Genomic DNA, 57671 nt, shown 5'->3' with positions numbered 1-57671 from the left:
TGCGCCTTGGCAACGTTCGCCTTGGTGTCCTTGGCCCACAGCTTCAACGCAGCCTGCTGCATGGCGCGGCCGTAGGAGAAGCTCAGCGGCCACGGCAGGTTGCCCATCTGGTTCATGGCATTCAGATGCGCGGTGGACTGCTCATCGCTCTGGCCACCGGACAGGAACACCACGCCCGGCAGGATCGCCGGCACGGTGCTCTTGAGGCACATCACGGTCGACTCGGCCACTTCCTCGACGTCGGCCTGCTCTTCGCAGCCCTTGCCGGAGATGACCATCGAGGCCTTCAGGATGGTGCCTTCCAGCAGCACGTTCTGCTGGTACAGCGCGTCGAACAGCGAACGCAGGGTGGCTTCGGTGACTTCGTAGCAGGTCTCGATGTCGTGGTCACCGTCCATGATCACTTCCGGCTCGACCATCGGCACCAGGCCGCATTCCTGGCACAGCGCCGCATAACGGGCCAGCGCGTGGGCGTTGGACTCGATGCAGGTGCCCGACGGGATGCTTTCACCGATGTTGATGACTGCACGCCACTTGGCGAAGCGCGCACCCAGCTTGTAGTACTCCTGCAGGCGCTCGCGCAGGCCATCCAGGCCTTCGGTGACCAGCTCGCCCGGGCAGCCGGCCAGGGCATGGGCGCCCTTGTCGACCTTGATGCCCGGGATGATGCCCTGGGCCGCCATGTACTTGGCGAACGGGACGCCATCCTTGGTGGACTGACGGATGGTCTCGTCGTACAGGATCGCGCCGGAGATGTGCTCGTTCAGCTTGGGCGTGGTGAGCAGCAGTTCGCGGTAGGCGCGACGGTTCTCCTCGGTGTTCTCCAGGCCCACGCTGGCGAAGCGCTTGCCGATGGTGCCGGTGGATTCGTCGATCGCGATGATGCCCTTGCCCGGGGCGACCATGGCCTGTGCGGTTTCAGCCAGCTGTTCGATGCTCATGTACTTCCTGTGGCGGGTGCGGGAAAACCCCAATTATAGACCCCGCCTCCCGTGAACTGACCGTCCACGGAATCTGGAAACGATTCCATCTGAAACGACGAACCCGCGCGGCCGTGAGGCCACGCGGGTCCGGGTCTTGCGGGGTGGGTCGGTTAGAGTTCGCCCAGGCCGCTCGCACGGCCGTCTTCGCCCACTTCCAGCAGGCGCAGCGTGTTGGTGGCGCCATGGGTTTCCATGTGCTCACCGCTGGTGAAGACGACGCGGTCGCCGCTCTGCAGCTGGTTCGCTTCGAACAGCAGGCGGATGCTGCCGCGCGCGGCTTCGCGCGGGGTCAGGCCGCGGCTGTCGAAGTTGATCGGGAACACATCGCGCATCAGCGCCATCTGGCGGCGGGCGCCGTCATGGCGGGTCACCGCGAACACCGGTGCCGAGGCACGGAAGCGCGACAGGTAACGCGCGGTGCCACCGGATTCGGTCATCGCCACGATCGCGCGCACGCCTACGTGCTGGGACAGGAACATGGTGGCCATGGCGATCGCCTGGTCGGCACGTTCCAGGTTGCGCGGCGAGGCACCGAAGTCGGTCTCGGTCTGGAACTGGCGTTCGGCACCGAGGCAGATACGCGCCATCGCTTCGACCGCCTTGACCGGGTACATGCCAGCGGCGGTTTCGGCCGAGAGCATCACCGCATCGGTACCGTCGATGACCGAGTTGGCCACGTCCAGCACTTCGGCGCGGGTCGGGATCGGGCTTTCGACCATCGACTGCAGCATCTGGGTGGCGGTGATCACCACCTTGTTCTGCGCCAGCGAGGCCTTGATGATCTTCTTCTGCAGGCCCGGCAGTTCGGCATCGCCGATTTCCACGCCCAGATCGCCACGCGCGACCATGACCACGTCACTGGCGTCGACGATCTCTTCGAGGTTCTCGATCGCTTCGGTGCGCTCGATCTTGGAGACCAGCGCGGCGTAGCAGCCGTGCGACTCGGCGATCTCGCGCGCGTCGTTCATGTCCTGCGCGTTGCGGCAGAAGGAGACGGCGATGAAATCCACGCCGATCTTGGCCACGATGCCGATCAGTTCTTTGTCGCGCTCGGTCAGCGCGCCCAGCGACAGGCCACCGCCCTGCTTGTTCAGGCCCTTGCGGTCGGACAGCACGCCATCGTTGAGCACCGTGTTGATGATGCGCTCGCCCTGCACTTCGATCACCTGCAGCTGCATCAGGCCATCGTCGAGCAGCAGCACGTCACCGGCCACCACGTCCTGCGGCAGACCGAGGTAGCTCACGCCGACCTGGGTGGTGTCGCCCGGCGGCGGGGTGGCCGAGGCGACCAGGTCGAAGCGGTCGCCCGCCTTGAGCTTGATCTTGCCTTCGGCGAAACGCTCGATACGGATCTTCGGGCCCGGCAGATCGGCCAGGATGCCCACTTCCACGCCCACGCGGGCGGCGGCGGCGCGCACATCGGCAGCGCGCTTGGCCTGGCCAGAGGGGTCACCGTGACTGAAGTTGAGGCGAACCACGTTCACGCCGGCGCGGAAGAGATCCTCCAGCACGCCCGGCGGGTCGGTCGCCGGTCCGAGGGTGGCAAGGATCTTGGTGCGACGCTGACGCTCAATCATGGTTAATGGGCTCCCGTTAAAGGAGTGAAATTAGCACACCCATCACGTCCCATGAATACGATTACACCGCTGGCACGCTTGGGTTTCGCCGTTGTCCTGCAGACAGCCCGAGACGACCGCGCGGACAGTCGTTTGACCGCCCGGCGGCCAGCGCCAATCGCGGCGGGGCTTTGCGCAGGACATGCGGCGGCGTACGGATCGCCGCCGCGCCCCTCAATCGATCAGGGTGAGCAGGTCGTCCGGTGCCTGCGCGAGGTGCGCCGCCCCGGCCGCCGTGAGCTCTTCGGCACCGCCGAAGCCCCACAACACGCCGATATTGCGCAGTCCGTGATGACGCGCCCCTTCGATATCCATGCGCCGGTCGCCGATCATCCAGCACTGCGCCGGGGTCAGCGACAGCCGGCGCAGGGCCTCGGCCACCAGCTGCGGCTTCTCGCTGCGGCTGCCATCCGGGGTGGCCCCGATCACGTCCTCGAAGCAGTCGCCGAACGGCAGGTGCTCGACGATGCGACGCGCGTGCGGCTCGTTCTTGGCGGTGACGATCGCCAGCCGATGGCCGCGATCCTTCAAGGTCTGCACGACCTGGCCGATCCGCGGGTAGACCTCATGCTCGCGCCAGCCGACCACGTCGAAGCGCTCGCGGTAATACGTCACCGCCTGTTCGACGTCGGCTGGATCGTTGAACAACGGCGCGAAACTGGTGCGCAGCGACGGCCCGATCCAGCGCCGCAGCTGGGCCTGCGGCGGGACCGGTTGGCCCATCTGCGTGAGCGCATGCGCCACGCACCCGGTGATCCCGACGGCCGAATCGATCAGCGTGCCGTCGAGATCGAAGAACAGCACATCGCGGCTCACGAGCCGCGGGCCTCCAGCGCGGCGACGGCCGGCAGGGTCTTGCCTTCCAGGAACTCCAGGAACGCGCCGCCACCGGTGGAGATGTAGCTCACCTGGCCCGCGATGTCGTACTTGTCGACCGCGGCCAGGGTGTCGCCGCCCCCGGCGATCGAGAACGCCGGCGAGGCCGCGATGGCACGGGCCAGCGCTTCGGTGCCATGGCTGAAGGCTTCGAATTCGAACACGCCGACCGGGCCGTTCCAGACCACGGTGCCGGCCTTGGCGATCAGGCCAGCGTAGTGCTGGGCCGTCTCCGGGCCGATATCCAGGATCAGGTCATCCTCGGCCACGTCGGCGACAGCCTTCACCGTGGCTTCGGCGTCCGGCAGGAACTGCTTGGCCACGACCACGTCGGTCGGCAGCGGGATGTCGGCGCCACGCGCCTTGGCATCGGCCACGATCTTCTTCGCGGTGTCCAGCAGGTCCGGCTCATACAGCGACTTGCCGACCGAGTAACCGGCCGCCGCGATGAAGGTGTTGGCGATGCCACCGCCGACGATCAGCTGGTCGACCTTGCCGACCAGGCTGGAGAGCAGTTCGAGCTTGGTGCTGACCTTGCTGCCGGCCACGATCGCCAGCAGCGGCTGGGCGGGCGCGAGCAGCGCCTTGGCCAGCGCGTCCAGTTCGGCCATCAGCAGCGGACCGCCAGCGGCGACCGGAGCGAAGCGGATCACGCCGTGGGTGGAGGCCTGCGCGCGGTGCGCGGTGCCGAAGGCATCCATGACGAACACATCGCACAGCGCGGCGTACTTCTTCGCCAGCGCTTCATCGTCCTTGCCTTCGCCGACATTCATGCGGCAGTTTTCCAGCAGCACGATGGAACCGGGCGCGACGTCCACGCCATCGACCCAATCACGCACCAGCGGCACCTCGACCCCCAGCAGCTGCGACAGGCGCAGCGCCACCGGGGCCAGCGAGTCGGCTTCACTCCACACGCCTTCCTTCGGACGTCCCAGGTGCGAGGTCACCATCACGGCGGCGCCCTTCTCCAGCGCCAGCTTCAGCGTCGGCAGCGAGGCGGTGATGCGCTGCTCGGAGGTGATCTGGCCGTTGTCGATCGGCACGTTCAGATCCTGGCGGATCAGCACGCGCTTGCCGGAGAGATCGAGGTCGGTCATGCGAACGATGGACATAAGCAACTCTTTGGCTCTGGAGAAGGAAGGGCGCCGTGCGGCGCAGACGATCATTGTCCCGGCTGCGCGGGTGCATCGCAAATCCATGAGCGGGACGGAGGTAGGCGGCGACCGTTGGTCGTCGCACGCGGACATGCCGTACCGACCAACGGTCGGTACCTACCCGTTCCGGTTTGGCTGACGCAGCAGGCTGACCGCGAACCCGCCGACGATCAGCACGCCGATCACCAGCAGCGCCCACAGCAGCCACTGTTTCCAGTCGCGCTGCGGAGCCACTGCGGCATCGCCGGCGAGCACTTCCGGTGCACCCTGCACGGTGGCCTGCGCCGGCTGCCACTGCGCGCCATGCTGTTCGCGCAGTTGGGCGATCACGGTGGCGACCGGCGCGTCCTGGCGCTCGGCGCGCACGCTGCCGGCGGCCACCGCATACGGCGGCTCGCCCTGGCTGAGGAACACCAGCGTTTCGGGCTGGTAACCGAGCTTGAGCGTTGGCGCCGGCATCGACTGCGGCTGGCCCGCGATCAGTTTCCAGTAACGGTCGCGCGTGCTGCGCGTCAGCGGCTGGGTCTGCGATTGGCGACGGTCGGCGGCGTCCTGCAGCTGGTAGGCCACCCACGGGCCGGCGCGCACCTGCCACGGCTGATCGGCATCGTCGCGGCTCAACAGCGTCCACTGCACCACGCTGTTGTCGGCAGTGGCGATATCGGCCTGCGCGATCGGGAAGCGCCCGTCCAGCTGATACTCGAATTCACCGGGCTTGCCAGCGGTACCGGTCAGCGACTGCCAGCGCCACGCGATCGCCTGCGCGGTCGGCGCCAGCTCGGCCTGCACCGTGGACAGCGCCGGCAAGGCATCGGCGCCGATCGGCAGAATGCGGAAGTACTTGGCCTGGCGCGCGATCTCGATGCGGCGCTGCTGCAGCCGGCGACCTTCGTGCTGCAGATCCACCAGCGGCACGTCGTCGGCGATGCGCAGCCAATCGCGCAGATCGTTGCTCATCTCCACGCGCACGCGCGCCTGCAGTGGCGACTGTGTCTGCCAGTCCAGGCGCAGCGCCTGCACGCCGGTGTTCAGCGCGCTGGCGTCGATCAGCCAGCCGGCCGGTTGCCCGGCCGCACCACCGCGCCCCAGCCGCGCTTCCACCCGGCGCACGCTGCCGTCGGTATTGCGCTCGGTCAGCAGCTGCAGATCGTCGCCAGAGGTGCCGGCCATCGGCGGCAATGGGAACCATGACAGCGTCTGCCATTGCGGGGCCTGCGCCAGTGGCTGGTCGGCCGCCAGCAGGGCCGAGGGCAGTGCCTGACCTTGTGCATTGAACACCTGCACATCGGCCAGGCGTGGCGACACCGCGGTGCGGTAGACGCCATCGTCGAGCGTCAGCCGGTAGGCACCGGCCTGTGGCTGCGCGAGCTGCAGCGGCCACTGCTGGCGATAGGCCTGGCGGTCATCGGCGGCCTGGGCCTGGGCCAGCGCCGGAAGCGCCAGCGCGGTGAGGAGGATCAGCGGGCGAAAGGTCGTCAAGACTGCGGCTCCACGGCGGGGTCCGGCGCGCGCGGCGGCGCCGGTGCCAGATAGCCCACGACCGTGCACAGCAGGCCGTAAGCAATGAAAGAAGAAATGCCCAGCAGGTTGCCCAGGTGCTGGCGGTCGATCAGCACCAGCTTGGCCAGCACCACGCCCATCAACACCGCACCGACCAGCCACAGCACGCGTTGCCCGCGGCGCGAGCCCCACACCCAGCTGATCACGCCGAGCACGCTCCACACCACGGTCAGGCTGGTCTGGGCCAAGGTCGAGGACCACAAGCGTTCGTTCCACGGCACCCCGCCCCAGTGATGCACGGCGTGCAGGGTGATGCTGGTCAGGGCGACAAAGCCGGCAATCGCCAGCACCGGTATGCGCATCGCACGCAGGCCCTCCGGCGCCTGCGTGGACCACAGCCAGCGCGCGGCGAGCACCAGAACAGCGAGCTGCGCCAGTTCCACGGGGTTGAGCAGTGGCAGCCACGGCAGCGGTGCAGCGCCGGCCGGGACCAGCAACAGGCCCGCCCAGCTCACGCCAAGCACCGCGAACAACGTGCCCTGCAGCGGCGTACGCATCGGATCGAATCGTTCGCCGAGCGGCACCGTCAGCCAGCGCCAGCGCAACAGCGCCACCGCGGTGACGAGCAGCCACGGCAGCAGCATCAGGGCCAGGCCCCACCCCTGTGCCAGCGCGAAACGGTCGGCCAGCCACAGGCAGGCCAGCGACACCACGCACGGCCACAGCAACCACCACAGGAACTGCGCCGCCAGCGACGTGCGGTCGTCGCCCGCGCGCAGACACCACAGGCTGCGCACGCCCAGCAGCGCGAACACCGCCCAGGCCAGCGCGCCATACCCGGCGAACGGTTGGTCGTGCACGTCCGCCTGCCACAGCGCCAACGGGAACGCGGCCAGCACCATCGCCAGCGTGGTGAGCACCAGGGCGCGTGCCGGCCAGCGTCGATGCATCTCGGCGGCCAGCCAACCGGTGACGGCCGCGGCGATCAGCAGCGCATCCGGTTCGCTGCGGTGCGCGACGAAGCGCAGTATCTCGTGGGTGCCACTGCCCAGCCACCACAGCAGGCCCCACAGGTAGTAGACGATGGCCGGTGCGTCGCGCTGCGCACGGCGATAGCTGAAGGCCGCGGCGAAACCGGCCAGCGCCAGCAGCAGGCCGCTCATGAAGGTCGGGTTGGCGATGGCCGTGGCATCGAGATGCCAGTAGTCCGCGCCGACCACGAAGCCGAACGCGGCGCCCAGGGTCAGCAGCGCACCGGCGATCTGCGGCAGCCAGCGCTGCTGGCGCAGGCCCAGCCAGGCCAAGGCGGCCCCTTCCAGCGCGAACACGCTGGCGGTGGCCCGTGCGGACAGCGCCAGCGGCACCGCCAACGTGGCAAAGCCCACTGCGAGCACCGCATGCGACTGGCCCAGCGCGGCATAGCGCTCGCGCTTGATCAGCACCCACGCCAGCCCCGCATACAACGCGGCCAGTGCCAGCGAGCACAACGCCAGCAGCAGGCGGTCGTCCTGCAGCAGGCCGGCCTGCAGTGAGAACGCGATCAGCGGCGTGCCGAACACCAGGCTGCCATCGATCAGGTCGCGCTTGCCCGCGCTCTGCCGACGCGCATAGAGGATCGGAATCAGCAGGTAGAAGGCGAAGAACAGCAGCAGGAACGGCTCGGTGCTGGCGAACTTGTCCGCGCTGTACTGGAGCACGCCCCAGGCCGTACCGATGCCGAAGGTGAAGGCAAAGCCGAGCAGGTTCAGCGCGCGCCACGGTCGCCACCAGGCAATCGCCAGGATCGCCGCATTGAGCACCGCGTAATACGAGAACAGCGCGACATGGTTGCCGCTGCCGGTGGACAGCCATATCGGCGCCATGAAGCCGGCCAGGATGCCGAGCACGGCCAACGTGCGCGAGTTCTGCACCACCGCCAGCACGCCCATGCCGGCGATCAGCAGCACGCTGAGCGCGAACGCCGGCACGGCGGGAATCAGGTCGTAGCGCTTGAACGCGGCGAAGATGGTCAGCAGCAGGACGCCGATCGCCCCGCCCTGCAGCGCCAGCGCGAACAGGCGCCGGGTATCGCGCTGCACCCAGCCGAACACCAGCCCGGCCAGCGCCGCCAGCGCGATGGCGGCCAGGCGCAGCTCGATCGGGGCGTTCAACCAGCCCTGGTCGCTGGCGTACTTGAGCAGCGCGGCCACACCGGCCAGCAGCACCAGCATGCCGATCTTGACGGGCACGTTGCCTTCGGTGAACCACTGTTTGAGGGTGCCGACGATGCGCTCGCCGATACCCGGGTCCTGCGGTTCAACCGGCACCACCGGCGGCGCGGGCCTGGGGGGAATCGACGCCGAGGACGGCAGTGGGGGCGGCATGGCGGCCGCCGCTGCGGGTGCAGCCGTGGTATCCGCGGTCTCGACCGGCGGTTTAACCCCGGGCTGCATGCCGACGTCCAGCGGCGCGGCCACGGTGTCGACGGATTGGATATCCGTCCAGCGCAGCGGCCGTTCGGGTTCGGCTGGCACCGGCGTGGCGTCCCAGGCCGAACCTGCCGCGCGTTGCTCCAGCGCGGCCACGCGGCGGCGCAGGCCGGCGATCATCACCAGCGCCACGATCAGCAGCAGCGGGATCGCCAGCAGTACCAGCACCAGCAGGACAATCAGAGCTTCCATTCCAGGCCATCCTCAAGAGGTCGCCCCGGCTGCACCCGGCAGGCGCAGTGCCAGGGCACGCGGGCCATGCTAAAGGATCGGCGGCACACGCGGGATCAAGGCCTGGCGGGCGCCCTGAAACGACAGACCCCGGCACGGGGCCGGGGTCTGTGGAATGACGCAGGGGCAGCGCTGGCTTACGCCGCGACGACCTTGACCATTTCCAGGCACTTGTTGGAGTAGCCCCATTCGTTGTCGTACCACGACACCAGCTTGACGAAGGTGCTGTCGAGCGCGATGCCGGCATCGGCGTCGAACACCGAGGTGTGGGTTTCACCGCGGAAGTCGGTCGCCACGACCTTGTCTTCGGTGTAGCCCAGGATGCCCTTCAGCGCGCCTTCGCTCTGTGCCTTCACTTCAGCGCAGATCTCGGCGTAGGTGGCTTCCTTTTCCAGCTCGACGGTCAGATCGACCACCGACACGTCCGAGGTCGGCACGCGGAAGCTCATGCCGGTCAACTTCTTGTTCAATTCCGGGATCACCACGCCGACGGCCTTGGCCGCACCGGTGGAGGACGGAATGATGTTTTCCAGGATGCCACGGCCACCGCGCCAGTCCTTGTTGGACGGGCCATCGACGGTCTTCTGGGTGGCGGTCGCTGCGTGCACGGTGGTCATCAGGCCACGCTTGATGCCCCACTTGTCGTTGATGACCTTGGCCAGCGGGGCCAGGCAGTTGGTGGTGCACGACGCGTTGGAGACGATCGCCTGGCCGGCGTAGGTCTTGTCGTTCACGCCGAACACGAACATCGGGGTGTCGTCCTTCGACGGTGCCGACAGGATCACCTTCTTGGCGCCCGCATCGATGTGCTTCTGCGCGGTTTCCTTGGTCAGGAACAGGCCGGTGGATTCGATGACGACGTCCACGCCGACCTCGTCCCACTTCAGGTTGGCCGGATCGCGTTCCTGGGTCAGGCGGATCTTCTTGCCGTTGACCAGCAGGTCGTTGCCGGAGACTTCCACGTCGGCCTTGAAGCGGCCATGCACGGAGTCGTACTTCAGCATGTACGCCAGGTAGTCCGGCTCCAGCAGATCGTTGATGGCGACGATTTCGATGTCATTGCCGAAGTTCAGCACGGCCGAGCGCAGCACGTTGCGCCCGATGCGACCGAAACCGTTGATGCCAACCTTGATTGCCATGTTCACAAGCTCCTGCAGCCGCGACGGTGCGGCGCCGATGGAAAGGGGTGTTCATTCTAGCAGGGCCGGAACCGGCCCGGCCCGGGGAAGACGAAAGGGAACCGGTTACAACGGTAAATACCCGGATTGATCCGGATCAAGGCGCACAGCGGCGCAGGCGGGAAAACTGGCGCCATTCCCACCCGCCACGAGACCGTCTCATGCGCAAGACCTCCCCCCTCCTGCTCTCCAGCCTGGCCGCCGCCCTGGCGCTGGCCGCCGCCCCCGCCATGGCCCAGTCCAAGGGTGACTGGACGATCGGTGCCGGCGTGCACCAGGTCGCCCCGAAGTCCAACAACGGCTCGCTGGCCGGCGGCACGCTGAAGGTCGATGTCGACAACGACATCAAGCCGACCATCACCGGGGAGTACTTCATCGCCGACAACCTGGGCATCGAGCTGCTGGCCGCGCTGCCGTTCAAGCACGACATCAACATCGCCGGCCTGGGCAACGTGGGCAGCACCAAGCACCTGCCGCCGGTGGTGTCGCTGCAGTATCACTTCAACAGCAAGGGCAAGGTGTCCCCGTTCCTGGGCGCCGGCATCAACTACACCACCTTCTTCAGCGAGAAGACCGGCGGCGCGCTGGCCGGCAGCACGCTGAAGATGGAAGACTCCTGGGGCCTGGCCGCCCATGCGGGCCTGGATTTCGCGATCAACGACAAGGGCTCGCTGCGCGTTGATGTGCGCTGGATGGACATCGACAGCAAGGTCAAGCTCGATGGCGAAAAGATCGGCACCGTCAATATCGACCCGCTCGCCTACGGCGTGTCCTACGTGTTCAAGTTCTGATCGGCGGATCAGGACTGACAAGCGCAACACCCCTCGCAGCAAGACAGTTTCCCCGGCTTCGGCCGGGGTTTTTTTTGGGGCTCATTCGGCCAACAGATGCCACCCCGCTGCCTGCGCATGCAGCGTCGTCGTATCGAACACCGGCACCGTTGCATCCTGCGCGCCGACCAGCAGCATGATCTCCGTACAGCCCAGGATGATGCCCTGTGCACCGCGGTCCACCAGTCGCTGCATCGCCGCCCGGTAGGTCTCGCGCGACGCCGGCAGCACCTGCCCCTGCACCAGCTCGTCATAGATGATCCGATGCACCGCCGCGCGGTCATCGGCCTCGGGAATCAGCACCTCCAGGCCATGCGCCTGGGTGAGCCGCCCCGTGTAGAAATCCTGCTCCATGGTGAACGCGGTGCCCAGCAACCCCACCCGCTGCAGCCCGGCGGCCTTGATCGCCGCTGCCGTGGGATCGGCAATATGCAGCAGCGGAATCGCGATCGCCGCCTGCACCGCGTCGGCCAGGCGGTGCATCGTGTTGGTGCAGATCACGATGGCCGTCGCACCCGCGCCCTGCAGGCGCTGGGCCGCATCGATCATCCGCTCGGTGGCGGTATCCCAGTCGCCGGCATGCTGCAGTGCCTCGATCTCGGCGAAATCGAACGACCACAGCAGGATCCGGCCCGAGTGCAGGCCGCCCAAGGTGTAGCGCACCTGCGCGTTGATCAGGCGGTAATAGTGGGCCGAGCTTTCCCAGCTCATGCCGCCGATCAGGCCAACGATGTGGGCCATGGGGACCTCCGGATTCCGCCCGATGCGGGCACCCGGCGAGACTAGCCCACGCCGCCGGATGCTGCAGCCGGCCAGATCCCGGCAAGCCCGCGCGCGGTCAGCCCGCTAGAATGCCGCGGATGAAAATGCCTTCCCTGCTCCCGGCCACCGCCCTCGCGCTGGCCCTCACCTTTGTTTCCACCGATGCCCTGGCCTGGGGCGCACAGGGCCACCGCCTGGTGGCGCGGATCGCCGAGACCCGGCTGACCCCGCAGACCCAGGCCGAGGTTGACCGCCTGCTCGCCGCCGAGCCGGACCCGACACTGCACGCCATCGCCCCCTGGGCCGATCAGCTGCGCGCCGAGGACCCGGACCTGGGCAAGCGCTCGGCCGGCTGGCATTACGTCAACATCGGCGAAGACGATTGCCACTATGAAGTGCAGAAGCACTGCAAGAACGGCAACTGCGTGGTCGAGGCGCTGAAGGTACAGACCGCGATTCTCGGCGACCGCAGCAAGTCCGATGCAGAGCGCGCGCAGGCGCTGAAGTTCGTGGTGCACTTCGCCGGCGACATCCACCAGCCGATGCATGCCGGCTACGGCCACGACAAGGGCGGCAACGATTTCCAGGTGCAGTTCAACAACCGCGGTACCAACCTGCACTCGCTGTGGGACAGCGGCATGCTGAATGAGCAGACGCTGGATGACGACCAGTACCTCAAGCGCCTGCTCGCGCTGCCCAAACCCGCATTCGGCAAACGCTCCAACATTACTGTCGATGCCGTGCAGTGGGCCGAAGCCAGCTGCCGGATCGCCATTGCACCTGGCGTTTACCCGGACAAGCGTACGCTGGCTCCGAGCTATGCGGCGACCTATCGCCCGGTCGCCGAGCGCGAGCTGCGCCTGGCCGGCGAACGCCTGGCGGTGCTGCTCAACGACACCCTGGGCAAGCGCTGAGGTCAGTACCATGTCATTGCACGTCGCCAGTTTCTTCCACCCGGACAGCCATACCTTCAGCTACGTGGTGCATGACCCGGCGACGTTGCAGGCGGCGGTGATCGATCCCGTGCTGGATTACGACCCGGACACCGATGCACTCGGCGCCGGGCCGCTGCAGCCGTTGCTTGCGCATGTGCGCGGGCACGGCCTGCAGGTGCGCTGGCTGCTGGACACCCATGCCCACGCCGACCATGTCAGCGCCGGGCGCTGGCTGAAATCCCAGTGGCCGGACGCGACGCTGGCGATGGGCCAGGGCATCGTGCAGGTACAGCGCACCTTCGCGCCACGGTACGCGCTGGATGTACCGACCGATGGCTCGCAGTTCGACCATCTGTTCGCCGATGGCGAGCGCTTCACCCTCGGGGATATCGCCGCCGAGGTGATCGCGGTGCCGGGCCACACCAGCGACAGCGTCGCCTATCGGATCGGCGATGCGCTGTTCACCGGCGACTCGCTGTTCATGCCCGACGGCGGCACCGCACGCTGCGACTTCCCTGGCGGTGATGCGGCGCAGCTGTACCGTTCGATCCAGCGGCTGCTTTCGTTGCCAGATGCGACCCGTGTGTTCATCTGTCACGACTACGGCCCCGGTGGCCGCAAGGTCGCCAACCAGACCACGATCGGCGAGCAGCGCGCGCACAACATCCACCTGCATGACGGCATCAGCGAAGCCGCGTTCGTCGCCACGCGCCAGGCGCGCGATGCCACGCTGGCCGAACCGACGCTGATGGAGCCTTCGGTGAAGGCGAACATACAGGGCGGCCCCGCTCGCGGCGGATAGGCATCGCGCCGCGTGGTGAGGCGCACTGCTTCCCTACTTCGCCCGCGTCCCGCTGTGCACGGTCGCCTTGCCTTTCACGATTTCGAAGGTGAAGGCATACAGCAGGCTGACCGGGACAGGCTCGATGCGCGTGGCATCCTTGCAATCGCCCCGATTGGCTGGAATCTTCCCCTCCGCGAAGTGACACACGGCTGCGGGTACGTACTGCCAGACCGCCACCGCATCCTGCGCGGACTGCAACAACGGCGCATTCTCAGGGGCATTGCCAGCGGCGCATTCGTCACGGTCCTGCACCGGCAGACTTCGCTCCACGCGGCCCTGCGCATCGATGACCAACTGCAGACAGACCGTCGTGGGCGCAAGCTCACTGCGCGGATCGCGATCGCCCAGCACGGGGTCCGGGCCGGCATTGAGTTGCGGCATCCGGTAGCCTTCGGCAGCCTTCAGCTGGTAGCTCGCCACCTGCGCAGTCCCCGTGCCGTTGGCCGGATCCAAGCGCTGATGGCCCACGTTCTCCGCCCGCGTGTCCACTGACGTAAGCGTCTCATGGGTGGCACAGCCGGCCATCAACAGCGCCGCCAGTGCGGGGACGTAAGGCTGCCTCATGGTGTTGGCACCTCGTCATCCATGGCGTAGGTGACCGGAATCTTCAGCGCCGAGGCCACGGCCTTGCCGTTTCTGATCGCCGGTTCGAAGGTCCATTGCTTCGCCGCAGCCACCGTCGCCTCATCGAACACACCGGCCGGAGTCGCCTCCAGCACGCGTACGTTGGTCGCCTTGCCTTCGGCGTCGACGTCCACCCGCACCACGACCTTGCCGACGATGCTCTGCTCGAAGGCGATCTTCGGGTATGACGGCGGCGGCATCTTGTGGGCGATGGCATTGCGATCGGCCAGCACTGCGCCCTGGCCGATCCCGCTGGCGGGGACGCCGCCACTGCCCTGACTCGCCCACGCCACCGTGCAAAGCCCCACGCACATCCCGACCACCAGCACCTGGCCGGTCAACCACGGCAATGCCTTCCGCTTATGTTCCTTCAACATGGCAATACGCTCCTTCAACATCGGTTGGCTGCGCCAATGGCAGGCCATCGGGGCAACCGGGTGGACCAACTGCGCCTTGAGCAGCGCGTTGGCGTAGAGCCGGCGCAGCGCCGGATGCGGATCGACCGTGCGCGCGTCGCAGGCCAGTTCCTGGTCACGCAGGAAGCGGCGCGCCGCCCACGGCAGCAACGGGTGGAACCAGAACACGCAGCGCAGCAGGGCCAACGCGGCGTTTGCCCAGGGATCGCCATGACGGCGATGGCTGTGTTCGTGACGCAGGATCAGGTCCTGCTCGGCGGGGCTGAAGCGCTGCTCGAAGTCCGGGCCCACCACGATCCGCGGCCGCCACAACCCGACCAGCGCCGGCAGACCCGGATCGCCACTGGCCTGCCAGCTGCCATCCTGGCGCGGCTGCAGCGCGCCCAGGGCCTGCGCGAAGCGGCGCTGCGCGCGCCAACTGATGCCGGCCATCGCCACCGCGCCCAGCAGCCACACCGTCAACAGCAGCAGCGGCCACTGCGAGGCATCGTGAGGCACGGCAGGCGCGCGCAGCGCCGAGGCCATGACCATCACCGGGGCGGTCTCGGTGATCGTCAGCGGCGGCACCGGCAGGGACGGGACAACCAGCATCAGCGGCAGCAACCACCAGCTGCGGTAGGCCAGCGCTGCGCCCCCCAGCCGCAGCAGCAGAGGCCTGGCGGCGGCCAATACCAGCGTCGCCACCGACAGCCATACGCTGGCCTGCAGCAGCCCATCGAGCAGGTCAGTCATGGTCCAGCGCCTGGATGAGTTGCTTCAGTTCGGCGATGTCCTGCGCGCTGAGCTCCCCGCGCTGGCTGAAATGCGCCACCAGCGGCGCGACGCGGCCGTCGAACACGCGCTCCAGGAAGCCCTCGCTCTGCTCGGCCACCCAGGCCTGCCGTTGCAGCACGGGCGAGTACAGATAGCGACGCCCCTCGCGGCTGGCACTGACCGCCCCCTTGGTCAGCAGCCGGTTGAGCAGGGTCTTGATGGTGGGCTCGGCCCAGTCACGGCTGGCCAGCGCGGCCACCACATCATCAGCGCCCAGCGGATGGTGGCGCCACAGCACCTCCATCACCACGGCTTCGGCTTCACTGATCTGGCTCATCATTTACATCCGTAATCGACGATTCGATTACGCCCGTAATCAGCACGGGTGTCAACCCTTCGACAGCCGGTTCATGCAGCCACTGCCAGCATCGGCGCATGCCCCGCGGAGCCCTCGATGAGACGCTACCGAAAATTCGACTACCCAGTGGACGATGTGCGCCGCTTCCTGGAACCCGGCCCGGTCGTGCTGATCAGCTCGGCCTGGAAAGGCCAGCGCAACATCATGACGCTGGGCTGGCACATGGTGCTGGAGTTCACGCCCTCGCGCCTGGCGACCATGATTTCCACCGGCAACCACAGTTTCGAGTTGATCCGCCGCAGTGGCGAATGCGTCATCAATGTACCCACCGCAGAGATGCTCGATACGGTGATCGGCATCGGCAACAGCAGCGGCGCGGAGATCGACAAGTTCGCGCATTTCGGCCTGGACGCAGTGGCCGCCAGCGAGGTTGCCGCCCCCTTGATCGCCCAGTGCCACGCCAGTTTCGAATGCCGGCTGGCCGACCGCAGCCAGATCAAGAAGCACGGTCTCTTCATCTGGGAGGTGGTCAAAGCGCATGTCGCACGCGCCCCGAAACTGCCGCGCACGGTGCATTACCGGGGCGATGGCCAGTTCATGCTTTCCGGCGATGAAGTCTCGCGTCGCCGTCTGTTCAAACCGGAAATGCTGTAATGACCCGCATGATTTCGCAGGATAGCGCCGCATGACCGAACACCTGACCGACCTGGACGCCGCCGTCGACTGGCTGCTGCAGCGGGTCGATGGCCCCCTGCGCATTGGCGCCCCGCTCGCCTTGGGCAAGCCGCACCGGCTGCTCAACGCGCTATATGCCCGTGTGGAAAACGACGCCTCGCGGCCGCTGCAGCTTTACACCGCACTGTCACTGAACCCACCACGCGGCGGTGCCGGGCTGGAAGCACGCTTCATGAAACCTTTCGCCGAGCGTCATTTCGGTGAGGACTTTCCGCGGCTGGCCTACGCCGATGCAATGGTGCGCGACCAGCTGCCGGCGCATGTGCAGGTGGAAGAGTTCTACATGCAGTCCGGCGCATTGTTGAATTCCTCGCAGGCCCAGCGCAGCTACACCAGCCTCAACTACACGCACGCCGCCGATGCGGTGGCCCAGCGCGCGCCGCATGCGATCGTGCAGAAAGTGGCGATGCGCGCGAATGATCGGCGCCTGTCGCTGTCATGCAACAACGACATCACCCAGGACACGCTGGATGCGATGGTCGCGCGCGGGCTGCCACGCCCGCTGATGATCGCCGAGATCGATCCGCAGCTGCCCTATCTGGCCGGCTCGGCCACGGTGGATGTGTCGTTCTTCGATCTGGTGATCACGCCGCCGGGGCCGTACCCGGCGCTGTTCGGCCTGCCCCGCCAACCGGTCAGCGATGCCGATTACGCCATCGGCCTGTACGCCAGCACGCTGGTGCGCGATGGCGGCACGCTGCAGATCGGCATCGGCACGCTGGCCGATGCGCTCAGCCATGCACTGGTGCTGCGGCATACCGACAACGCCCGCTACCGGCAGATCCTGCAGGCGCTGGATCCCGGCCTGGCCAGCCACCCGACCGTGCTGGAGTGCGGTGGCCTGGATCCGTTCGAGATCGGTCTGTACGGCTGCAGCGAAATGCTCAACGAAGGCTTCCGCCGTCTGGTCCAGACCGGGGTGATCCGGCGCAAGGTGCATGACGATCTGGCCTTGTTGCAGCGGATCGAGAACGGCACCGCGTGGACCACCGACTACGCCACGCTCGAGGCCGAGGGCGAGTACCTGCACGGCGCGTTCTATCTGGGCTCGCCGGAGTTCTACCAGTGGCTGCGCGACCTGCCCGATGAGGAGCGCAGCGCGATCGGCATGCGCCGCATCAGTGAGATCAACCAGCTCTACGGCGGCGATGAAACGCTGGAGCGGATGCAGCGCCGCGATGCGCGCTTCTTCAACTCCTGCATGATGGCCACCGCGTTGGGGGCTGCGGTTTCCGATGCGCTGGAAGACGGCAGTGTGGTCTCCGGCGTGGGCGGCCAGTACAACTTCGTGGCGATGGCGCATGCCCTGCCCGGCGCCCGCAGCGCGCTGATCTTCCGCGCCACCCGCGAGGACAAGGGCGTCCTGCACTCCAACGTGCGCTGGAACTACGGCCACACCACGATCCCGCGGCACCTGCGCGATCTCTACATCAACGAGTACGGCATCGCCGACCTGCGCAACATGACCGACGAGGACTGCGTGATCGCGATGGCTGCGATCACCGATGCACAGTTCCAGGCCGCGTTGCTGGACAAGGCGAAGGCCTCGAAGAAACTGGCGACCGGTTTCACTCCGTCCGCCGATGGACAGCGCAACACCGCTGCGGCGGTCAGTGCGTCGCTGGCGCCGTTCCGCCAGTCCGGGCTGCTGCCGGATTACCCGCTGGGCAGCGATTTCACCGAGGTCGAGCAGCACCTGGTCAAGGCGCTGGGCTGGCTGAAGCAGAACACGCAGACGCCGATGGCCAAGCTGCGCACGGTGCTGGCCGCGGTCACCCAACCCGCCGGCGATGGCGATCAGGCGTATCTGCAGCGGATGGGGCTGGAGGCGCCGACGACGATTGGCGAACGCATCGAGGCGCGGCTGGTGCGGTTGGGATTGGCGCGCACTGCAGCCGGGTGATGTAGATCCACGCCATGCGTGGATGCGTGTTGATCACGCGTCAGCAATGGTCGAGGGGTACGCCAACAGCATCCACGCATGGCGTGGATCTACCCTCGATCAAGGATGCCGTGGTGTTTGCCCTTCAACAAACGAAAAGGCCGGCTTTCGCCGGCCTTCCGCTTGATGGCGCCGAGCATGGCTCGACGCTATCCAGCCGTCATCAGTTCGCCAGCTGCGCCTTGGCCGCAGCCACGACGTGCTCGGCGGTGATGCCGAAGTGCTTGTACAGCGCCTCCGCCGGGGCCGACGCACCGAAGGTGTCGATACCCACTACCGCACCGTCCAGGCCCACGTACTGGCGCCAGAAACCGGTGACACCGGCTTCCACGGCCACGCGGTTGCGCACGGCGTTGGGCAGCACGGACTCACGGTACGCCGCGTCCTGACGCTCGAAGACGTCGGTCGACGGCATCGACACCACGCGGGTCTTGATGCCGGCGGCATCCAGCTCCGCCTTGGCGGTCACGGCCAGGCCCACTTCCGAACCGGTGCCGATCAGGATCACGTCCGGCACGCCGCCTTCCGCATCGGCCAGCACATACCCACCGCGCGCGATCTGTGCGACCTGCTCGGTGCTGCGCGGCTGGTGCGGCAGGTTCTGGCGGCTGAACACCAGGCAGCTCGGGCCGTCGGTGCGGGTGATCGCCGACTTCCAGCTGACCGCCGATTCAACCGCATCGCACGGGCGCCACACATCGTTGTTCGGGATGTAGCGCAGCGAGGCCAGATGCTCCACCGGCTGGTGGGTCGGGCCGTCTTCGCCGAGGCCGATCGAATCGTGCGTGTACACGTGGATCGCGTGGGCCGGGATCAGCGCGCTCATGCGCACGCCGTTGCGGGCGTAATCGCTGAACACCAGGAAGGTGGCGTCGAACGGAATGAACCCGCCATGCAGGGCCAGGCCGTTGGCGATCGCGGTCATGCCGAACTCGCGCACGCCGTAGTACACGTAGTTGGCGTTCGGGTCATCGGTGGCGACCGACTTGCTGGCCTTCCACAGGGTCAGGTTGGAGTGCGCCAGATCGGCCGAACCGCCCACCAGTTCCGGCAGCAGCGGCGCGAACGCTTCGATCGCCAGCTGCGAGGCCTTGCGCGAGGCGATGGTCTGGCCATCGGCCTGGACCTGGGCGATGTAGGCATCGGCCTTGGCGATGAAGTCGGCCGGCAGCTCGCCGTGCGAACGACGGATCAGCTCCTCGGCTTCGGCCGGGAACTGCGCGGCATACTTGTCGAACTGCTGTTCCCACTCGGCCTGGCGCAGGGTGCCGGTACCGCCGGCACGCCAGCCGGCGTAGATTTCTTCCGGAATCTCGAACGGGCCGTACGGCCAGCCCAGCTGCTTGCGGGTCGCGTCCAGCTCATCCTTGCCCAGCGGGGCGCCGTGGCTGGATTCCTTGCCGGCCTTGTTCGGCGAGCCGAAGCCGATGGTGGTGCGGCAGCAGATCAGGGTCGGCTTGTCGAACTGCGACAGCGCGCTGTCGATGGCGGCCTTGATGCTGTCCGGATCGTGGCCATCGACGCCGCGCACCACGTTCCAGCCATAGGCTTCGAAACGCTCGGGGGTGTTGTCGGTGAACCAGCCATCGGTGTTGCCATCGATGGAGATGTGGTTGTCATCCCAGAAGCAGACCAGCTTGGACAGGCCCCAGGTGCCGGCCAGCGAGGCGGCTTCATGCGAGATCCCTTCCATCAGGCAGCCATCGCCCAGGAACACCCAGGTGCGGTGGTCGACGATCTCGTGTTCCGGGCGGTTGTAGCGCTGAGCCAGCAGCTTCTCGGCCAGGGCGAAGCCCACGGCGTTGGCCAGACCCTGACCCAGCGGACCGGTGGTCGTCTCCACGCCGGGGGTTTCATGGTGTTCCGGGTGGCCGGCGGTCTTGCTGCCCAGCTGGCGGAACTGCTTGAGCTGCTCGATCGGCAGGTCGTAGCCGCTCAGGTGCAGCAGCGCGTACTGCAGCATCGAGCCGTGGCCGTTGGACAGCACGAAGCGGTCGCGGTTGAACCACTTGGGATTCTTGGGGTTGTGACGGAGATAGTCGTTCCAGAGCACTTCGGCGATATCGGCCATGCCCATCGGCATGCCGGGATGACCGGACTTGGCGGTTTCGACCGCATCAGCGGCAAGGAAGCGGATGGCATTGGCCAACTGGCGGCGGGTAGGCTGCGTCATGGTTCTGTCGGAGTCGGGAGGCTCCCGCGGAGCTGCGGGCAGCCCATTGTCCCACAGGTGATCGGCGGGGTCAGGCCGGAGACAGGCCAGGCCCTTAACGACAACGCCCCGCACAAGGCGGGGCGTCGGGATCCCACAGCCTGCGCAGGCTCAGTCGCGCGGGGCCGGGGCCGGGGCCGGGGCCACCGCGGCCACGACCGGACCATCGTCCACTTCGCCCTTGGCCACCAGGGTGGTCAGGGCCAGATCGCCGGTGACGTTCAGCGCGGTACGGCACATGTCCAGGAAGTGGTTCACGCCCAGGATCAGGCCGATGCCCAGCGGGTTCACGCCGACCATGGCGCAGATCATGGCCACCACCGGCAGCGAGCCGGAGGGCACGCCGGCGGTGCCGATGCCGCCCAGGATGCAGACCGCCATGACCATGAACTGCTGGCCGATGCTCAGGTCCACACCGAAGAACTGCGCCAGGAAGATCACCGTCACGCCCTCGAACAGCGCGGTGCCGTTCTGGTTGGCGGTGGCGCCCACGGTCAGCACGAAGCGCGAGACCTTCTGCGGCAGGCCCATCTGGTCGGCCACGCGCAGCGCGGTCGGCAGGGTGGCGTTGCTGGAGGCGGTGGAGAAGGCCATCACGGTGGCCTCCTGGGTGTCGCGGAAGAACGCCAGCGGCGAGCGCCCGGACAGCCACACGGCCACGCCGTAGGTCACCACCATATGCAGGCCGAGCGCCAGCACCACCACGCCCACGTAGGCACCCAGGCGGATGATCAGCTCGAAGCCGAACAGGGCGGCCAGGTTGAACATGAAGCAGGCCACCGCGTACGGGGCCAGGCGGATGACCAGGTTGATCAGGGTCATCGAGACTTCGAAGATGCCTTCGATGGCACGACGCAGCGGGGCCACCTTCTCTTCAGGCGAAAGCACCATGCCGATGCCGAACATCAGCGCGAAGAACATCAGCGACAGGATCGCGCTGTTGCTGGACGCGGCCTCGACCACATTGCCCGGCACGATCGACAGCAGCATGTCCATGCCCTTCGGCGTGCCATGGATACCGGCGACGATTTCCTTGCTGCGTTCGGCGTTCTCGGCCAGCATCTGCGCGGCCACGACCGGGTCCACGCCCACGCCGGGCTTGAGCACGTTGACCAGCACCAGGCCGATGCCCACGGCGATGCCGGACAGCACGATGGTGTAGGCCAGCGTCTTCCAGCCGATGCGGCCAAGGGCGCGGATGTCGCCCATCTCCGACACGCCCATGATCAGCGCCGAGAAGATCAGCGGCACGATCAGCATGAAGATCAGATTGAGGAACAGGCCCGAGGCCGGGGTGGTGATGTAATCCATCACCCACTTGGCACCGGTATGCAGGCCGTCGATGCTGCCACCGAGGGCATGGACGGTCAGCCCGAGGACCAGGCCGATGATGAAGCCAATGCCCATTTTCCAATGCAAAGGCAGTTTCTGCCGGGTCGTTGCAGCCTCAGTCATGGAGCGGCGTTCCTCGAAAAAATGAAATCAGCTTAGCAAAGCCGGCCGCCCTGACCGACACGCCTTTTTATGAATGCGCGGATGGATACAACGGCGCGAGGCCATTGTTCTGCGCGGCCGCACGGGCCCGCCAGTGCGGTCCGTCATGGAAGGCGCGCCGCAGCGCCTGCCGTGCCTGGCCCACATCACCGCCCTGCCCGCCCCAGCGGACCGCCTGCATCTGGAGCAACGTGTCGCGCTGCTGGGGGTTGTCGAGGCGCTCCAGCACCTGCTCCAAGGTCTGCACGCCGCCCATGCCAGCCAGCACGGCGATGATCTCGTCCAGCCCACCCGCTTCCATCGCGCGGCGCAGGTCGGCATGCGTGTACGGGCTCCCGGACGGAGCGACCGGCACACCCCCTTCGGCACCGGGCACGGCGACAGGACGACCGCGTCGGCGCCAGCCCCAGACCAGGGTCAGCAGCCACAGCAGGGCCAGGCCCGCCGACAGCGCGATCCAGCCCCACGGCCGCGGCGCGCCCTGCGCCGGCGCCAGCTGCAGATCGGTGGAGGCCGCCGCCGGTTCGCCCGGCAGCGCCGAGGTGGTGTCCACCGGCAGCGCCGGCGCGGTACTGCCGGCCACCCCGGCAGCGATGTCCAGTGGCAGGTCCGGCAGGCTGGCACTGCGCGGCTGCCCGGCGGCCACATCCCACCACGCCATGCGCAGCCCCGGCACGGTCAGCGGCCCGGCCTGGCGCGGCACGATCGCAAAACGCCGGGTCAGCTTGAGCTGTGGGGTGTTGCCGTTGAAGGTTTCATCGAACTGCGGCGGCTCGGCGAACACCTGCGCGCCGGGGCCGACATCGGGCACGGGCAGCTCAGGGAACTGCGCCTTGGTCGCGCCGTCGGCCACGGCCTCCACCACGATCGTGGCCGCCTCACCGGCACGGCCGGTGGTGGGCGCTGCGGTGTAGCGCAGGCGCAGCCCGTGCAGCGGCAGCCACGGCTGCGGTGCAGAGGCGGGTTGCGCCTGGACCTGCAGCGTGCGCTCGGCCGATGCGGCACGCAGGCGGCCATCGCCGCCGAACATGTCATTGAAGAAGCCGCCCGCGCTGCGCCCGTTGAACTGCGCGGCCGGCAGCACCAGCGGCCCGCTGCGCTCGGGAATCAGCAGGAAGCGCCGTTCCACCACGTTGTAGCGGCGCCCATTGACCTCGCGCACCAGGGTGCGGTCATCGCCCACCCGCTGCAGCGAGGCGCCGGGCGGTGTATCGAGCACCAGTTCGCCACTAAGCAGTTGCGCGGCGTAGAACAGGCGCACCACCACGCCGACACTCTGCTGCACATAGGGCGTGGGATCGTCGACCTCGGTTTCGAGGAAGGCCGCGGCATCCCCCCTGGCGGCCGCGGGGGCGGACGCGCTGCCGGCGCCGACCTGCAGGGTCAGCGGCTGGGTGCGGCTGCTGCCCACCTGCAGCGCAGGAATCTGCAGGGTGCCGGTGCGCTTCGGGCTGAGCGCGACGGCATACAGCGCGCGCGAGGTCATCGCGCCGTTGCTCCACTGCACCTGGCGGCTGCTGGTCTGGCTGCTGAGATCGAAGTCGGTCCGCAGCGGGCCATAGTCCGGCGCGCCGCCGCCCGCATCGGATTCGATGTTGAGGGTGACGGTATCGCTGTCGGTGATCTGCTCGCGGTCGAGCCAGGCGCGGGTCTGCGCGTGCGCGGCCATGCTCGCGCACAGCAGCAGGGCAAGCCCGGCGCGCAACCAGCGCTGTATCGTGGAGTGTGTCATCGCCCTTCCCGTTTCCTGCGTTCGTTTTCCAGCTGGAACTTGGCCCGCAGCAGGCTGCCGGGGTCATCCGGTACCCGCCGCATCCACGCCTCGACCGCCTGCTGCTGCTCACGCTGCTGCGGGGTGCCGCTGACCTGGCCCTGCGCCTTGTCGTTGCCGTCGTTCTGCCCCTGGCGCTGCATCGCCTGCTGCATGCGCTCGCGCTGGGCCGCGTCAGCCTGGGCCTGCGCCTGGCTGTCGGCGGCCTGTGGCGACTTCCCGCCCTCGGATTGGCCATCCTTTGGATCACCGGATGCCGGCGGCGGTGACTGCCCCTGTTCGCCCTTGTCCTGCGGCGGCGAGGACTGACCGTCGTTACCCTGACCCGGGTTCTTGCCGGGATCGGGCGGGTCGGAGGGCGGCTTTTTCCCGTCCTTCTGATCGTTGTTCTGATCGTTGTTCTGTGGCGGCCTGCGCTTGCGGGCGGCATCGACGGCGGCGCGGTTGGCGACCGCATCGGCCATGCCCGGATGCTGCTTCAGCGCACGGTCGTAGGCCTCGATGGCGGCGTCGTACTGGCCCTGTCGCGCCAGCGCGTTGCCCAGGTTGTACCAGCCGGCATCCGTATCGATGCCCTCGAACTGCTGCTGCGCCGCCTTGAAGTCACCCTTGCGGTACGCATCCACACCGGTGGACAGGCGTTGCTGATCGACCTGGTCGGCGCGTTGCCACCACGTTCCCTCGGCGGCATGTGCCGTCGTCGGCAGCGCCATCGGCAGCGCCGCCATCATCACCAGCACGGCCAGCGCGCCGCGCCGCCGGAAGGCGAACAGGGCCAGCAGCATCAGCGGTGGCAACAGCCAGAACCCTTCATCGCGCCACGTGCGGCCCTGCCCTTCGCGGCTGTCATCGGCGCTGACCCGAGGGGTCAATACGTCCAGCGCCGCGAGATCCTTGTCATCGGAGGCGATACGCGCATAGCGGCCGCCGCCACGGCTGGCGACACCCCGCAGCGTGCCCTCCTCCAGCCGCGCCGGCACGATCTGACCCTCGCCGTTGCGGTAGGCCGCGCCCTGCGGAGTACCCAGCCCGAGCACGGAGACCACGAAGCCCTGCGCGCGTGCCGAGGCAGCAGCCTGTTCGGCATCCGCATCGGCGCGATCGGTCAGCAGGAGAATGTCGCCACCGCGTGCGCCGGATTGCTGCAGCAGCTTCACCGCCGTCTCCAGCGCACGGTCGGCCCGCTGACCATCGCGCGGCATCACATCCGGCGCCAGCGCATCCAGATACAGCGCGACATTGGCCATGTCGTCGGTCAGCGGCGCCACGGTGTAGGCATCGTCGGCGTAGACGAGCAGCGCGACTTCGCCGCCCTGGCGCTCGCGCAGCAGCGTGGCCAGCTTGGCGCGCGCCTGCAGCAGGCGCGACGGTGGCAGATCGGTCGCGGTCACCCGCGAAGAGAGATCCAGCGCGACCACCAGCGGCGACGGCGTCTGCCACAGCGGCTGTGCGACCTGTCGCCATGAAGGACCGGCCAGCGCCACGATGGCGGTCGCCGTGCCAAGCAGCAGCAGGATCAACCCGCCCCAGGCGCGACGGTCGCGGCCGACCAGCAGATGGCGCAGCAGATGCGCATCCACCGTCTGACGCCAGACATTGGCGCGACGGCGACGCAGCCACCAGATCGCGACCAGCAGCGGCAGCACGAGCAGCGCCCACAAGGCATCGGGGCGGACAAAATGCAGGGCGTTCCAGCCCGCGCTCATGTCCAGCGCCTCGGCAACAACCCCGCCAAGCCGGCCAGCAGCAACGCCAGTGCCAGCGGCGGGGCGTAGCGTTCGATCCGCGGCCGCACCGCCGGGCCCGCCGATTTGACCGGCTCCAGCCGTTCCAGCTCGGCATAGATGCCGGCCAGCTCATCGGTATTGCGCGCACGGAACGAGCGGCCGCCGGTGAGCTCGGCAATCTTGTTCAGGGTTGCTTCGTCGACCGGGTCTTCGCCGGGGGCGATCTGCACGCCAAACAGGCTGATGCCCCCGTCGCCGCCGAAGGCCACCGTATAGACGCGCACACCTTCGGCCTGGGCCAGCTCGGCCGCGCGCAGCGGTTCGAGCACGCCGGCATTGCTGACCCCGTCGGTGAGCAGGATCAGCACGCGCTGCCCTTCCGGCTGTTCGCGCAGGCGTTTGACCGCCAGCGCGATCGCATCGCCGATCGCGGTCTCGCGCCCGGCCAGGCCGACCACGCTGTCGCGCAGCTGGTCACGCACGCTGGTGAGGTCGGCCGTCAACGGGGTCAGCGTATAGGCACGCTCACCGAAGATCAGCAGGCCGACACGATCGCCCACACGGCGATCGAGGAAATCGGCGAGCACGGCCTTGGCCGCGGTCAGCCGCTCGACCACCTGATTGCCAAGCATCATGTCCGCTTCGCTCATGCTGCCGGAGACGTCCACCGCCAGCATCATCTGCCGGCCCTGCTGTGGCGGCGTCACCGCTTCGCCCAGCTGCTGCGGTCGCGCGGCGGCCACGCACAGGCAGGCCCACGCCAGCCATAGCAGCGCGCGCCCCAGTCGTGGCCCGGCACCGCCCGAGGCAGCCCCGAGCGACTGCAGCTGATCGGCGGCATACGGCACCCGCAACGCGGCCCCCGCGCCGGGCCGCGATGGCCACCAGTGCATCAGGATCGGCAAGGGCAGCGCCCACAACATCCACGGCCACGCCAGGCTGTCCACCCAGGTCAACCACGTGGGCATCGTCATCGCGATCATCGGCGCCGCTCCGTCAGCAGCGACAGATAACGGCGGCGGGCCAGCACGCGCAGCCGCTGCACCGCCTCGGCATCCACGCTCGGTCGATAGCCACCATCGAGCAGCAGCGCACCATCGCCCTCGGAAAACGCCCGGCTGTTCTTCTCATCCAGGAACGCGAGCCACGCGTCGCCCTGCAGACGTTCCGCCCCGGGCTGGGACTGACGTGCCGCGCGGCGCAACAGCTCGGCGATCGCCGCCACCTCCAGCACCGGCGAACCGGCCTGGGCCACCTGTGCATCGAACAGCGCCAGCCAGCGCTGGCGCGCGCGCCGCCGGCGCCAGTGCCAGACCCAGATTCCCGCCACCACCAGCACGATCGCGCCGAACACCAGCCACCAGCCCGGCGCGGGCGGCCACCAGGGCGGTGACGGCGGCAGCTGCACATCGCGCAACGGCAGCGATGCGGCGGCGCTCATGCCACCACCGCCGTCGGCAAGGGGCTGAGCCAGCTGTCGCTGGCATCGTCGGTGGCCACCACATGCACCTGGATGCGCCGAGCCGCCAAGCGGTTCTGCAGCGCTTCCAGAGGCGCAACGAAGCGTTCGCGCCAGTGCTCACGCACCGCGGCGCTACCCAGATCCAGCAGCACGCGACGCCCCTGCGAAAGAAACGGCAGCGCATCGGCCGGCGGTGCCAGCTCCAGCGGATCGACCAGCAGCATCACCACCACCTCGTGGTGCATGGCCAATGCGGCCCAGCGTGCGCTGCTGATGGTGGCGGCGCGCGCCGGATCGGCCAGCACCACCACACGGGCACCGGGGCGCAGCAGACGTGCCGCCTGCTCCAGCGCCCGATCCAGGCCGGCGTCCTCGGCAGGCGGATCGGCATACCAGCGGGTCAGGGCGTCAAGCACGCGCAATACACCGCGGGTGCCGCCGGCCGGTGCGATCGGCGGCTCCTGGGTGCTGCCACGCACCGCAGCCAGGCGGTCGCCCTGGCGCTGCGCCAACCACGCCGCAACCGCACCGACGCGCGCGGCCTGCACGGATTTGAAGCGGACCCGGGTGCCGAAATACAGCACCGGATCGGTATCGGCGACCAGCAGCGTCAAGCGTTCGCGCTCGGCCTGAAAGAGTTTGGTATGCGCGCGCCCGGTACGCGCGGTGACGCGCCAGTCGATATGCCGCGCGTCATCGCCCGGTACATAGTCGCGGGACTCGGCGTATTCCATCCCACGCCCCCGCGCGGGCGACGGCGCACTGCCGGCGTGACCCAGACGGCCACGCCGCGCCGGCGGCGCGCGGTGCGCACTGCGGCGCAATGCCACCAGCTCGGCCAGACGCGGCCGCAGGCCATCGCCTTCAAGCGGCGTGGCCGTATGCACGGGCGTATCCATCGTGCTCAGGGCGCCGGCACGCGGGCCAGCAGCTCGGCGACCAGGCGCTCGCCATCCCAGCCTTCGGCGGTGGCTTCATAGCTGGGCAGCACGCGGTGCCGCAGCACGTCGGGCGCAACGTTGCGCACATCTTCCGGGGTGACGAAGTCGCGGCCGGCCAACCAGGCCCGGGCGCGGGCGCAGCGCTCCAGCGCGATCGAGCCACGGGGGCTCGCGCCCCACGCGATGCGCCGGGCCAGCGCCGGGTCGTAACGCGCGGCATCGCGCGAGGCCAGCACGATCTCGATGAGATAGCGCTCCAGCGCGGGCGCGACATGCAGCGAGAGCACGGCCTTGCGAGCGGCGAACACATCGCTCAACGGCATGCGGGCGGGCGCGGCGGCCGGGGTGGACAGCGCTTCGCGCGCACGCTCGCGGGCCAGGCGCAGGATTTCGGTTTCCGCCTCCGAATCCGGATAACCGATCCTTACATGCATCAGGAAGCGGTCGAGCTGGGCTTCGGGCAGCGGGAAGGTGCCCTCCTGCTCGATCGGGTTCTGCGTGGCCATCACCAGGAACAGCGACGGCAGCGGATAGGTATGGCGGCCGACGGTGACCTGGCGTTCGCCCATCGCTTCAAGCAGCGCGGACTGCACCTTGGCCGGGGCACGGTTGATTTCGTCGGCAAGCAGGATCGGATGGAAGATCGGACCGGGCACGAATTCGAAGCGGCCTTCCTGCGGGCGCCAGATCTCGGTACCGGTCAGATCGGCCGGGAGCAGATCCGGGGTGAACTGCACGCGTGAGAAATCCGCATCCAGCCGGGCGGCCAGCGCACGGATCGCGGTGGTCTTGGCCAGGCCGGGGGCACCCTCGACCAGCAGGTGACCATCGGCCAGCAATGCGGTCAGCAGGCGCTCGACGAGCGCGCTCTGGCCGACGATCTCGGAGGACAGGCCGTCGCGCAGCGCGCGGAAGGCCTCATGCAGGCGGTCGTGCTCCACCGGAGCGGGCGTGGGGGTATCGGGCATGGGGGGCGGCAGATTCATGGCATCCATGTGACCTCCACGGTGGGCGGAGGTTCCATCGCCATGATGGCAGGACAGCGCCGGTTACGACATCAAGATTGGCTGAACGCAGAAAGGGCCGCACGGGGCGGCCCTTTCGTCATTGCAGCAGCGGTGCGGCTCAGTTGACGGCCGGATTGGCCTTGGCCACGCGCAGCACCTTCGGGGTCACGAACACCAGCAGTTCGGCCTTGTCCTTGTTGCGGCTGCGCTTCTTGAACAGATTGCCCAGGAACGGCACGTCGCCCAGGAACGGCACCTTGTTGATGCTGGTGCGGTCGGTGAACTCGTACACGCCACCGATCACCACGGTCTGGCCGTCGTCCACCAGCACCGCGGTATTCACTTCGCGGCGGTTGATGGTCGGGACCTGGCCATAGCCTGCCAGCAGGATGTAGCTCTCCACTTCATCCTTCTTGACCGCCATGTTGAGGAACACACGGTTGTCGTTGGTGATGGTCGGGGTGACCTTCAGCTCCAGCACCACTTCCTTGAACTGGACGTTGGGCTGGGCCGCGGCGCCGGCCGCACCACCACCGCTGATGGTGACGTAGCCGATTTCCTTACCCTGCTTGATCACCGCTTCGCGCTGGTTGGTGGTCACCACGCGCGGGTTGGAGATGACTTCGCCGCGCGATTCGGCCTGCATCGCCGAGAGCTCCACATCCAGCAGGTAACCGGCATTGAGGATCGACAGCGCCAGCGAACCGGGGTTGTTGATCGCCGCCACCGGCAGGTTCCAGTTCAGGCCTTCGGCGAACTTGGTCGCACCACGCACCGGGATCGCGCCGGTGCGGCCACCGGCCACCCACTCGTTGATCGCCTTCTGGTACTCGGTGTCCTTGGTGCCGCGGTCGTTGATGTTGTTGTGGTTCTGATCGGTGTTGGCCCCGAAGAACACGTCCTGGCGGCTGCCGCTGATGCCGAACTTGGCGCCGAGTTCACGCGCGAAGGTATCGGTGGCGATCACGATCCGGCTTTCGATCAGCACCTGGTCGACCGGACGGTCGATCACGCTGATGAGCTCACGCATGCGCGCGATCTTCTTCGGAATGTCGCTGATCATCAGGGTGTTGGTGCGCTCGTCGGCCACGATACGGCCGCGCGAGGACAGGAACCCGCTGTCTTCCTGCGAGCTGCCACCACTGCCACCGCTGCTGCCGCCGATACCCTTGGCTTCGGTCAGCGCTTTGAAGATCGCCCCGGCGTTGTGGTAGTTGATCTGCACGTAATCGGTGACCAGATCCTCGCGGTTCTCGATCGCGATGCGCGCGTCTTCCTTGTCCTGCTCGAACTTGGCCAGTTCCGGCTGCGGTGCCACCCAGATCACGCCGCCATCGCGACGCTTGTCCAGGCCCTTGGCCCGCAGCACGATGTCCAGCGCCTGGTCCCACGGCACGTTGATCAGGCGCAGGGTCACGTTGCCCTGCACACTGTCGGAGGCGACCACGTTGAGGTTGGATTCCTCCGCGACCAGCTGCAGCACGGTGCGAACCGGCACGTCCTGGAAGTTGAAGGTGACCGGCTTGCCGCTGTAGCCGCGCTGGCCCAGGGCCGCCGCGGCCTGACTGACCGAGCTGGCAGTGACCGCGCCCGTCGCCGGGGCGGCCTGGCGCGGGCTGATCTCGACCACGTATTCGTTGCCGCTCTGGTAGGCCAGCGACTCGAACGCGGTGTTGGTGTTGAGCACCAGCTGCGTGCCGCCGCCATACGGCTTGGGATCGATGCGCTGCACGGGCGTGGCGAAGTCGGTCACGTTGATCGACTTCTGCAGGTTTTCCGGCAGGCGTGCGTTGCCGACGTCGATCACGACGCTGTTGCCCTGGCTGCGCAGATCCGGGCTCGCGCCCTGGCCATCGAACTGCAGGATCAGCCGGCCGGCGCCATCGTCGCCGCGCTTGAAGTCGATCTTGGACACCGACAGCGAGGCCGGCGCGGTCGCCGGCGCGGTGGTGGCCGCCGGTTTGGGCACTGCGCCGCTGGGCGTGGCCGCCATCAGCGTGCCGTTGGCCACCATGAGCGCGACTCCCAGCGCGCACAGGTGAAGCAACTTCTGGCGCCGGACGGAACGCAGCCGCATGGCGTTGGAAAAGGTCATCGTGCTATCCCCATAATCATTCATTGATCTTCAAGCGCGAGCGTTGCCGGCCGTTCCAGCCAGCCACCCGCGCCATCCGGCACCAGTTCAATCAGCTCAATCCGGTCCTCGAAGACCCCGGTCACCCGCCCGTCGCTCTGCCCCAGATAGACGCCCGGACGCACCCGATAGGTGACCTTGTCCGGTGCCATCACCAGCACGACGAGTCCGCCCCCACGGCCGATCGAACCCACCATGTCCAGGCTGTCCAGCGGGAAATCTTCCAGCGGCTCCTTGCGGCGGTTCGGATCCGGACGCAGCCCCGATCCCCCTTGCGGATTGGTCCAGGCGTCGGTGAACGGGTCGCGCATCCCCTGCGCGGAATATTCAAACGTCTCGAACTGCTGCATCACCGGCAGCGGCTCAAGCGGCGGTGCCGGACGTGCACGCACGTCGGCCACCCACTTCTCCAGGTTCGGTGCATCGCCGGGCGTACTGGTCACGCCGCGTGCGCAGCCGGCCAGCAGTACCACCATCAACAGACCACCTACCCGTGCGGTCGACGTCAGAGGGCTCATTTCCGGCCTCCCTTCGCAGCCTTTTCTTTCTCGGCGGCGGCCTTCTCCTGGGCTTCCATCTCCACGTCATCCAGATAACGGTAGGTCTTGACCGTTCCGGACAACTCCAGCGCACCGCTGCGGGCGGTGATGCCGGTCTTGGGATCCTTCGGCTTCAGGTTGATGTCGTGCATGGTCAGGATGACCACACGCGGCAACGAGGCCACACCACTGACGAACGCGCCGAACTGGTGGTAACTGCCCACCATGCGCAGGGCGATCGGCTTTTCGGCGTAGAACTCCTTGGGCTGCTCCGCACCGGGCTGGAACAACTCGTTGGACAGGCCGCTGGACAACGCGGTCTGGGAGATGTCGATGATCAGATCAGGCATCTCGGTCTTGCTGGGCAGCTGGCGCAGCATCTGCTGCAGCACCTGCTCCATCTGGGTCAGCTGCTGCTTGAGCGGCTCCAGATTGACCGCGCGGCCCTGTTCCTTTTCGAACTCGGTGCGCAGCTGGGTCTCGGTGCTTTCCAGCGACGCGAGCTCATCGCGCTTCCCGCTGATCAGCAGGAACCAGGCCATGAACACGATGAACAGCGCCAACAGCGCGCAGAACACGACCTTGGCCTTCTGCGGCCAATTGCCGATGTTGTTGAAGTCCAGCTCTTTGAGGTTGATCTTCTGGCTCATGCGGCGGCCCCCTTCTGGGCCGGGGCCGGCGCCGCCGGTTGTGCAGGTTGCGCGGAGGGCGTGGGCGGCACGATGCGGCTGTTGCCGGCCGGCGGGGCCGGATCAGCGGCATCGGGCGAGGCCGGTGCGTTGGGCGCCGGGGCCGGCGACAACGGGGCCACCGGCGGAACCGGGGTAGCGCCCGGCGGTGCCGGATCGGCGGTCGGCTCGATCACGCTGCCATCGGCGGCCAGCTCGGTAACGCTGCTCTGGGCCGGCAGATTGACCTTGACCACGAACATGTACGGCAGCGACTTGATGTCCGCCACCGGGCTGCTGGCGGCACCGGCCCTGTCACGCTCCGGCGCCTTGGCCTCGATGATCGACAGCTCCGGATTGGTCATCCAGCCCGAGCTTTCCAGGTTGCGCATGTAAGCACTGACACGGGCATTGGACTGGGTGCGGCCTTCCAGCGTCAGCACGTCGCCCTCCTGCTTGAGCGTGGTCAGCACTACCCCGTCGGGGATGGTCCGGACCAGCGCATCGAACAGGTGCACCATCTGCGAGCGCTTGGCCTGCAGTTCCTCGATCACGGCCTTGCGCGCCAGCAGGCGGTCCTTCTGGCGGTCCAGGCGCTCGATCTCCTTGTTCTGCTCCTTGACCTTCTCGATCTCGGCCTGCAGGAAGGTGTTGCGATCGCTCTGCCCGCTGACCTGACGGTCGTAGTAGAACCAGATCAACAGCGACAGCAGCAACCCACCGATGGCGGCGGCACCGAGCATGGCGTAGAAGTCGCGCTGGCGTTGCTTGCGCCGCTCGGCGCGCCAGGGCAATAAATTGATGCGCGCCATCAGTCAAAGCTCCTCAGCGCCAGACCGGTGGCGATCATCAGCGCCGGGGCATCCTGGGCCAGGGCATGTGCCTGCACCTTCGGGCCGAGCGTCATCTGTGCCAGCGGGTTGGCCACCACGGTGGCCACGCCCAGCTGCTCTTCCACCATGTCCGGCAGGCCGGTCAGGGCTGCGCAGCCCCCGGCGAGCACGATGTGATCGACCCGGTTGAACTCGCTGCCTGCATAGAAGAACTGCAGCAGACGGCTGATCTGCTGGACCGTGGCTTCCTTGAACGGCTCGAGCACTTCCATCTCGTAGCTTTCCGGCAACCCGCCCTGGCGCTTGGCCAGCCCGGCTTCTTCGTAGGTCAGCCCATACCGGCGCATCACTTCGTCGGTCAGCTGCTTGCCGCCGAATACCTGCTCGCGGCTGTACAGGCTGCGGCCACCGCGCAGGACGTTCAGGGTGGTCATGGTGGCGCCGATGTCCACCAGCGCGACCACGCCATCACTGGCCACCGGCAGCTCGCTGGCCACCAGGGCAAAGGCGTTCTCGACCGCGAAGGCCTCCACGTCCATGACCCGTGCCACCAGCCCGCCCAGTTCCAGCGCGGACTGGCGCAGCTCGACGTTCTCTGAACGCGAGGCGGCCAACAGCACCTGGACCATTTCCGGGTTGTTCGGAATCGCACCCAGCACTTCGAAATCGAGGTTCACTTCCTCGATCGGGTACGGGATGTAGTTGACCGCTTCGAGCTCGACCTGGGCTTCCATGTCGTTCTCGTCCAGATCGGCAGGCATCGGGATCAGCTTGGTGATCACGGCCGAGCCGGCCACGGCGGCGGCGGCGTGCCGTGCCTTGGTTCCAGAGCGGTTCACGGCACGTCGAATGGCCTCCCCGACCGCTTCGACCTCCACGATGTTCTTTTCCACAACCGCATTCGGCGGAAGTGGTTCCACGGCGTAATGTTCCACGCGGAAACGATTGCCGCTGCGGGATAACTGCAACAGCTTTACTGCAGTCGAGCTGATATCGACGCCGATAAGAGGCGACTGGCTTTTTGGGATAAGCCCCACGGTTTCTCCCCTGCCGATGGGCACTTGGACGCAGAACCTGCGACCGCGCATTAATAACGTTTTTTTTGCAAATCGCAACCGTCAAGCTGTAAAACGAGCACTACGGCTCGTTTCACGCGTCCCCAGACGGTGATCGACTGCTCTCCCCGGGAACACCCCCAGCCGTTCCCTTGCGTAATCTATACTCTGCGACCACGAAATTCGCAATCGGAATCTGTCACTGATGACACGTCTTCGCCGTTGGCTGCGCTGGATGCTGGTCGCGTTCCTGGTCCTGGCATTGATCGGCGCCGCGGTTGCCGGTGGCCTGTATTACGCCGTCTCCTCCAAGCTTCCGGACGTGCAGACCCTGCGCGACGTGGAGATGCAGGAGCCCATGTACGTCTATGCCAGCGATGGCAAGTTGATGGCGGTGTTCGGGGAAACCCGGCGCACCCCCATCACCATGAAGGACGTCCCCGAGCGCCTCAAGCAGGCGTTCCTCGCCACCGAGGATGCCCGCTTCTACGAGCATGGCGGCGTGGACTACAAGGGCATCGGCCGCGCGGTCTGGCTGCTGGCCACCACCAATGACAGGCGCGTGCCCGGTGGCTCGACCATCACCCAGCAGGTCGCCCGCCAGTTCTTCCTGAGCTCGGAATACAGCTACACCCGCAAGCTGGCCGAGATCCTGCTGGCACGCAAGATCGAGAGCGAGCTGAGCAAGGACGAGATCTTCGAGCTGTACCTGAACAAGAGTTTCTTCGGCAACCGCGCCTACGGCGTGGCCGCCGCGGCCGAGTTCTATTACGGCAAGAAGCTGGGGGAGCTGGACCTGGATGAGATGGCCTCGCTGGCCGGCATCCCCAAGTTCCCCTCCTCGGGCAACCCGATCAGCAATCCCGAGCGTGCCCGCGAGCGCCGTGACTTCTATGTGCTGCAGCGCATGGCCAGCCTGGGCTTCGTCTCCCAGGCCGAGGCCGACGCGGCCAAGGCCGTGCCGATGCATGCCACCGCGCACGAGCCGCCGGTGCAGGTCGAAGCGCCCTACGTGGCCGAGCTGGTGCGCCAGGAAATGATCGCCCGCTTCGGCGGCGACGTGGTCAACAAGGGTTACCACGTGACCACCACGATCAACGCCGAGCTGCAGACCGCGGCCAACCTGTCGGTGCGCGATGGCCTGCTGGCCTACGACCACCGCCACGGCTGGCACGGCGTGGAGCAGCACGTGGAGGTGCCGGCCGATGCCGATGCCGCCGCGCTGGCCACCAAGCTGTCCGGCATTCCGGCACAGACCGGCCTGCTGCCGGCGATCGTGGCAGCCACCGCTGCCGATGGCAGCGCGACCGTGGTGCTGGGCAACCGCAGCGAAGTGGTGCTGCCGGCCAGCGCCGCCCGCTGGACCAACAAGACGCCGGCCAAGCTGGTCACCCGCGGCGACATCGTGCGCGTGCGCGCCGGCGAGAAGGAAGGCGAGTGGCTGCTCGACCAGATCCCGCGCGGCCAGGCCGCGCTGGTCTCGCTGGACGCTGAAAACGGCGCACTGAAGGCACTGGTGGGCGGCTTCAGCTTCTCCGGCAACAAGTTCAACCGTGCCACCCAGGCGCGTCGCCAGCCGGGCTCGAGTTTCAAGCCCTTCATCTACGCGGCCGCCTTCGACAAGGGTTTCAACCCGGCCTCGATCGTGCTCGATGCGCCGGTCGTGTTCCGCGACCGCCGCGGCAAGACCTGGTCGCCGCAGAACGACGGCGGCGGTTTCCGCGGCCCGATGCGCCTGCGTGAAGCGCTGGTGCAGTCGCGCAACCTGGTCTCGGTGCGGCTGCTCGATGGCATGGGCGTGGATTACGCGCGCAAGTACATCAGCGAGTTCGGCTTCGCCGAGGCCGAGCTGCCGCCGAACCTGTCGATGTCGCTGGGCACCGCATCGCTGACGCCGCTCTCGGTGGCCCGCGGTTACGCGGTGTTCGCCAACGGCGGCTCGCGCGTGGACACCTGGCTGATCGACCGGGTGACCGACCGCGACGGCGTGGAAGTCTTCAAGGAGAACCCGGCCATCGCCTGCCGCGACTGCGCCGGCACCAGCGGGGTGCCGGTCAGCCAGGTGGTGGATGGCTTCAACTTCGGCTCCGCGCCGGCGGCCAGTGCCGCGCCGGCCAAGCCGCAGCAGGCTACGTCCACCGCCGCCACCGAAACGCCGGTGCCGGTGAACCCGGATGCCAAGGTCGCCCCGCGCGCGATCGATGCGCGTACCGCATACCAGCTCAACTCGATGATGCGCGACGTGGTCCAGCGCGGCACCGGCACCGCGGCCAAGGTGCTCGGCCGCGAGGACGTCGGCGGCAAGACCGGCTCGACCAACGATCACCGTGATGCGTGGTTCTCCGGTTTCGGCGGCCCCTACGCGACCACGGTGTGGGTCGGCCGCGATGACTTCCGCTCGCTCGGCTACCGCGAGTACGGCGGCCGCGCCGCCCTGCCGATCTGGATCGAGTACATGCGCGTTGCGCTCAAGGACACCCCGATCGCGCAGAACGAGCCGCCCTCGGGCATGGTCCAGGCCACCCTCAACGGCGCAACCGAGTGGGTCAAGGTGGAGGACATGGAGAAGCTGGAGGAGTACGACTTCAACAGCCATGCGCCGCAGGCCGACGACGCCGCGTTCGATATCTTCTGACCGCATGCGCCGGGTCCGCCCGGCGCCCCATCGCCCCGGTAGAGCCACCCCATGGGTGGCTGCACGCAAGCCCTGATCGCAGGCACAGCCACCCATGGGGTGGCTCTACCCGCCTGTCACATCGCCGGTGTACATTGCCGTGCAGGTCGCCAAGGAGTATCGGTCATGCATCGAGCCCGCCAGCATGCAGCCACGCAGACCCGTGAGCGCCGCCACCAGCTGGCGCACGAAGCCGCCCGGCTGATGGCCGAGGGCGGCATCCGCGACTATCACCAGGCCAAGCTCAAGGCCGCCACCCGGCTCGGCATCCACGATGATGCCTCCCTGCCCCGCAACACCGAGATCGAAGATGCCCTGCGCGAGTACCAGCGCCTGTTCGCCGGTGCCGACCATGGCGCGCAGTTGCGCCAGCGCCGCGAGGCCGCCCTGCGGGCGATGGACTTTCTGCAGGGTTTCTCACCCCGCCTGTGTGGCCCGGTACTGGAAGGCACCGCAGACGCCAACAGCCCCGTGCAGCTGCAGGTGCACAGCGACGATGCCGATGCCGTGCAGCGCTATCTCGATGAGCACGGCATTCCGGCCGAATCACGGACGCGCCGGCTGCGGCTGGACCGCGAGCGCAGCCTGGATGCGCCGGTCTGGGTGTTCAGCGCCGAAGACCTGACCTTCGACATCGCCGTGCTGCCGTATGACGGCCTGCGCCAGCCGCCACTGTCGGCGATCGACGAGAAGCCGATGCGGCGCGCGTCGGCCACGCAGCTGCGTGAGCTGCTGGCGGACGGCGAGATCGAGGGTTATCTGGGCGGTCGCTGAAACGACGCCCGGCCTCCTTCAGGCCTCGGCGAACTTGACCAGAAAGCGCTCGATCGCCGCGACCAGGGCCAGCGGCGTTTCGTTCATCGGGTAGTGACCCGCATTCTCCAGCACCTCCAGGGTCGCCTGCCGATAGCGGTGCAGGTAGGTCCTGTCCATGAGGGCCGCGTTGAACACGGGATCATGCTCACCGATCAGCACCTTCACCGGATGTCGGCCGATGATCTCCATGCTGAAGTCCGTGTCCGCCCAGGCCGGGAAGTACGCCGCGAATGCCTCCGGCGACGCGTGCGCCATCGAGTACTGCGCCTTCCAGTCCAGCCACGCGGCGGGCAACCGCCCTCCGGTGCTGCGATCGATGATGCCCCGACGGATGCTCACGCTGCCTGCGGCCGCTTCAAGCACCTGCCGCGCGGGCGAATCGTAGGCGATGCCACCGCACGGCACGGGTGCAACGGCGACCAGCGCGCGCACGCGATCCGGGGCGAGCACCGCGATCCGCTCGATGGCCATGCCACCCATCGAATGCCCGACCAGGCTGAAGGTCGCGATGCCCAGCGTGTCGGCCAAGGTCAGCGCGTCATTGGCGATCTCGTCGATCGTGTAGTCACCGGGCACCCCGCGCATGCCACCGTAGCCGCGGCAATCCATGAAGAGGTAGCTGAACGCCTCGCCGGACAGCCATGGCTCGATCGGTTCGAAGGCGTGGGCGTCACCAAACCAGCCATGCAGGACCAGGACAGGATGGGCGCCAGTGCCGACGCGATGAAAGGTAGTAGTGGGCATGGCTGCACCGTGCGGACGTGAGGTCGGGCCGCGATGTTAGGTCGACTGCGCGTGGCCCGCCGTCGATATCAGGCCGATGGCGATAGAATCCGGGCCATGCGCAATACCCTGCTCGATCCCTTTGAAGATCTACCTCGCGCCGTGGTGGTCACCGCCAACGACTACGCCGCCGGATCCGTCTTCCCCGATCACGCGCACCGGCGCGGTCAGTTCGCGTTTGCCTCGCGCGGCACCATCAGCCTCACCACACCCGAGGGACGCTGGCTGGTACCACCGCAGCGTGCCTGCTGGGTGCCCGCAGGCGTCGCCCACGCCATGGCGATGCGTGGCCCGGTCACGATGCTCAATGTGTTCGTGGCAGCGGACGAAGTGGCGGCGGTCCGGTTGCCTGCGCGCTGCGGCGTGTATGCCGTATCGGCGCTGCTGCGGCACCTGATGGACGATGCGGTCGACCTGCCGGCGATGTACGACCTGGACGGTCGCGGCGGTCGGCTGATGCAGCTGCTGGTCGCGGAGATCGCCGCGATGCCACGCCTGTCACTGCATGCACCGCTGCCCCGCGACCCGCGCCTTGTGCGCACCTGCCAGCAGCTGTTCGATGCGCCCTCGATCGCCGCCTCGCTCGATGAGGTCGCCGCCGAGGCGGGCATGAGCCGGCGCACGTTCACCCGCCAGTTCCGCGCGGACACCGGGGTGGGCTTTGCCGAATGGCGCCAGCAGGTGTGCCTGCTCGCCGCGATCGAACGCCTGGGTGCCGGGCAGCCGGTCACGCGGATCGCACTGGATCTGGGATACGCCAGCCCAAGCGCGTTTTCGTCGGCGTTCCGCCGCGTGCTGGGGGAATCGCCCAGCCGTTACGCGGAAGCACGCTGACGATCACCATGCGCTGAACGCCAAACGCCCCGCAATGCGGGGCATCCGACGGTGCAGGAGAATCAGCGCGTGCCGATGATCCGCACATGCTCCACATCGATATCGGTGGGCTTGAAGCGATGCGTATCGACTTCTCCCTGCAGCTCCACCACGGTCGTCGCGCTGACGGGCTGCCGGTCGGGCAGATCCTTGTCATCGATCTCGACGTCGATCTCGCCGGTGGCATCCTTGAAGCGATAGCGTTCGTGGCCGATCTTGGCGATCAGCGTGCCCTGCAGTACGACGGGCTGGTCATCGCGCTGGTCGCGGGCTTCAGCGACGGTGGTGACCGCGCTGGTCGCGCCAGGGCCGGTGTACTGGGCATGTGCGCCGGCGCTGACCACGCTCAGCGGTGCGGCGATGAGGACTACGGCGATCAGACGATTCATGAGGGACTCCATGGGCGTGAGGGTGACCGCCAAGGTTGTACCTCGATCGAAGTGAGGCCCATGCAAGAAGTACGAAAAGAGGTGACCGGCGGCGCCCAAAAAAAACGCCCCGCAGTGCGGGGCGTTTTCATCACAACCTGCCGGGGCGATCAGCCCTGGTAGTCGCGCACGTCGCTGCCGGTGTAGACCTGGCGCGGACGGCCGATCTTCATTTCCGGATCGACCTGCTGTTCCAGCCAATGGGCCACCCAGCCGGAGGTACGGCCGAGGGCGAACATGACGGTGAACATTTCGGTCGGGATCTGCAGCGCCTTGTAGATGATGCCGCTGTAGAAATCGACGTTCGGGTACAGCTTGCGGGCGACGAAGTAGTCATCCTGCAGCGCGGCCTGCTCCAGCTTGACGGCCACGTCCAGCAGCGGATCCTGCACGCCCAGCTGTTCCAGCACCTTGCCGGTCATCACACCGATGACCTTGGCGCGCGGGTCGAAGTTCTTGTACACGCGGTGGCCAAAGCCCATCAGGCGGAAGCCGGAGGTCTTGTCCTTGGCCTTGAGCACGGCGGACTCGACGTTGTCGGCCGAACCGATCTCTTCGAGCATCTTCAGCACGGCTTCGTTGGCACCGCCGTGGGCCGGACCCCACAGCGCGGTGACGCCAGCAGCGACCGACGCGTACGGGTTGGCACCGGTCGAACCGACCAGACGCACGGTCGAGGTCGAGGCGTTCTGCTCATGATCGGCGTGCAGGATGAACAGCAGATCCAGCGCCTTGACCACGTCCTGGTTCAGCTCGTACTGGCCATCGGCCGACTCGAAGGTCTGCTTCAGGAAGCGGCTGACGTAATCCAGCGAGGTGTCCGGCTTGTTGGCCGGCAGGCCCTTGCCGTGGCGGTAGATCAGGGCCGACAGGGTCGGCACCTTGGCGATCAGGCGCACCGCGGCATGACGACGCTGTTCGGCGTCGGACAGGTCCAGCGAAGCGTGGTAGATGCCCGACAGCTGCGCGATGGCGGCGGTCAGGATGGCCATCGGATGGGCATCCTTGGCGAAGCTGCCGATCAGCGTGTTGATCGACGGATCCACATCGGCTTCGGCCGCCAGCTCGTCGGTGAAGGCCTTCAGCTGCTCGGCGCTCGGACGCTCGCCGTTGATCAGCAGGTAGGCCACTTCGACGTAGCTCGACTTTTCCGAGAGCTGCTCGATGGGATAGCCGCGATACAGCAGCACGCCCTTGTCACCGTCGATATAGGTGATGGCGGACTTGCAGCTGGCGGTGGCGGTGAAGCCGGAGTCGTACGTGAAGAGACCGGTTTCCTTGGTCAGCTTCGAGATATCGACGCAATCGTTGCCGAGCGTGGGTTTGATGACTGGCAGAACAACCGACGTGTCGCCGGCGTTGAGCGTGACCTGATCAAGATCGGACACTGTGTGCGCTCCTCGAGGGAAGGCGCCCGCCCAAGCGCATGGGTCAGGCACGTGAAGGAAGTCCACGATCGTTATCGTGGATCCCGCCATTATCGCACAGCAACATTTTCGACGCCCTAGGACGGAAGTCGTAGACGCAGGTTCCGGACCGCGCCGCAGGCGCTATCCCAGCGCGCGCAAGGGCTCGCGCCAACGCACGGACACAGCGTTCCGTCGGCGGGGCATGCGGGCCTCACCTGGCGTTCAGCAAACCGGGAACAACAAAAAACAACGGCCGCCAAGGCGACCGTTGTTTTCAAGCAGCTGCGTCGACAGATCAGGCCGCGGTCGGCGCCGGCTTGCCGAAACGCTTCTGGAACTTGTCGATACGGCCGCTGGTGTCGATCACCTTGTGCTTGCCCGTGTAGAACGGATGCGAAGCCGAGGAGATTTCAACCTTGACGAGCGGATACTCGTTGCCGTCTTCCCACTTGATCGTGTCCTTGGTGGACATGGTCGAACGGGTCAGGATCTTGAAATCAGAGGTAACGTCGTGGAAAACCACGTCGCGGTAAGCAGGATGAATATCGGCCTTCATGGGCGCGCACCGTAATAAGGGCTGGTGGTCAAGAGCGGCATTATAGTCCCGGCCGCCGCAAAGGGCAAGCCGGGTCCATCAACCGTGCGAAAGGTCCGCCGCAGCGGCGTCATCAGACGCCGAGTGCCGCCCTCACCTGGGCCTCGAAACGACCCTGGTCGTAGGCCATCAGCAGCTGAGTGTTGTCAGGCTGCCCGGTCTGGCGGTTCCAGTCGACAATGGTAGCACCCCGACTGTGCACACCGGCCAGTTCCACGTTCAGCGGACGGGATTCGACCCGCAACGCGCCTTCCGGCTGCAGCGCCCAGGCCATCGCCAGGGCATCGGCGGCGTACCAGCGCTCGCCACGGCTGTCTTCGGACCACAGGCGGGTCTGGCGCGAGATCAGTTCGTAGAAACGGGCCTTGTCGCTATCGGCCGCCAGCCACTGCTCGACGTCGGCATGCAGCAGGCCGTGGGCGACGGTGGCCTCCCAATCGGCCACTTCGATGTGCGGGAAGCCGGTGAACACGATGTGCGCCGCCTCCGGATCGAAGGCGATGTTGAACTCGGCGGCCGGGGTGATGTTGCCGTGGCAGGTCACCGCCCCGCCCATGACCAGGAAGCGCTTCACGCGCTGCGGCAGGGTCGGGTCGAGCTTCAGGGCCAGCGCCAGGTTGGTCAGCGGGCCGAGTGCAACCAGGAACAGCTCACCGGCGTATTCGTGCGACAGGCGCAGGATCGCCAGCGCGGCGTGCTCGGCCTCGGCCTGGCGCTTGGCGGCCGGCAGGTTCACATCGCCAAAGCCATCGGCGCCGTGCACATGGGCGGCATCGACGGAGGGGTGCAGCAGCGGGTCGGCGGTACCGGCGTAGACCGGCACGTCGTCACGGCCAGCCACTTCGCACAGCTTCAGGGCATTGCGGACCGTGTGGTCCAGGCCTACGTTGCCGGCGGCGATGGTCAGGCCAACGATATCGTGGCGCTCATCGGCAAAGGCCATCAACAGGGCCAGGGCATCATCGACACCGGGGTCGGTGTCGATCAACAGCGGAATCTTCTTGCTCATCGTTGCCGTCTTGATAATCGGCAAGGGACTTTCGCACCCTGTCATGACAAATACAAGGCGGTGCCCGCCTGCTCCTCATGGTAGCCAGAAGGCTTTTCGGCAGCAGATGTGCGTGGCTGCTGCTTCGCTTGGTTTCCTCGCAGTCGGATGGGCCACTCCGCGGCCGGTAGGCCTGTCTACAAATGTCCCCCGGTATCCGCCTGGCGGCGGACTATGCCGACGCGTACCGCACGGCCGTGCCAATCCAGCGCCGCACGACCTGGTCGGCCACGTCCGGCGCCTCCGCCAGCAGCCGCTCGGCAAGCGCGTGCACGCCGGGCAACAGATCCGCATCGCGGGCCAGATCGGCCATCCTGAAGCCGGCCAGGCCGGTCTGTCGTGTGCCCAGCAGTTCGCCCGGGCCGCGCAGCTCCAGATCCTTCTCGGCGATCAGGAAGCCATCGTTGGTCTGCCGCATCGTTTCCAGCCGCTCGCGCGCCATGGTCGACAACGGCGCCTGATACAGCAGCACGCACCGCGAGACCGCCGAGCCGCGCCCTACCCGGCCGCGCAGCTGGTGGAGCTGGGCCAGGCCGAGACGCTCGGCGTTCTCGATGATCATCAACGAGGCATTGGGCACGTCCACGCCCACTTCGATCACGGTGGTGGCCACCAGCAGATCGATCTCACCGGCCTTGAACGCGACCATCGTCGCCAGCTTTTCACTCGCCTTCAGCCGCCCATGCACCAGCCCCACGCGCACGCCCGGCAGCAATGCCTGCAGCGATTCGAACGTGGCCTGTGCCGGCGTGGCATCGAGCTCTTCGCTTTCCTCGATCAGCGTGCAGACCCAGTACACCTGCTGACCTTCGCGGCACGCGACCGCGATGCGCTCGATCAACTCCGGCCGGCGATCATTGTTGAGTGCCACGGTCTGTACCGGCGTGCGTCCGGGCGGCAGTTCGTCGATCGCCGAGACATCCAGATCGGCGTATTCGGACATCGCCAGGGTGCGCGGAATCGGTGTCGCGGTCATCACCAGCTGGTGCGGCACGCTGCGCCCATCCGCCCCCTTGTCGCGCAGCGCCAGCCGCTGGTGCACACCGAAGCGGTGCTGCTCATCGACGATGGCCAATGCCAGGTCCTTGAACACCACACTGTCCTGCATCAGCGCGTGCGTACCGACCACCACCTGCGCCTCGCCCGAGGCGACCTCGGCCAACACCTTGGTGCGCGCCTTGCCGGTAACCTTGCCGGCCAGCCACGCCGTGCGCACGCCCAGCGGCTCCAGCCAGGCGCGCAGATTGTTCATGTGCTGCTCGGCGAGCAGCTCGGTGGGTGCGGCCAATGCGACCTGCTTGCCCCGCTCCACCGCCAGCATCGCCGCCAACGCAGCCACCACGGTCTTGCCCGAGCCGACATCGCCCTGCACCAGCCGCAGCATCGGATGCGCCTTGGCCAGGTCCTTGCGGATCTGCTCGAACACGCGCTGCTGCGCACCGGTCAGCTGGAACGGCAGGCTGTCGCGCAACTGCGCCACCAAGGCACCCTGCCCGCGCAGCGATGGCGCGTGATGCGCCTGCAACGCCATGCGCTGACGGCGCAGACTCAAGTGGTGCGCCAGCAGTTCTTCGAGGGCCAACCGGCGTTGCGCCGGATGTCGGCCCGCGGCCAGCGCCACCAGATCGGCGTCCGGCGGTGGCCGGTGCACGGTCAACAGCGCACTGCGCAGCGAGGGCAACCCCAGCCCCGACAACCACCCGGCTGGCAGCAGTTCCAGCGTGGATTCTTCCGGCAGCCTGTCCAGCGCCAGGCCGATGAACTTACGCATCGTCGCCGGCCCGACCCCCTCGACTGCCGGATAGACCGGATCGAGGCTGTCGCCCAGCTCGTCATCCTCATTGCCGCCCATCACCCGGTAACTGGGATGGACGATCTCCAGCCCGTGATGGCCAGGCTTGGCGGTGCCGTAGCAGCGGATGCGCGTGCCCACGGCAAACTGCGCGACCTGCTGGGCACGGAAATGGAAGAAACGCAGCACCAGCGTGCCGTACGAATCATCCTCGATCGCGACCTTGAGCACCGGCCGATAGCGGAACCCGCGCTCCACCGCACTCACCCGCCCCTCCACCTGCGCCGCCAGCCCCGGCTGCAACTGGGCAATGGTGGTCAGCCGGGTACGGTCTTCATAGCGCAGTGGCAGATGCAGCCACAGATCCTGCAGCGACGACAGGCCACGGGCGGCCAGCTTGATCGCCACCGCCGGCCCGATACCGGAGAGCATCGACAACGATGCCTCCCCGGCCGCGGCCAGCGCCGGTGCAGGAGCCCGTGACCGCGCCACGTCAGGCCTGGTCGAGCACCATCACCGCATCGACTTCAAAGTTGGCGGCCTTCGGCAGACCCGCCACTTCGATGGTCGAACGTGCCGGGAACGGCGCCTTGAAGTAATCCTGCATGACCGCATTGACCTTGGCGAACTCGCCCAGATCGGTCAGGTACAGGCCCAGGCGCACGATCTGATCCAACGAGCCACCGGCCTCTTCGGCCACGGCCTTCAGGTTGTCGAACGCACGACGCGCCTGCGCCTCGATATCGCCTGCACCCACGATGTCACCGGTAGCCGGGTCCAGCGGGATCTGGCCGGAGAAGTACACGGTGTTGCCGGCACGCACAGCCTGCGAATACGGACCGATGGCCGCCGGGGCCTTGGCACTGGTAATGATCTGACGGGACATGGAAGCTCCAGGGGGACAAAAATGGGCCCACCATTGTACCGCCGGACTCGCCCTCCCCGAGAAGCATCCGAAGCCGCAATCGAAGCCGCAATCCCTGGTAGAGCCGACCGTTGGTCGGCTGGCCGGAAAATGACGAAGACCGCTGGTCGGCTGGCCGGAAAATGACGAAGACGATTGGTCGGCTGGCCGGAAAATGACGAAGACCGTTGGTCGGCTGGCCGACCATATCGATCATCGCCGCGCGGGGGGCGAGCAGCCGACCAACGGTCGGCTCTACCCCGGGGTGTGCCCATTGCCCGGCGATGAGGCATTGGAGCCGATCATCGCCGCGCGGTGCACGGTAGCCGACCATCGCCGCACGGTGCACGGCAGCCGACCAACGGTCGGCTCTACCCCCCGGTGGTGTGCCCATTGCCCGGCGAAGAGGCGTTCGAGCCGATCATCGCCGCGCGGTGTGCGAGCAGCCGACCAACGGTCGGCTCTACCCCGGTGGTGCGCCAAGAGCGCCCGGCCCCATCACCGCCGCGCGGAACGCGGTTTATTGCCGGCGAACCGACTGCACCACCGACAACCGCCGCAGACGCCGCATCACTTCCGCCAGATGGTTGCGATCACGCACCTGGATATTGAACGCCAGCACCGCCGCGTTGAAATCGCGGTCCAGATAATCCACCCGCTCGATGTTGGAATGGCTCTGCGCGATCGCCGCCGCCAACTGCGCCAGCACGCCGGTCCCGTTCTCCACCTCCACGATCAACGACGTGTCGTAATCCCCCGACACCGTCGTATCCCATCCGATCGGCACCCAGCGCTCCGGCGACTTGCGCAGCTCGGCCAGGTTCGGGCAGTCCAGACGGTGCACCACGATGCCCTTGCCGGCCGTGTGGTAGCCCATGATGTCGTCGCCCGGAATCGGCTGGCAACAGTTCGCGAAGCTCACCACCCCGCGCTCGCTGCCGTTGATCAGGATCTTTTCCTGGGAATGCTTCGAATGCGCCCCACCGCGCAGCTCCGCATATGCCATCAGCGCCTGCGCGGCCTGGTTGGGCATCCAGTTGCCCAGCGCCACTTCGGCCAGCAGGGCCTCCAGGCGCGGGTAACGGTGTTCGGCCAGGAACGCATCCAGCCGCCCCTTCGGCAGGCGTTCGAGCGAGCTGTCCATCGCCTCCAGCGCGCGGTCCAGCATTCGATGGCCCAACTGCACCGCGTCCTCGTGCTCCAGCTGCTTGAGCTGATGACGGATCGCCGTGCGTGCCTTGGAACTGACCACGAACTCCAGCCACTGCGGCTTGGGCGTGGCCGAACGCGCGGTGATCACTTCCACCGTCTGCCCACTGACCAGCTTGGTGCGCAGCGGCACCAGCTTTTTGTCCACGCGCGAGGCCACGGCCATGTTGCCCACGTCGGTGTGCACCGCGTAGGCGAAATCGAGCGCGGTGGAATTGCGCGGCAGCGCCAGGATCTTGCCCTTGGGCGTGAACAGATAGACCTCGTCCGGGAACAGATCCACCTTGACGTTGTCCAGGAATTCCAGCGACGAGCCGGCGGCACGCTGCGAATCGATCAACTCCACGATCCACGCATGCGCACGGCTCTGTGCGCTGTTGGGCGAGTCGCCGCCGAACTTGTAGGTCCAGTGCGCGGCCACGCCGCGCTCGGCGATCAGGTCCATTTCCTCGGTACGGATCTGCACCTCGATCGGCGAGCCATACGGCCCGAACAGCACCGTGTGTAGCGACTGGTAACCGTTGGCCTTGGGGATCGCGATGAAATCGCGGAAGCGCCCGTCCAGCGGCTTGAAGGTGGCATGCACCGCGCCGAGCGCGTGGTAGGCGCTGGGCACGTTGCGCACGACCAGGCGGAAGCCGAACACATCCATCACCTGGTCGAAGGATTTGTTCTCGTCGTGCATCTTGTTGTAGATGCTCCACGGGGTCTTGATGCGGCTGACCAGCCGGTGCTCCAGCCCTTCCTTGGCCAGCCGCTGGGACAGCTGCACCTCCACCTGCGCCATCGCCTCCCGGCGCACCACCGGCTGGCTGCGGATGTGCTTTTCCAGGATCGCGTGGCGCCACGGATACAGCGCCTTGAAGCCCAGGTTCTGCAGCTCGCTCTTGACCAGGCTCATGCCCAGCCGCTGCGCGATCGGCGCGTAGATTTCCAGCGTTTCGCGGGCGATGCGGCCGCGCGCTTCGCGGCTCTGCGCACCCAGCGTTCGCATGTTGTGCAGGCGGTCGGCCAGCTTGATCATGATCACGCGCAGGTCGCGCGACATCGCCAGCAGCATCTTGCGGAAACTCTCCGCCGCCGCCTCCTGGCGGTCGCGGAACTTCAGCTTGTCCAGCTTGGTGACGCCATCGACCAGTTCGGCCACGGCTTCGCCGAACTCGGCGGCCAGCTCCTCGCGGGTCAGCGGCGTGTCTTCGATGGTGTCGTGCAGGATCGCGGCGATCAGCGCCTCCACGTCCAGGCCGAGCTCGGCCAGCACCTGGGCCACGGCGACCGGATGGGTGATGTAGGGCTCGCCCGACTTGCGGGTCTGGCCGGCATGCGCGGCGGCGCCTACTTCCCAGGCGCGGCGCAGCAGTGGCAGTTGGTCGGGCGGCAGATAGTGCGCTGCGCGCTCAAGCTGGAGGACATAGTCGGGTACGGCCGCGCCGGCGGGCGTGGCGACCTTGGCAGTGGGGCCTGGGTTCATGCTCAAAGACTATGCCAGCGGCGTGATATCGGCAAATCCTGAACAGGGAGTTTCACCTGCAACAACACGGCCCCGCCGCAGCCACTGGCGGCACAAACGAAACAGCCCGCCAAAAGGCGGGCTGTTCGCAGCAACAACAACGGACGCGCGAGGCGATCAGTCGTCGTTCTTGGACATGTCTTCGTCGGCGACGACTTCGGCAGCGGCCCATTCCAGTGCTTCACGCTCGGCACGCTCGCGCTCGGCCTTCTCGACTTCGTCGATCAGGGCGTTGTCGATCTTGCGGGCGGCAATTTCGCGCAGCGCCAGCACGGTCGGCTTGTCTTCGGTTTCGCTGTTGTCCAGGGTGGCCTGGACGCCATTGGCCAGCTGACGGGCGCGCTTGGACGCCATCATGACCAGTTCGAAACGGTTGTTCACGACTTCCAGACAATCTTCTACGGTGATGCGGGCCATGCGGGCTCCCGGCAGCCGGTGAGGGCTGCTCAATCGAATGAGGGAAAGGGGACGGATTGTACCGGCCAGGGCTGGACAAAATCAAGCCAACCGGCTAGCACCCCGTTGAGAATCAGTCAGTTGTGGCCGGATCCTGGGTCAGCAGGGCCTGGATGAGGCCCGCGTGGCGGACCTTCTGGGCTTCCCGGCGCAGGCGGCTGGCCGTGAAGATGGCACACAGCTCGTCCACCGCGGTCTCGAAGACCTCGTTGACGATCACGTAGTCGAAGTCGTTGAAGTGCAGCATCTCTTCACGCGCGGCGGCCAGGCGCTGGGCGATCACCGCCTCGCTGTCCTGCCCGCGCTTGCGCATCCGGTCCTGCAGCGCCTGCTTGGACGGCGGCAGGATGAACACGGTGACCGTGCCTGGCACCAGCTGGCGGACCTGCTGGGCGCCCTGCCAGTCGATCTCCAGCAGCACGTCCTGGCCGGCCGACAGCTGCGGCTCGACCGACTGCCGCGCGGTGCCCTTCCAGTCGCCATGCACCCAGGCATGTTCGAAGAAGTCGCCGGCGGCGATCATCCGCTCGAATTCCTCGGCGCTGACGAAGTGGTAGTGCTCACCATTGATTTCACCCGGGCGCGTGGCGCGCGAGGTGAACGAGATCGACAGGGCGATCTGCGGGTCGCGGGCCAGGGTGGCGTTGACGATGCTGCTTTTGCCGGCCCCGGAAGGCGCGGCCACGATGTACAGGGTGCCGCGCGCAGGCGCGCCGACGGGCGGGATCGGGCTGCTCATTCGATGTTCTGCACCTGTTCGCGGATCTGGTCGATCAGCACCTTCAGCTCGACGGCGGCATTGGAGGTGCGGCTGTCCACCGATTTGGAGCCCAGCGTGTTGGCCTCGCGGTTGAACTCCTGCAGCAGGAAGTCCAGGCGGCGACCGACCGGCTCACGCTGCTTGAAGACGCGGCGGATCTCGGCGATGTGGCTGCCCAGGCGGTCCAGCTCCTCATCCACGTCCAGCTTCTGCAGCCACATCACCAGTTCCTGTTCGGCACGGCCGGGATCGACCGGGTGCGGCAGGTCGGCCAGGCGGGCCGCCAGCTTGGTGCGCTGGCCTTCGCGGATCAGCGGGATCAGGGTGGTGACCTCGGCGGCAATGCGCTCGATGCTGTCCACGCGCTCCTGGATCGCGGTGGCCAGCTTGTCGCCTTCACGCTCACGCGCGGCAACGAAGCCGTCCAGCGCCGTATCCAGCAGCGCCAGGGCTTCGGCATGCAGCGCGGCGGCATCGACCGCCTCGCCCTGCATCACACCCGGCATCTGCAGCAGTTCGGTGAAGCTCACCTGCAGGCTCGGGAAGCTCGAGGACAGCCGGGTCGCCAGCTCGCCGAGCTGGCCCAGCAGCGCATCGTTGACCACCAGTGCACCGGTGACCTCCGGCGCGCGCAGGCGAATGACCAGATCGATCTTGCCGCGGCTGCAGCGGGAAGCGACGCGCTCGCGCAGGTGCGGCTCCAACGCACGCAGTTCTTCGGGCAGGCGGACGCCGACCTCCAGGAACCGGTGGTTGACCGAGCGCAGCTCACAGGCCAGCGTGCCCCAGCGGGTGGCGCGCTCGCCGTTGGCATAGGCGGTCATGCTTCGAATCATGCGGGTTTCCGGTGCTCTCAAAGTGCAAATGGTACCCTAGCGGTCTCCTTAGAGCCTCCTCGCCCGCCGGTCCCCGGCCCGGGCGTGGCCCCGCATCCCCCGTCTTACCGGAACTTGAGCATGACTGATTCCCGTCCCAGTGGCCGCCAGGCCGACCAGCTGCGCGAAGTGCGCATCGAGCGCGCCTTCACCCGTCACGCCGAGGGCTCGGTGCTGGTCAGCTTCGGCGAGACCCGCGTGCTGTGCACGGCCAGCGTGGAAAACCGCGTGCCGGGCTTCCTGCGTGGCAAGGGCGAAGGCTGGGTGACGGCCGAGTACGGCATGCTGCCGCGTTCGACCCACACCCGTAACGACCGCGAAGCCGCCCGCGGCAAGCAGGGTGGCCGTACCCTGGAAATCCAGCGCCTGATCGGCCGCACGCTGCGCGCCTGCATCGACCGCGGCGCGCTGGGCGAGCGCACCATCACCCTGGACTGCGACGTGCTGCAGGCCGATGGCGGCACCCGTACCGCGGCCATCACTGGCGCCTACGTGGCCCTGGTGGATGCGGTGAACTTCCTGATCAAGCGCGGTGACATCAAGCGCAACCCGATCTTCGGCGCCGTCGCGGCGGTGTCGGTGGGCGTGTACCGCGGCACCCCGGTGCTGGATCTGGATTACGCCGAAGACAGCGACTGCGATACCGACATGAACGTCGTGATGAACGACGGTGGCGGTTTCATCGAACTGCAGGGCACCGCCGAAGGCCACGCCTTCCGCCGTGATGAACTGGATGCGCTGCTGGTCCTGGCCGAAAAGGGCATCAAGGATCTGTTCGCTGCGCAGCAGGCGGCCCTGGCCAAGGCATGAACCGTCGTATCGCCCTGACCACCCTGGTAGTGGCCGACTACGACGAGGCGATCGCCTGGTACACCGGCGCGCTGGGCTTCAGCCTGATCGATGACATCGACCAGGGCGACAAGCGCTGGGTGGTGGTCGGGCCGGGCGACGGCAGCGCGGCCGCCTTGTTGCTGGCACGTGCCAGCAACGACGAACAGCGCGCGCGGATCGGCAACCAGACCGGTGGCCGGGTCGGATTTTTCCTGAACACCGATGATTTCTGGCGCGACCACGCAGCGATGACCGCGCGTGGCGTGGTCTTCCTCGAAACCCCACGCGAGGAGGTCTACGCGACGGTCGCGGTGTTCCGCGATCTGTACGGCAACACGTGGGATCTGCTGGAGCCCAAGCAATGAAACTGGTCCTGGCCAGCGGCAACGCCGGCAAACTGAAGGAACTGCAGGCCATGCTCGGCGGCCTGCCGCTGGAGATCGTGGCGCAGGGCGAACTGGGCGTCAGCGACGTCCCGGAAACCGGCCTGACCTTCGTCGAGAACGCCCTGATCAAGGCGCGCCATGCCTGCCAGAGCACCGGCCTGCCGGCGCTGGCCGACGATTCGGGCCTGATCGTGGATGCGCTCGACGGCGCACCCGGCCTGTACAGCGCGCGCTATGCCGGCAGCCCGACCAACGATGCCGCCAACAACGCCAAGCTGCTCGAGGCGATGCGCGATGTACCGGCCGATCGGCGCAGCGCCCGCTTCTATGCGGTGATCGTGCTGCTGCGCCATGCCGATGATCCCCAGCCGCTGATCTGTGAAGGCAGCTGGGAAGGCGTGATCCTCGATGAGCTGCGTGGCAGCCACGGCTTCGGCTACAACCCGCTGTTCCTGGACCCGGTGCTGGCGCAGACCGCGGCTGAAATGGCGCCGGACCTGAAGAACGCGATGAGCCACCGCGCCAAAGCCCTGCAGCTGCTCAAGCAGAAGCTGCCCGCCCTGCTGTGATGGCACACGACCCCTGCTCCCACCTGCCCGGCGAAACCTGCACGGGTGATCACGACCACGCTCCGCGGTTGGTTACGCCGCCGCTGGCGTTGTACGTGCATCTGCCGTGGTGCGTGCGCAAATGCCCGTACTGCGATTTCAACTCGCATGCGGCCAAGGGCGAGCTGCCGTTCGAGGCGTACATCGACGCGTTGATCCGCGATCTCGATCAGGATCTGCCGCTGGTCTGGGGCCGGGTGGTGAGCAGTGTGTTCTTCGGTGGCGGCACGCCGAGCCTGTTCCCGCCGGAGGCGATCGACCGTTTCCTGCAGGCGGCCTCGGCCCGGCTGCGTTTCGCGCCGAACCTGGAAGTGACGCTGGAGACCAACCCGGGCACCGCCGAGCACGGCCGTTTCGACCGCTACCGCGCGGCCGGGGTGAACCGGATCAGCTTCGGCATCCAGACCTTCAACGACGAGGCGCTCAAGCGCCTGGGCCGCATCCACGACAGCGGCGAAGCCGAGCGTGCGGTGAAGCTGGCCCAGGATGCGGGCTACGACAACTTCAACATCGACCTGATGTACGCGCTGCCGCAGCAGACGCTGGCCCAGGCCGAGCATGACCTGGAACGCGCGTTCGCGCTGCAGCCCACGCACATGTCGCACTACCAGCTCACCCTGGAGCCGAACACCGTGTTCTTCGCGCGGCCGCCGCAGGGCATCCCCGATGAAGATTCGGCATGGGACATCCAGGAGCACTGCCAGCAGATGCTGGCCGAGGCCGGCTATGCGCAGTACGAGGTCAGCGCCTACGCAAAACCCGGCCGGCAGAGCCAGCACAACCTCAATTACTGGCGCTTTGGCGACTACCTGGGGATCGGCGCCGGTGCACACGGCAAGATCAGCAGCGGCGCTGAAGAACACGTGCTGCGCCGCTGGAAGCACAAGCATCCGCAGACCTTCATGGACACTGCCGGAACCGCAGCCTCGATCGGCGGCGACGATGTGATCAGCGCCGAGCGACTGCCGTTCGAGTACATGCTCAACCTGCTGCGCCTGCATGAAGGCTTCAGCCTGAAGGATTTCGAATCGCGGACCGGCCTGCACCGGGCACGGATCGCCGAGCCGCTGCGCATTGCCGTGGCCAAGGGCTGGATGACCGTGGCCGGCGATGACGCCATGCCAACCGAACTGGGCCGGCGCTTCACCAACGACGTGGTCGAGCTGTTCCTGCCCTGAGCAGGCGGCGCCTGCCCGGACGGTAATGCCGGCCGCTGGCCGGCGCCGGGAACCTCGAACCTTGTCGCTTCTGGCAGGGACCGGGCGAAACCGTTAGATTCCGTGTTCTCAGGGGAGCTGGAAGAACATCGGATGTCTGCGCCCGCACCTTCGTCGTCCCAGCCCGACATGACCCGCTTTGCGGACGTGGCCGCGCCGCCGCGCGTGCGTCGCCTGCTGGCCGCGCTGCACGGGCTGGCAGTGCAGACCCTCACCGCGCCACTCAAACTGACCATCGTGGAGCTCGAGCGCGAGCTGTTCCGCGATGCCGAGCGCGCGCGCAACAGCCAGATCCAGGCCGACATATTCGCGCAGGCCCGCCAGCTGCATGAGGTCAACGCGCAGTTCGGCCCACGCTTCCTGGAGGCGGTGGCGGTGAGCCTGGCCAGTTTGCGCGGTCCACGCCACGCCCAGCGCATCGTCCCGACCGAGGTATCCGTTTCGGCCACCGCGCTGACCCTGGTCAACGACACCGACGTGGACCGCGACATCGTGCTGGTGGACATCATCCGCCGCGAAGCCCAGCGCTCGGCCACCGCCCTGCAGTTGCTCGGCCAACGCTTCGGGGTGCTCGCCGCCGGACCGGCCTTCGATGTCGATGACCTGCCGTTCGGCCCGCAGGCGCTGTGCCGGATCGTGCGCGAACTGGGTGAAGACTTCGCGCTGGGCCTGGAAACACAGCTGGCGCTGTACCGCGTGTTCGACCGTCAACTGCTGGAGCGGCTGGGTGAACTGCTGGAGCGCGCCAACATCCTGTTGGGGCACGAAGGCGTCCTGCCCGCGCTGGTCTACACCCCGTATCTGGCGCGCTCGGCCACGACGCGCCGGATCATCACCGGCCCCGAGCGCGGCCTGCCCGGCGCACGCGGCGGCGCGGCGGCGCGGCCCCTGACCGGCTGGAACGGCAGCGCGCCGAGCACCGGCTGGGCAGCAATGACCGAGCACGCCATGGCCTTGACCACGGCGTCCACCGCGCCGGACAGCACCACACCCATCGGTGGCGCGGCGGCGGCCTCGCCGACGGCATCGGCGTCAGTGTCAGTGTCAGCGCCGAGCCTCCCCACCAGCCCCACTGCCGCCGACCTCGGTGCACCGGCGATGTCAGCGCTGCACCAGCTGTTGGGGGCTGCCCGGCAGGCACATGCGGCCGGCGCGGTACCTGGCGGCGGAGCGCTGGCCGCGCAAGCCGTCGGCGCCTCGGCCCAGGCCGTTGCCACCCCCACGGAAAACGCCTTCCTGGCGCCCGAGGCGCTCCCCGCGCTGGCGGTACCCGCCGAAGCCGTGCACGCCACGCTGGCCAGGCTGCAGGGCCAAGCGGTCGCTCCCGGCGGCGCCCGCCGCAGCATGGCCGACCTGCACAACGCGCTGCTCGCCCAGGTCCGGGCCGAGCATGGCGCGCAGGCCTCATTGACGGTCAAGGACAGCGACACCTTCGACCTGCTCGACATGCTGTATGGACAGATCCAGCGCGAGGTGCGGCCCGAGGCCGTGGCCGCCGACCTGCTGACCCGCCTGCAGGTGCCGGTCGCCCGCGCGGCCCTGTCCGACCCGGCCTTCTTCGTGCGCGACCAGCACCCGGCGCGCGAGCTGCTCAATGCGGTAGCCGAGGCCGGCGCCAACTGGCTGGGCGAGGAAGATGTGGATCCGCAGCTGGTGCAGAAGCTCGGCCACGCGGTCGACCAGGTGGTCAACGCGTACGACGGCGATGTGGCGGTCTTCGACACCGCCAACGAGGAGATCCAGCAGCACTTCCGCGCGCTGGCGCACAAGGCCGAACTGGCCGAGCGCCGTCATGTCGAGGCCGCCCGCGGCAAGGAGCGCCTGGAGGCGGCCAAGCAACAGGCCAGCACCAGCATCGAGCAGGTGTGCGCGCAGGCCGCGCCCCCGCGCTTCGTGCAGGCGCTGCTGAAACAGGCGTGGTCGGATGTGCTCACACTCACCCTGCTGCGCAACGGCGAGACCTCGCCGCAGTGGCAGCAGCGCCAGCAGGAAACCGCCCGGATCGCCGAGGTGACCTGCCTGGCGCCGGGCGTGGCCGAGCGCGATGATGCGCTGGGCCAGCAGGTCGAGTCCGCTCTGCTGCAGGTCGGCTATCACCAGGACGAAGCAGCCGCGATCGCGCGGCGCCTGTCCACGCCCGGCGGCGAGGATGACAGCAGTTCACGTACCGAACTCACCGCCCGCCTGCGCGCCCGCACCCGGCTGGGCGAACAGGCCGATGCCAGTGATCCGCGCAAGGTCGCCCCGCTCGCGCGCAGCACCGCCGAGGACGACTGCTATCGCCAGCTGCGCACCCTGCCGTTCGGGACCTGGTTCGAGTTCACCACCAACCAGCAGGGCGACGTGCGCCGGCAGCGGTTGTCCTGGTACAGCCTGATCACCGATAACGCGCTGTTCGTCAATCAACGTGGGCAGAAAGTGGGCGAGCATTCGCTGGATGCCCTGTCGCGGTTGATGGCCCATGGCCAGGTGCGGATCGTCACCGAAGACAAGGGCAGGCTGATTGATCGTGCCTGGCAGGCCACCCTGCGGACCCTGCGCTCGCTGGCCGGCACGCCTGCGGAGAGCGCCGAATGACCACACCCGATACCCGCCGCGCGCCGCGTCGCCAGGTGGCCGAGCTGGTCCCCGTGACCGATCTGATGGCCGAGACCGTGATCGGCCGGCTCGGCAATGTCTCCGAAACCGGCATGCTGATGCTGGCCTCGGTGCCGATGCAGGACGATGCGCTGTACCAGCTGCAGTTCACCATCCCCGGCCCGCAGGGTCAGCCGCTGCTGATCGACGTCGGCGTGCACCTGCTCTGGAGCGAGCAGACCCATGCACCGGGCCAGGCCTGGGTGGGCTTCCGCTTCCTGACCTTGGCGCGCGAATCACGCGAGCAGCTGCGGCAATGGATCGCCGAGGAAACTTCGGCAGTCTGAGCGCCGGTTCCGGCACAGCGCCCGCTGGCGGATTGCGGCAGAATCTAGGGCTGCATTCCGCACTGCCAGCGAGCTTCATGCCATGAACCAGCCAGACCTCGGCGCCCTGTATTCCCACCATGCCAGCGTGATGCGCCAGCGCGCCGATGAAGCGCTGGCCCGTGGCGGCTTCGACCATCTGGTGATTCCCAGTGGCACCCTGCATTACCAGGCCTTTGATGATCGCGATTACCCGTATGCGGTGAACCCGAACTTCAAGGCCTGGCTGCCGCTGACCAAGCTGCCCAACAGCTGGCTGGTGTACACCCCCGGCAAGCGCCCGACCCTGATCTTCCATCAGCCCTTCGATTACTGGCACGTGGTGCCGGGTGCGCCGAATGGCTGGTGGGTGGAGCATGTCGATATCCAGATCATCCGCACGCCGGACGAGGCGCTGGCGCTGCTGCCCAAGGATGCCGCGCGCTGCGCGATCCTCGGTGAGCCGCAGAGTGCGCTGGGCGCCTTCGTGCCGAACAATCCCGCACCGGTCATCGATTACCTGGACTGGCAGCGCGGCTACAAAACGCCGTATGAAATCGCCTTGATGCGCGAAGCGCAGCGACTGGGCGTGCGCGGCCACCGTGCCGCCGAAGCCGCCTTCCGCGCTGGCACCAGCGAGTTCGAGATCCACATGGCGTACTGCCGTGCGGTCGGCCAGGACGCCAACGAACTGCCCTACGGCAACATCATCGGCCTCAACGAACACGCGGCCGTGCTGCACTACACCGATCTGGGCCGCAGCGCGCCGACCCCGCTGCGCAGCTTCCTGATCGACGCAGGCGCCAGCGCGTACGGCTATGCCAGCGATATCACGCGCACCTATGCGGCCAGCGGCCATGACGAATTCCAGGCGCTGATCGATGCGGTGGATGCCGCCCAGCAGCAGATGGGCGCCGGCGTGCGCGCGGGCGTGGATTACAAGCAGCTGCACATCGACGCGCACCTGTCGCTGATGGGCATCCTCAAGGACTTCGGCGTGCTCAACGTCTCGCCGGAAGCGGCGCTGGCCACCGGCGTGAGCGCGGCCTTCTTCCCGCATGGCCTGGGCCATCTGATCGGGCTGCAGGTGCATGACGTGGCCGGCTTTGCGGCCAGCGACCGCGGTGGCCGCATCGAGCGCCCGCAGGGTCACCCGTACCTGCGCATGACCCGCGTGCTGGAGCCGGGCATGGTGGTCACGATCGAACCGGGCGTGTACTTCATCGACATGCTGCTGGACGAAGTGAAGCAGGCCGGCAATGGCGCCAGCATCAACTGGGACCGCGTGGATTTCTTCCGTCCGTATGGCGGGGTGCGGATCGAGGACGAGGTGCTGTGCACCGAGGGCGATGCCGACAACCTGACCCGCCCGGTGTTCGCGGCGGCCAGCTGAGGGGAAATGCGGGTGCCGGCCAACGGTCGGCACCACCCCGACAATCCCGACATCGCGGTAGTGCCGGCCGCTGGCCGGCTCCTCACGATGCCTGGATTCCATGAGGAGCCGGCC

Annotated in this window: 50 protein-coding genes (1 of these 50 running past the window's edge); 15 read left to right on the top strand and 35 right to left on the bottom strand. The window is 67.4% G+C overall.

Annotation, left to right across the window (positions count from 1 at the left end; all coding sequences use genetic code 11):
• The 7 genes from ABE483_RS13945 to gap form a co-directional block, all read right to left on the bottom strand.
• Positions 1 to 941 carry the 5' portion of a class I fructose-bisphosphate aldolase gene (locus tag ABE483_RS13945; protein WP_121039354.1) on the bottom strand. Its footprint begins 64 nt before the window's first position, so only the first 941 of its 1005 coding nucleotides appear in the window; the start codon lies at positions 939 to 941; its stop codon lies beyond the left edge, outside the window.
• Between the two features lie 152 nt (positions 942 to 1093).
• Positions 1094 to 2560 (bottom strand): pyruvate kinase, encoded by a 1467-nt coding sequence (gene pyk, locus ABE483_RS13940; RefSeq protein WP_123730337.1) that lies wholly within the window; start codon positions 2558 to 2560, stop codon positions 1094 to 1096.
• Positions 2561 to 2773: 213 nt separating this feature from the next.
• Positions 2774 to 3415 (bottom strand): HAD-IA family hydrolase, encoded by a 642-nt coding sequence (locus ABE483_RS13935; protein WP_346481881.1) that lies wholly within the window; start codon positions 3413 to 3415, stop codon positions 2774 to 2776.
• Positions 3412 to 4587: a phosphoglycerate kinase gene (locus tag ABE483_RS13930; RefSeq protein WP_313210031.1), complete on the bottom strand. Its 1176-nt coding sequence runs from the start codon at positions 4585 to 4587 to the stop codon at positions 3412 to 3414. Before ABE483_RS13930 ends, ABE483_RS13935 begins: the two co-directional genes overlap by 4 nt.
• Before the next feature lie 159 nt (positions 4588 to 4746).
• Positions 4747 to 6108, bottom strand: coding sequence for a DUF3999 domain-containing protein (locus ABE483_RS13925; protein ID WP_346466534.1), 1362 nt, complete (start codon positions 6106 to 6108; stop codon positions 4747 to 4749).
• Entirely contained in the window at positions 6105 to 8789 is a 2685-nt protein-coding gene (locus tag ABE483_RS13920) for a DUF2339 domain-containing protein (RefSeq protein WP_346481880.1), read from the bottom strand. The genes ABE483_RS13925 and ABE483_RS13920 overlap by 4 nt, the downstream gene beginning before the upstream one ends.
• 176 nt (positions 8790 to 8965) lie before the next feature.
• Positions 8966 to 9967 carry a type I glyceraldehyde-3-phosphate dehydrogenase gene (gene gap / locus ABE483_RS13915; RefSeq protein WP_121039371.1) on the bottom strand — a complete coding sequence of 334 codons (1002 nt, stop codon included), beginning with the start codon at positions 9965 to 9967 and terminating at the stop codon, positions 8966 to 8968.
• 200 nt (positions 9968 to 10167) lie between these two features.
• Here gap and ABE483_RS13910 point away from each other — a divergent pair, with 200 nt between their 5' ends.
• Positions 10168 to 10797: an OmpW family outer membrane protein gene (locus ABE483_RS13910; protein ID WP_259259304.1), complete on the top strand. Its 630-nt coding sequence runs from the start codon at positions 10168 to 10170 to the stop codon at positions 10795 to 10797.
• Between the two features lie 81 nt (positions 10798 to 10878).
• On the opposite strand, the gene ABE483_RS13905 is transcribed toward ABE483_RS13910, so the two are convergent.
• Positions 10879 to 11577, bottom strand: a complete 699-nt coding sequence (locus ABE483_RS13905; protein WP_346481879.1) for an aspartate/glutamate racemase family protein — start codon at positions 11575 to 11577, stop codon at positions 10879 to 10881.
• Positions 11578 to 11696: 119 nt separating this feature from the next.
• On the opposite strand from ABE483_RS13905, the gene ABE483_RS13900 reads away from it, so the two are divergent.
• Together ABE483_RS13900 and ABE483_RS13895 are read left to right on the top strand one after the other, a co-directional pair.
• Positions 11697 to 12512: a S1/P1 nuclease gene (locus ABE483_RS13900; protein WP_346481878.1), complete on the top strand. Its 816-nt coding sequence runs from the start codon at positions 11697 to 11699 to the stop codon at positions 12510 to 12512.
• A 10-nt stretch (positions 12513 to 12522) separates the two neighbouring features.
• Positions 12523 to 13335, top strand: coding sequence for an MBL fold metallo-hydrolase (locus tag ABE483_RS13895; RefSeq protein WP_346481877.1), 813 nt, complete (start codon positions 12523 to 12525; stop codon positions 13333 to 13335).
• A 33-nt stretch (positions 13336 to 13368) separates the two neighbouring features.
• On the opposite strand, the gene ABE483_RS13890 is transcribed toward ABE483_RS13895, so the two are convergent.
• Genes ABE483_RS13890 through ABE483_RS13880 form a run of 3 tightly spaced genes read right to left on the bottom strand, consistent with a single transcriptional unit; the run spans position 13369 to position 15507 of the window.
• A complete protein-coding gene (locus tag ABE483_RS13890) occupies positions 13369 to 13941 on the bottom strand; it encodes a hypothetical protein (RefSeq protein ID WP_313210010.1) in 573 nt (190 codons plus the stop codon).
• Positions 13938 to 15149 (bottom strand): TonB family protein, encoded by a 1212-nt coding sequence (locus ABE483_RS13885; protein ID WP_346481876.1) that lies wholly within the window; start codon positions 15147 to 15149, stop codon positions 13938 to 13940. Before ABE483_RS13885 ends, ABE483_RS13890 begins: the two co-directional genes overlap by 4 nt.
• Positions 15142 to 15507, bottom strand: a complete 366-nt coding sequence (locus ABE483_RS13880; RefSeq protein WP_313210006.1) for a BlaI/MecI/CopY family transcriptional regulator — start codon at positions 15505 to 15507, stop codon at positions 15142 to 15144. The genes ABE483_RS13885 and ABE483_RS13880 overlap by 8 nt, the downstream gene beginning before the upstream one ends.
• 117 nt (positions 15508 to 15624) lie before the next feature.
• Here ABE483_RS13880 and ABE483_RS13875 point away from each other — a divergent pair, with 117 nt between their 5' ends.
• Together ABE483_RS13875 and ABE483_RS13870 are read left to right on the top strand one after the other, a co-directional pair.
• The gene (locus ABE483_RS13875) at positions 15625 to 16182 is read left to right on the top strand and encodes a flavin reductase family protein (protein WP_346481875.1); all 558 of its coding nucleotides are present in this window, start codon (positions 15625 to 15627) and stop codon (positions 16180 to 16182) included.
• Between the two features lie 31 nt (positions 16183 to 16213).
• Complete coding sequence (locus ABE483_RS13870; protein WP_346481874.1) at positions 16214 to 18166, top strand: acetyl-CoA hydrolase/transferase C-terminal domain-containing protein; 1953 nt, start codon at positions 16214 to 16216, stop codon at positions 18164 to 18166.
• A 202-nt stretch (positions 18167 to 18368) separates the two neighbouring features.
• Here ABE483_RS13870 and tkt read toward each other — a convergent pair whose 3' ends face one another.
• From tkt to ABE483_RS13805, 13 genes are all read right to left on the bottom strand, one after another.
• Complete coding sequence (gene tkt, locus ABE483_RS13865; RefSeq protein ID WP_313209998.1) at positions 18369 to 20378, bottom strand: transketolase; 2010 nt, start codon at positions 20376 to 20378, stop codon at positions 18369 to 18371.
• Positions 20379 to 20528: 150 nt separating this feature from the next.
• Positions 20529 to 21872 (bottom strand): dicarboxylate/amino acid:cation symporter, encoded by a 1344-nt coding sequence (locus ABE483_RS13860; RefSeq protein ID WP_152152534.1) that lies wholly within the window; start codon positions 21870 to 21872, stop codon positions 20529 to 20531.
• A 67-nt stretch (positions 21873 to 21939) separates the two neighbouring features.
• Entirely contained in the window at positions 21940 to 23643 is a 1704-nt protein-coding gene (locus tag ABE483_RS13855) for a BatD family protein (protein ID WP_346481873.1), read from the bottom strand.
• A complete protein-coding gene (locus tag ABE483_RS13850) occupies positions 23640 to 25388 on the bottom strand; it encodes a VWA domain-containing protein (RefSeq protein ID WP_346481872.1) in 1749 nt (582 codons plus the stop codon). Before ABE483_RS13850 ends, ABE483_RS13855 begins: the two co-directional genes overlap by 4 nt.
• Positions 25385 to 26383, bottom strand: coding sequence for a VWA domain-containing protein (locus ABE483_RS13845; protein ID WP_346464016.1), 999 nt, complete (start codon positions 26381 to 26383; stop codon positions 25385 to 25387). The genes ABE483_RS13850 and ABE483_RS13845 overlap by 4 nt, the downstream gene beginning before the upstream one ends.
• Before the next feature lie 5 nt (positions 26384 to 26388).
• Positions 26389 to 26850: a DUF4381 domain-containing protein gene (locus ABE483_RS13840; protein WP_313219673.1), complete on the bottom strand. Its 462-nt coding sequence runs from the start codon at positions 26848 to 26850 to the stop codon at positions 26389 to 26391.
• Positions 26847 to 27770: a DUF58 domain-containing protein gene (locus ABE483_RS13835; RefSeq protein WP_313209988.1), complete on the bottom strand. Its 924-nt coding sequence runs from the start codon at positions 27768 to 27770 to the stop codon at positions 26847 to 26849. The genes ABE483_RS13840 and ABE483_RS13835 overlap by 4 nt, the downstream gene beginning before the upstream one ends.
• 5 nt (positions 27771 to 27775) lie before the next feature.
• Complete coding sequence (locus tag ABE483_RS13830; protein WP_121041204.1) at positions 27776 to 28798, bottom strand: MoxR family ATPase; 1023 nt, start codon at positions 28796 to 28798, stop codon at positions 27776 to 27778.
• A gap of 139 nt (positions 28799 to 28937) precedes the next feature.
• On the bottom strand, positions 28938 to 30914 hold the full coding sequence (locus ABE483_RS13825; RefSeq protein WP_313209986.1) for a type IV pilus secretin PilQ family protein: 1977 nt from the start codon (positions 30912 to 30914) through the stop codon (positions 28938 to 28940).
• Between the two features lie 20 nt (positions 30915 to 30934).
• Positions 30935 to 31429, bottom strand: a complete 495-nt coding sequence (locus tag ABE483_RS13820; RefSeq protein ID WP_226956626.1) for a pilus assembly protein PilP — start codon at positions 31427 to 31429, stop codon at positions 30935 to 30937.
• 38 nt (positions 31430 to 31467) lie between these two features.
• Positions 31468 to 32142: a type 4a pilus biogenesis protein PilO gene (locus tag ABE483_RS13815; RefSeq protein ID WP_346481871.1), complete on the bottom strand. Its 675-nt coding sequence runs from the start codon at positions 32140 to 32142 to the stop codon at positions 31468 to 31470.
• On the bottom strand, positions 32139 to 32972 hold the full coding sequence (locus ABE483_RS13810) for a PilN domain-containing protein (protein ID WP_346466544.1): 834 nt from the start codon (positions 32970 to 32972) through the stop codon (positions 32139 to 32141). Before ABE483_RS13810 ends, ABE483_RS13815 begins: the two co-directional genes overlap by 4 nt.
• Complete coding sequence (locus ABE483_RS13805; protein WP_019183880.1) at positions 32972 to 34030, bottom strand: pilus assembly protein PilM; 1059 nt, start codon at positions 34028 to 34030, stop codon at positions 32972 to 32974. Before ABE483_RS13805 ends, ABE483_RS13810 begins: the two co-directional genes overlap by 1 nt.
• Positions 34031 to 34253: 223 nt before the next feature.
• Here ABE483_RS13805 and ABE483_RS13800 point away from each other — a divergent pair, with 223 nt between their 5' ends.
• Positions 34254 to 36683, top strand: a complete 2430-nt coding sequence (locus ABE483_RS13800) for a penicillin-binding protein 1A (RefSeq protein WP_346481870.1) — start codon at positions 34254 to 34256, stop codon at positions 36681 to 36683.
• Positions 36684 to 36848: 165 nt separating this feature from the next.
• Positions 36849 to 37496 carry a hypothetical protein gene (locus tag ABE483_RS13795; RefSeq protein WP_313209970.1) on the top strand — a complete coding sequence of 216 codons (648 nt, stop codon included), beginning with the start codon at positions 36849 to 36851 and terminating at the stop codon, positions 37494 to 37496.
• Between the two features lie 18 nt (positions 37497 to 37514).
• Here the strand turns inward: ABE483_RS13795 and ABE483_RS13790 are convergent, their stop codons facing one another.
• Entirely contained in the window at positions 37515 to 38282 is a 768-nt protein-coding gene (locus ABE483_RS13790) for an alpha/beta hydrolase (RefSeq protein ID WP_319623463.1), read from the bottom strand.
• A 96-nt stretch (positions 38283 to 38378) separates the two neighbouring features.
• On the opposite strand from ABE483_RS13790, the gene ABE483_RS13785 reads away from it, so the two are divergent.
• Positions 38379 to 39155: a helix-turn-helix transcriptional regulator gene (locus ABE483_RS13785; protein ID WP_070471149.1), complete on the top strand. Its 777-nt coding sequence runs from the start codon at positions 38379 to 38381 to the stop codon at positions 39153 to 39155.
• A 62-nt stretch (positions 39156 to 39217) separates the two neighbouring features.
• On the opposite strand, the gene ABE483_RS13780 is transcribed toward ABE483_RS13785, so the two are convergent.
• The 10 genes from ABE483_RS13780 to ABE483_RS13735 form a co-directional block, all read right to left on the bottom strand.
• Positions 39218 to 39583, bottom strand: coding sequence for a NirD/YgiW/YdeI family stress tolerance protein (locus ABE483_RS13780; RefSeq protein WP_070471146.1), 366 nt, complete (start codon positions 39581 to 39583; stop codon positions 39218 to 39220).
• A gap of 149 nt (positions 39584 to 39732) precedes the next feature.
• Complete coding sequence (locus tag ABE483_RS13775) at positions 39733 to 41010, bottom strand: citrate synthase (protein ID WP_313219666.1); 1278 nt, start codon at positions 41008 to 41010, stop codon at positions 39733 to 39735.
• A 316-nt stretch (positions 41011 to 41326) separates the two neighbouring features.
• Positions 41327 to 41587, bottom strand: coding sequence for a type B 50S ribosomal protein L31 (locus ABE483_RS13770; protein ID WP_019183873.1), 261 nt, complete (start codon positions 41585 to 41587; stop codon positions 41327 to 41329).
• Between the two features lie 112 nt (positions 41588 to 41699).
• Positions 41700 to 42635 carry a nucleoside hydrolase gene (locus ABE483_RS13765; RefSeq protein WP_088432679.1) on the bottom strand — a complete coding sequence of 312 codons (936 nt, stop codon included), beginning with the start codon at positions 42633 to 42635 and terminating at the stop codon, positions 41700 to 41702.
• 211 nt (positions 42636 to 42846) lie between these two features.
• Positions 42847 to 44958: an ATP-dependent DNA helicase RecG gene (recG, locus tag ABE483_RS13760; protein WP_346481869.1), complete on the bottom strand. Its 2112-nt coding sequence runs from the start codon at positions 44956 to 44958 to the stop codon at positions 42847 to 42849.
• Position 44959: 1 nt separating this feature from the next.
• Positions 44960 to 45352, bottom strand: coding sequence for a RidA family protein (locus tag ABE483_RS13755; protein WP_102788192.1), 393 nt, complete (start codon positions 45350 to 45352; stop codon positions 44960 to 44962).
• A gap of 538 nt (positions 45353 to 45890) precedes the next feature.
• Positions 45891 to 48050 carry a bifunctional (p)ppGpp synthetase/guanosine-3',5'-bis(diphosphate) 3'-pyrophosphohydrolase gene (locus tag ABE483_RS13750; RefSeq protein WP_121039451.1) on the bottom strand — a complete coding sequence of 720 codons (2160 nt, stop codon included), beginning with the start codon at positions 48048 to 48050 and terminating at the stop codon, positions 45891 to 45893.
• 156 nt (positions 48051 to 48206) lie between these two features.
• Positions 48207 to 48506, bottom strand: a complete 300-nt coding sequence (rpoZ, locus tag ABE483_RS13745) for a DNA-directed RNA polymerase subunit omega (RefSeq protein ID WP_005410877.1) — start codon at positions 48504 to 48506, stop codon at positions 48207 to 48209.
• Between the two features lie 112 nt (positions 48507 to 48618).
• Positions 48619 to 49284 carry a guanylate kinase gene (gene gmk / locus ABE483_RS13740; RefSeq protein ID WP_313209951.1) on the bottom strand — a complete coding sequence of 222 codons (666 nt, stop codon included), beginning with the start codon at positions 49282 to 49284 and terminating at the stop codon, positions 48619 to 48621.
• Positions 49281 to 50141, bottom strand: coding sequence for a YicC/YloC family endoribonuclease (locus tag ABE483_RS13735; protein ID WP_313209949.1), 861 nt, complete (start codon positions 50139 to 50141; stop codon positions 49281 to 49283). The genes gmk and ABE483_RS13735 overlap by 4 nt, the downstream gene beginning before the upstream one ends.
• 120 nt (positions 50142 to 50261) lie before the next feature.
• Here ABE483_RS13735 and rph point away from each other — a divergent pair, with 120 nt between their 5' ends.
• The 7 genes from rph (at position 50262) to pepQ (ending at position 57557) form a co-directional block, all read left to right on the top strand.
• Entirely contained in the window at positions 50262 to 50990 is a 729-nt protein-coding gene (rph, locus tag ABE483_RS13730) for a ribonuclease PH (RefSeq protein WP_123730306.1), read from the top strand.
• Positions 50987 to 51376 carry a VOC family protein gene (locus tag ABE483_RS13725; RefSeq protein WP_259259268.1) on the top strand — a complete coding sequence of 130 codons (390 nt, stop codon included), beginning with the start codon at positions 50987 to 50989 and terminating at the stop codon, positions 51374 to 51376. The genes rph and ABE483_RS13725 overlap by 4 nt, the downstream gene beginning before the upstream one ends.
• Positions 51373 to 51966: an RdgB/HAM1 family non-canonical purine NTP pyrophosphatase gene (gene rdgB, locus ABE483_RS13720; RefSeq protein WP_259259267.1), complete on the top strand. Its 594-nt coding sequence runs from the start codon at positions 51373 to 51375 to the stop codon at positions 51964 to 51966. The genes ABE483_RS13725 and rdgB overlap by 4 nt, the downstream gene beginning before the upstream one ends.
• On the top strand, positions 51966 to 53183 hold the full coding sequence (hemW, locus tag ABE483_RS13715; protein ID WP_313209939.1) for a radical SAM family heme chaperone HemW: 1218 nt from the start codon (positions 51966 to 51968) through the stop codon (positions 53181 to 53183). The genes rdgB and hemW overlap by 1 nt, the downstream gene beginning before the upstream one ends.
• 168 nt (positions 53184 to 53351) lie before the next feature.
• Positions 53352 to 55799 (top strand): DUF1631 domain-containing protein, encoded by a 2448-nt coding sequence (locus ABE483_RS13710; RefSeq protein ID WP_346481868.1) that lies wholly within the window; start codon positions 53352 to 53354, stop codon positions 55797 to 55799.
• On the top strand, positions 55796 to 56146 hold the full coding sequence (locus ABE483_RS13705) for a PilZ domain-containing protein (protein ID WP_313209935.1): 351 nt from the start codon (positions 55796 to 55798) through the stop codon (positions 56144 to 56146). The genes ABE483_RS13710 and ABE483_RS13705 overlap by 4 nt, the downstream gene beginning before the upstream one ends.
• A gap of 82 nt (positions 56147 to 56228) precedes the next feature.
• Positions 56229 to 57557 (top strand): Xaa-Pro dipeptidase, encoded by a 1329-nt coding sequence (gene pepQ, locus ABE483_RS13700; RefSeq protein ID WP_313219660.1) that lies wholly within the window; start codon positions 56229 to 56231, stop codon positions 57555 to 57557.
• The last annotated feature ends 114 nt before the right edge of the window (positions 57558 to 57671 follow it).

Origin of the sequence: Stenotrophomonas sp. TWI602, assembly GCF_039674045.1 — a bacterium.
Classification (GTDB): domain Bacteria; phylum Pseudomonadota; class Gammaproteobacteria; order Xanthomonadales; family Xanthomonadaceae; genus Stenotrophomonas.
This window is presented reverse-complemented; position numbering and strand designations above follow the sequence as displayed.

Coding starts and splice junctions, on each gene's coding strand:
- gmk (WP_313209951.1), bottom strand. CDS start 49,284: ATGAGCAGCCCGATCCCGCCCGTCGGCGCGCCTGCGCGCGGCACCCTG.
- ABE483_RS13800 (WP_346481870.1), top strand. CDS start 34,254: ATGACACGTCTTCGCCGTTGGCTGCGCTGGATGCTGGTCGCGTTCCTG.
- ABE483_RS13910 (WP_259259304.1), top strand. CDS start 10,168: ATGCGCAAGACCTCCCCCCTCCTGCTCTCCAGCCTGGCCGCCGCCCTG.
- ABE483_RS13885 (WP_346481876.1), bottom strand. CDS start 15,149: ATGACTGACCTGCTCGATGGGCTGCTGCAGGCCAGCGTATGGCTGTCG.
- ABE483_RS13710 (WP_346481868.1), top strand. CDS start 53,352: ATGACCCGCTTTGCGGACGTGGCCGCGCCGCCGCGCGTGCGTCGCCTG.
- rpoZ (WP_005410877.1), bottom strand. CDS start 48,506: ATGGCCCGCATCACCGTAGAAGATTGTCTGGAAGTCGTGAACAACCGT.
- tkt (WP_313209998.1), bottom strand. CDS start 20,378: ATGACGCAGCCTACCCGCCGCCAGTTGGCCAATGCCATCCGCTTCCTT.
- ABE483_RS13825 (WP_313209986.1), bottom strand. CDS start 30,914: ATGACCTTTTCCAACGCCATGCGGCTGCGTTCCGTCCGGCGCCAGAAG.
- ABE483_RS13750 (WP_121039451.1), bottom strand. CDS start 48,050: ATGAACCCAGGCCCCACTGCCAAGGTCGCCACGCCCGCCGGCGCGGCC.
- ABE483_RS13920 (WP_346481880.1), bottom strand. CDS start 8,789: ATGGAAGCTCTGATTGTCCTGCTGGTGCTGGTACTGCTGGCGATCCCG.
- ABE483_RS13795 (WP_313209970.1), top strand. CDS start 36,849: ATGCATCGAGCCCGCCAGCATGCAGCCACGCAGACCCGTGAGCGCCGC.
- ABE483_RS13890 (WP_313210010.1), bottom strand. CDS start 13,941: ATGAGGCAGCCTTACGTCCCCGCACTGGCGGCGCTGTTGATGGCCGGC.
- gap (WP_121039371.1), bottom strand. CDS start 9,967: ATGGCAATCAAGGTTGGCATCAACGGTTTCGGTCGCATCGGGCGCAAC.
- ABE483_RS13900 (WP_346481878.1), top strand. CDS start 11,697: ATGAAAATGCCTTCCCTGCTCCCGGCCACCGCCCTCGCGCTGGCCCTC.
- ABE483_RS13735 (WP_313209949.1), bottom strand. CDS start 50,141: ATGATTCGAAGCATGACCGCCTATGCCAACGGCGAGCGCGCCACCCGC.
- ABE483_RS13790 (WP_319623463.1), bottom strand. CDS start 38,282: ATGCCCACTACTACCTTTCATCGCGTCGGCACTGGCGCCCATCCTGTC.
- ABE483_RS13855 (WP_346481873.1), bottom strand. CDS start 23,643: ATGACACACTCCACGATACAGCGCTGGTTGCGCGCCGGGCTTGCCCTG.
- ABE483_RS13880 (WP_313210006.1), bottom strand. CDS start 15,507: ATGAGCCAGATCAGTGAAGCCGAAGCCGTGGTGATGGAGGTGCTGTGG.
- ABE483_RS13875 (WP_346481875.1), top strand. CDS start 15,625: ATGAGACGCTACCGAAAATTCGACTACCCAGTGGACGATGTGCGCCGC.
- ABE483_RS13810 (WP_346466544.1), bottom strand. CDS start 32,972: ATGGCGCGCATCAATTTATTGCCCTGGCGCGCCGAGCGGCGCAAGCAA.
- hemW (WP_313209939.1), top strand. CDS start 51,966: ATGGCACACGACCCCTGCTCCCACCTGCCCGGCGAAACCTGCACGGGT.
- ABE483_RS13780 (WP_070471146.1), bottom strand. CDS start 39,583: ATGAATCGTCTGATCGCCGTAGTCCTCATCGCCGCACCGCTGAGCGTG.
- ABE483_RS13725 (WP_259259268.1), top strand. CDS start 50,987: ATGAACCGTCGTATCGCCCTGACCACCCTGGTAGTGGCCGACTACGAC.
- ABE483_RS13835 (WP_313209988.1), bottom strand. CDS start 27,770: ATGGATACGCCCGTGCATACGGCCACGCCGCTTGAAGGCGATGGCCTG.
- ABE483_RS13820 (WP_226956626.1), bottom strand. CDS start 31,429: ATGGTGGTACTGCTGGCCGGCTGCGCACGCGGCGTGACCAGTACGCCC.
- ABE483_RS13860 (WP_152152534.1), bottom strand. CDS start 21,872: ATGACTGAGGCTGCAACGACCCGGCAGAAACTGCCTTTGCATTGGAAA.
- ABE483_RS13830 (WP_121041204.1), bottom strand. CDS start 28,798: ATGAATCTGCCGCCCCCCATGCCCGATACCCCCACGCCCGCTCCGGTG.
- rdgB (WP_259259267.1), top strand. CDS start 51,373: ATGAAACTGGTCCTGGCCAGCGGCAACGCCGGCAAACTGAAGGAACTG.
- ABE483_RS13785 (WP_070471149.1), top strand. CDS start 38,379: ATGCGCAATACCCTGCTCGATCCCTTTGAAGATCTACCTCGCGCCGTG.
- pyk (WP_123730337.1), bottom strand. CDS start 2,560: ATGATTGAGCGTCAGCGTCGCACCAAGATCCTTGCCACCCTCGGACCG.
- ABE483_RS13840 (WP_313219673.1), bottom strand. CDS start 26,850: ATGAGCGCCGCCGCATCGCTGCCGTTGCGCGATGTGCAGCTGCCGCCG.
- ABE483_RS13870 (WP_346481874.1), top strand. CDS start 16,214: ATGACCGAACACCTGACCGACCTGGACGCCGCCGTCGACTGGCTGCTG.
- ABE483_RS13845 (WP_346464016.1), bottom strand. CDS start 26,383: ATGACGATGCCCACGTGGTTGACCTGGGTGGACAGCCTGGCGTGGCCG.
- ABE483_RS13705 (WP_313209935.1), top strand. CDS start 55,796: ATGACCACACCCGATACCCGCCGCGCGCCGCGTCGCCAGGTGGCCGAG.
- ABE483_RS13755 (WP_102788192.1), bottom strand. CDS start 45,352: ATGTCCCGTCAGATCATTACCAGTGCCAAGGCCCCGGCGGCCATCGGT.
- pepQ (WP_313219660.1), top strand. CDS start 56,229: ATGAACCAGCCAGACCTCGGCGCCCTGTATTCCCACCATGCCAGCGTG.
- ABE483_RS13930 (WP_313210031.1), bottom strand. CDS start 4,587: ATGTCCATCGTTCGCATGACCGACCTCGATCTCTCCGGCAAGCGCGTG.
- rph (WP_123730306.1), top strand. CDS start 50,262: ATGACTGATTCCCGTCCCAGTGGCCGCCAGGCCGACCAGCTGCGCGAA.
- ABE483_RS13765 (WP_088432679.1), bottom strand. CDS start 42,635: ATGAGCAAGAAGATTCCGCTGTTGATCGACACCGACCCCGGTGTCGAT.
- ABE483_RS13850 (WP_346481872.1), bottom strand. CDS start 25,388: ATGAGCGCGGGCTGGAACGCCCTGCATTTTGTCCGCCCCGATGCCTTG.
- ABE483_RS13815 (WP_346481871.1), bottom strand. CDS start 32,142: ATGAGCCAGAAGATCAACCTCAAAGAGCTGGACTTCAACAACATCGGC.
- ABE483_RS13905 (WP_346481879.1), bottom strand. CDS start 11,577: ATGGCCCACATCGTTGGCCTGATCGGCGGCATGAGCTGGGAAAGCTCG.
- ABE483_RS13895 (WP_346481877.1), top strand. CDS start 12,523: ATGTCATTGCACGTCGCCAGTTTCTTCCACCCGGACAGCCATACCTTC.
- ABE483_RS13770 (WP_019183873.1), bottom strand. CDS start 41,587: ATGAAGGCCGATATTCATCCTGCTTACCGCGACGTGGTTTTCCACGAC.